Below are 56,614 nucleotides of genomic sequence, written 5' to 3'. Positions count from 1 at the left end.
AACAGCACCGCGGTGCGCTTGGCCAGCGAGGTGTCGCGCCAGGCCGGGAAGGCCGCCGACGCGGCGGCCACCGCGGCGTCGACCTCCCCCACCGAGGCCAGCGCGACCTCGCCGGTGACCTCGCCGGTCGCCGAGTCGGTGACGGGGGTGGTGCGGCCGCTGGTGCCCTCGCGGCGGGCACCGTCGATCCAGTGCGGGATGGACGTGGGCATGGGTGCCTCTCTCGGGGTCAGGGGGTGGGGGCGTTCGGGAAGTGCTTGGCGACCAGCGCCCGGATGGCCTCGAGCATCCGGACGCCGGACTCGCGGGCCTGGTCGTCCCAGCCGAAGACGCAGGTGGTGAGGACGCCGTCGAACCCGACGCCGGCCAGCGCCGCGAAGGCCTCGTCGAAGTCCACGTCGCCGCGGCCGATCTCCATGTGCTGGTGGACGCGGGCCGTGTTGCCCGGCGGGTTGGTGATGTAGCGCAGCCCGTCGGAGGCCCGGTGGTCCATCGAGTCGGCGACGTGCACGTGGGTCAGCAGCTCGCCGGCGCGGGCGATGATCCCCGGCGCGTCGTCGCCCTGGTGGAACGTGTGGGGCAGGCAGTAGAGGAAGGACACGCAGGGCGAGTCGATGCCGCGGACCACGTCCACCGCGGGCGCACCGAGCTCGATGAAGTCGTCCGGGTGCGGCTCGAGGGCCAGCCGGATGCCCTCGCGCTCGAACACCGGCAGCAGCTCCTCCATCGACCGCCAGAACATCGCCTCGGCGAGCTCGGGGGCCTCGGGCCGGCCGTTGAACTCGCTGTTCACCGTGTCCACGCCCAGCTCGGCGCAGATCTCGATGGCCCGCCGCCAGTAGCGGACGGCGGCCTGCCGCTCGACCTCGTCCGGCCCCGACCAGCGCATCACCGGCAGCAGCGAGGTGACGCCGACCCCGGCGTCGGCCAGCCGCGACCGGAACGCGCGCACCGTGGCCAGGTCGACCCGGGGGTGCTTGAAGAACGGGACGAAGTCCTCGCGCGGGGACAGCTCGATCCACTCGTAACCCATCGAGGCCACGACGTCGGGCAGCTCCAGCAGGGGGACGGTGCGCAGCATCTGCGGGTCCAGGGCGATCCTCACCGCTGCACCTCCGCCCGCTGCGCCAGCCGGACCTCGGTCCGCCGACCGGTGCGCAGGGCCTCGACCCCGGCCTCGCCGACGGCCGCGGCGGCGTAGCCGTCCCACACGCCGGGGCCGTCGATCCCGCCGCGGCGGGCGGCGTCGACCCAGCGCTGCAGCTGGACGTCGTAGGCGCGGCCGAACCGCTCCTTGAAGCTCGGCGAGATCGTGCTGCCGCGCACCGCCCCGGCCGCCCCGCCGGTCTGCCGGACCAGGCGGGTGTCGAGCCCGATGAGCGCGATCCCGTCCTCGGCCACGACCTCGGTGCGCACCTCGTAGGCGATCCCCGTGCTGACGGAGCACTCGACGTCCACCAGCCGCCCGCCGGTGGTCTCGAAGAGGACCACCAGGGGGTCGGACTCGCCGGCGACCGCGTGCCTGGTGGCCCGGGGGCGCAGCACGGTGACCGCGGTGATCTCCTCGTCCAGGAGGAACCGGGTGACGTCGACCTCGTGGACCACCGAGTCGGTGATCATCATCTCGCTGGTGAAGTGCGGCGGCACCGACGGGTTGCGGTGCGCGCAGTGCACGACCAGCGGCTCGCCGAGTTCACCGGAGGCGAGCAGCCGGCGCAGCTCGGCGTACTCCGGGTCGAACCGGCGCATGAAGCCCACCTGCACCAGGCGGCGGCCGGTGCGCGCGGCGTAGGCGTCCTCCGCCCGGACGACGGCCAGCGAGCTGCCGGCGTCCGTCGTCAGCGGCTTCTCGCAGAGCACCGGCTTGCCGTGCTCGATGCAGGCCAGCACCTGCTCGTGGTGGAACCGGCCGGGCGTGGCGATCACGACGGCGTCGACCCCGGGGTCGGCGATGGCGGCCAGCGGGTCGGGGGCCACCCGGCACCCCGGGACGGCCGCGGCGACCTCCTCGGCCTTCTCGGGGAAGGCGTCGCTGACCGCCACGACCGAGGCCCCGGAGATGCGGCCGTGCAGGCGCGCCACGTGGTCGGCCCCCATCAGGCCGACGCCGAGCACGGCCACGCGCAGCTCGGTGGAGGGGACCTCGGCCGCGTCGACCGGGAGGGCGACCGGCAGCGCGCCGGCGGCGGTGTGGGTGGTCGTCACGCCCGGGCCTCCTCGGCGGTGGTGGGGGCGGTGCGGGGCCGGCCGATCTGCAGGGACGGCAGCCCGCAGGAGCTGATGTGGCGGTGGGTGCGCTGGGCGATCCCGAACGGCAGGTCGGGGTCGCACGGGTAGAGGTCGTGCTCGACGATCGCGAACACGTCCAGGCCGAGCTCCTCCACCGCCTCCAGCAGCGGCGGCAGGTCGGGCACGCCGTTCGGCGGCTCGGTCATCGCGCCCAGCTGCACCGCCTGCGGGAACGGGATGTCCTCGGCGTGCACCCGCTCGATGACCGCGGGGTCGACCTGCTTGAGGTGCAGGTAACCGATCCGCTCGGGGAAGCGGCGGATCAGGTCGAGGTTGTCGCCGCCGTAGTAGCTGACGTGGCCGGTGTCCAGGCACAGCGGCACGTACGCCGGGTCGGTCTCGGCCAGGAAGCGCTCGATGTCGCGCTGGTGGCCGACGTGGCTGTCGGCGTGCGGGTGGAAGGCGATGGACAGGCCGTACTCCTCCTGCACCGCCCGGCCCAGCCGGTCCATCCCGGTGGCCAGGCGCGCCCAGCCCTCCTCCGGGAGGTCGCGCGGCTCGATGGCCTCGCCGGTCTTGTGGTCGCGCCAGACGTCGGGGATGACGACGACGTGGGTGCCGCCCACGGCCTCGGTGAGGGCCGCGACCTCGGTGACCTGGCTCCACACCGCGTCCCAGGAGTCGGGCCGGTGCAGGTGCTCGAACACCGTGCCGGCCGAGACCGAGAGCCCCCGCGCGCCGAGCTCGTCGGCCAGCCGCGCCGGGTCGGTGGGGAGGTAGCCGTGGGGGCCGAGCTCGATCCACTCGTACCCGCAGGCGCTCACCTCGTCGAGGAAGCGCTGCCACGGCACCTGCACCGGGTCGTCGGGGAACCACACCCCCCAGGAGTCGGGGGCCGACCCGACCCGGATCCGGGGCGCACCCGGCCTGGTCTGCGGGCTCGCCGCTGGGCTCTGCGCGGTCATCTCGTCTCTCCTCTGCGGGGGTCTGCGGGGTGGGCGCTCAGGACTCGGGGGTGGGCCGCTCGGACGGCGCCAGGGGGGTGCGCTGGACGGCCTTCCAGCGGTCGTAGACCGCCCGGGCCTCCTGGGTGCTCTGCAGGGTGGAGACCTCGCTGACCGGGACGTCCCACCACGACTCGCTGGACGGGGCGTCGACCAGCGGGTCGGTCTCGACGTGCACGACCGTGGCGCGGTCGCCGGCCTTGGCCTTGCGCAGGGCGGCCTCCAGGCTCGCGCCGTCCTGCGCCACCAGCACGTCGACGCCCAGGCTGGCGGCGTTCGCGGCCAGGTCGACCGGCAGCACGCCGCCCTCGAGCCGGCCGCGGGCGTCGCGGTAGCGGTACCGGGTGCCGAAGCGCTGGGACCCGAGCTGCTCGGACAGCGCGCCGATCGAGGCGAAGCCGTGGTTCTGCACCAGGACGACGACGACCTTCACGCCCTCCTGGACGGCGGTGACCAGCTCGGTGGCCATCATCAGGTAGGAGCCGTCGCCGACCATGACGAAGACGTCGCGGTCGGGGCTGGCCATGGCCACGCCGATGCCGCCGGCGACCTCGTAGCCCATGCAGGAGTAGCCGTACTCGACGTGGTATCCCTTGGGGTCGCGGGTGCGCCACATCTTGTGCAGGTCGCCGGGCATCGAGCCCGCCGCGCACACCACGACGTCCCGCGGCGCGGACACCTCGTTGACCAGGCCGATGACCTCGTTCTGGGTGAGCCGGCCGCCCTCCCCGGCGCCGGGGGTGGCCGGGTGGTAGGCGGCCTCGACGACGGCGTCCCACTCGGCGGCCAGCTCGGCGGTGCGGGCGCGGTGGCCCTCGTCGACCGACCAGCCGGCCAGCTCCGCGGTCAGCGCGGTCAGCGCCTCCCGCGCGTCGGCCTGCACGGTGACGCCGGCGTTCTTCACGGCGTCCAGCGAGGCGACGTTGACGTTGACGAACCGGACGCCGGGGTCGTTGAACGCCGTCCGCGAGGCGGTGGTGAAGTCCTGGTAGCGGGTTCCGATGCCGATCACGACGTCGGCGTCGCGGGCCAGGGCGTTGGCGGCGGTGGTGCCGGTCGAGCCGATGGCGCCCACCGACTGCGGGTGGTCGTAGGGGAGGGCGCCCTTGCCGGCCTGGGTCTGGCCGACCGGGATGCCGGTGGCGCGGGCGAAGGCGTCGAGGGCCTCGGTGGCGCCGGAGTAGATGACCCCGCCGCCGGCGACCACGAGCGGCCGGCGGGCCGAGCGGATCACCTCGACGGCGCGGGCCAGGGCGGCCGGCTCGGCCAGCGGGCGCCCGACGTGCCAGGTGCGCTCCGCGAAGAGCTCCACCGGCCAGTCGAAGGCCTCGGCCTGCACGTCCTGCGGGAAGCACAGGGTGACCGCGCCGGTCTCCGCCGGGTCGGTGAGCACCCGCATGGCCCCGAGCAGGGCGCCGGGCAGCTGCTCCGGCCGCCAGATCCGGTCGAAGTAGCGCGAGACCGGGCGGAAGGCGTCGTTGACCGTGACGTCGCCGCTGTCGGGCCGCTCGAGCTCCTGCAGCAGCGGGCTCGCCGACCGGGTGGCGAAGGTGTCGGCCGGCAGCAGCAGCACCGGCAGCCGGTTGATCGTCGCCAGCGCCGCGCCGGTGACCATGTTCGTGGCGCCGGGGCCGACGCTGGTCGAGACCGCCCAGGTCTGCAGCCGGTCCCGGGCCCGGGCGTAGGCGACGGCGGTGTGCACCACGGCCTGCTCGTTGCGGCCGAGCACGTACGGCAGCGCTCCGGGCTCGTCGATCTCGGCCTGCAGCAGGGCCTGGCCGAGGCCGGCGACGTTGCCGTGGCCGAAGATGCCGAAGCAGCCGGCGAACAGGCGCTGCCGCTGCCCGTCGCGCTCGGTGTGCTGCTGGGCGAGGAAGCGGACGACGGCCTGGGAGACGGTGAGCCGCACCGTCTCCTCGGTGGCCGGCGGCGGGAAGTGGTCGCTCACGATCGGGACGCTCCGTCCTGGTGTCTGCCGGCGGGGGGAGGAAGGGGCAGGCGCGGGTCGAGGTCCTCGCCGGCCCAGGTGTCGCGCACCCAGGCGTGCTGCGGGTCGTCGACGATCCGCCAGGCGCGCTCGGGGCCGGGGCCGGCCATGACGTTGAGGTAGTAGAGGTCGTGGCCGGGGGCGGCGATCGACGGTCCGTGCCAGCCGTGCGGGACGAGGACGACGTCGCGGTCGCGGACCTCGGCGAGGACGTCGATCGGCCGTTCGGGGGTGCCGTAGACGCGGTGGTAGGCGAGCCCGGCCTCCCCGTGCGGGCCGGGGGCCACCTCGAAGTAGTAGATCTCCTCGAGCTCGGTCTCGTCCGCCGACGTCTCGTCGTGCTTGTGCGGCGGGTAGGAGGACCAGTTGCCGCCGGGGGTGAGGACCTCGCAGGCGATGATCGAGTCGGCCTCGAAGACGCCCGCGGTGCCGAAGTTGTTCACCTGCCGGCTGCACCGCCCGGCACCGCGCAGCTCGACGGGGACCCCGGCCGCCGGGCCGTAGCGGACCGGCAGCCGCCGGGAGGCCCGGGCGCTGCAGAGGGCGAACCGGCCGCCGCGCTCGCTGGCGAGCTCGGCGGTGCTGCCCAGGGGCAGGTAGGCGAAGTCGGTGGGCCCGGCGAAGACCCCGGCCCGGCCGGCGAGGGCCAGCGTCTCGCCGTCGCAGCGGACGGTGAGCGAGCCGGCGAGCGGGACGACGAGCACCTCGTCGCCCCCGGTGTCGAGCGCGTGGGCGCCGTCGGCGGGCAGCTCCAGGACGCGCAGGCCGGAGTGGCCCCAGCCGGCGGACTCGGGGGTGACCTCGAGGGCGTACGGGCCGGAGGCGGCGCTGCCGGCCGGCAGGTGCAGGGTGCGGGTGGTGGCGGTCATCTGCGCGGCCTGCCTCAGTGCACCAGCGCGACGGCCGTGTCGACCGCGGCGGTGACGTCGTCGTCCGGGGGGTAGAGCAGCGTCCGACCGACGACGAGGCCGCGGACCGAGGGCAGGGCCAGGGCGTCCTGCCACTGCGCGTAGGTCTCCTCGGGCCGGCGGGAGGGGTCGCCGCCGAGCAGCAGGGTGGGCAGCGTGGTGGCGTCCATGACCCGCGCCATCTCGGCGACCACCGGGAGCTTGAGCCAGGTGAAGGCCGAGGTGGCGCCCAGGCCCTGGGCGATGTGCACCGACCTGATGACCGCGTCGGCGCTGAGGTCGTTGACGACCCGGCCGTCGACCCGCCGGGACAGGAACGGCTCGAGCATGGCGATCACGCCCGCGCGCGCCAGCTCGGTCACCGCCCGGCCGGCGCTCTCGAGCATGGCCACGGTCCCGGCGTCGTCGAGGTCGATGCGGTTGAGCATCTTGGCCGCGTCGAACCGGGCGTCGACGACCCCGGTCACGTCGTAGCCGGTCATGCGGTCGTCGAGCTCGAAGGTCGCACCGGCCAGCCCGCCGCGGTTCATCGAGGCGACGACGACCTTGTCCTCCAGGGCCCCGAGGAGGAGCAGGTCCTCGGCGATGTCCGCGGTGGCCAGCAGCCCGTCGACGCCGGGCCGGGCCAGGGCGGTCCGCAGCCGGTCGAGCATCTCGGTCCGGCTGTTCATCGCGGTGGGCCGGCCCTGCGCGGACAGCGCGCCGCGGGCGGGGTGGTCGGCGGCGACGAGCATCAGCCGGCCGTCCTCGGGGAGGAACGAGGCGCGGCGCCGCCGGTCGGCCAGCGCGCGGCCGACCGCCCACGGGTCGCGGCTGCGCAGCTCGGTGATCTCGGCGTAGGTGCGGCAGCGGGGCACGGGTGCCGCCACCTCGTCCAGGGTCAGGGCGGTGTCAGACACGGGTCTCCTCCAGGCGGGGCACGGGGTGGGCGGCGACGTGCGCGGCGACCTCGTCGGCGGTGGGCATGGCGGTCGAGCACTCCAGCCGCGAGGCGACGAGGGCGCCGGCGGCGTTGGCCGCGTGCAGCAGCTGCTCCAGCGGCCGGCCGGTGAGCAGGCCGTGGACCAGCGAGCCGCCGAACGCGTCGCCGGCACCGAGGCCGTTGACGATGTCCACCGGGGTCGGGGGCACGACGACCCGCTCGGTGCGGGTCTTCCCGAGGACGCCGCGCGGGCCCTGCTTGACCACGGCGAGCTCCACCCCGGCGTCGAGGAGGGCGTCGGCGGCGCGGTCGGGATCGGTCTCCCCGACGGCGACCTCGCACTCCTCGCGGTTGCCGACCGCGACCGTGACGTGGGGGAGGGCGGCGCGCACCTGGGCGCTCGCCTCCTCGCGGGAGGCCCAGAACACCGGCCGGTAGTCGAGGTCCAGCACGGTGTGCCGGCGCCGGTCGCGGGCGGCCCACGCGGCGTGGTGCGCCGACCGGCTGGGCTCCTCGGACAGCCCGGTCACCGTGGCCCAGAACAGCTCGGCGTCCCGGACCGCGTCGAGGTCGAGGTCCTCGGGGCGGACCTGGAGGTCCGGGGCCGTGGGGCGCCGGTAGAAGTAGAGCGGGAAGTCGTCGGGCGGGAAGACCTCGCAGAAGGTCACCGGGGTGGGGTTCGCCGGGTCGACGACGACGAACCGGTCGTCGACCCCGAGGTCGCGCAGCGCCCGGCGGACGAAGCGGCCGAAGGGGTCGTCGCCGACGCCGGTGACGAGGGCGGGGGAGTGGCCGAGGCGGGCGGCGGCGACGGCGACGTTGGCCGCGCTGCCGCCGAGGAACTTGCCGAAGGTCTCGACGTCCTCGAGGCCGACCCCGGTCTGCAGCGGGTAGACGTCGACGCCGCTGCGGCCCATCACCACCACGTCGTGGGCGTTCTCCACGGTGCGCTCCGTCCTGTCGGTGGTCTGTCGTCGATCGTCTGCGACTGTGCGCCACCGCACAGCGCCCCGTCAAGACTTTGTAAGGACATAAAGACGAACTTTCGTGACGACGACCGGTTGCCCCGATGAGGGGAGGGCGCTACCGGTGTCCGGTGCGATCATGCGGGTGGTGCCGTCGCCGCCCGGCCGCGCGCCCCGCCTGGAGGAGGAGGACGAGGTGGCCGACGTGCCGACCTTCGACATCGACCGCTCGAGCCCCACGCCGCTGTGGTTCCAGCTGGCGCAGGCCATCGAGGGCGCCATCTCCGAGGGACGGCTGCCGACCGGGTCCCGGCTGGAGAACGAGCTCTCGATCGCCGAGCGCTACGGGCTGTCCCGGCCCACCGTGCGGCGCGCGGTCCAGGAACTGGTCGACAAGGGCCTGCTGGTGCGCAAGCGCGGGGTCGGGACGCAGGTCATCCAGCCGCACGTGCGCCGTTCCGTGGAGCTGACCAGCCTCTACGACGACCTGGCCCGCGGGGGTGAGAAGCCCACCACCGAGGTGCTCTCGCTGCAGCGGGTCCCCGCGCCGGCCGACGTCGCCGAGGAGCTCGACCTGGCCCCGGGCGCGGAGGTGGTGGCGCTGCGCCGGCTGCGCCGCACCCGCGGGGAGCCGCTGGCGCTGCTCACCAACTACCTGCCCGGGCGCTTCGAGCCGACGCTCGAGGAGCTCGCCGAGCGCGGGCTCTACCAGTACCTGCGCGGTCAGGGGGTGCACCTGCGGGTGGCCCACCAGCGCATCGGTGCCCGGCTGGCCCGCGCGGACGAGGCGCGGCTGCTCGAGGAGCCGCCGCGGTCGGCCCTCCTGACCATGCAGCGGACCGCCTTCGACGACAAGGGCGCCGCCGTCGAGCACGGCCGGCACGTCTACCGCGCCTCCCGCTACGACTTCGAGACGACGCTCGTCGGGCGCTGAGGAACTTCGGACCCCTCTTCACAAAGACCTAATGTCCTGACATAGTCCTCGACGTGTGGTTGGCATCACGCCGGCCGGACCCGCCGTCGAGGGAGTTCCCGTGCCCCTGGTCCGCATCGACGTCGTCGAGGGACGACGCACCCCCGAGCAGCTGCGCCTCCTGGCCGACACCGTCCAGGAGGTCATGCTCGACGTCTTCGCCGCACCGCCCCGCGACCGCTACCAGGTCGTCACCGAGCACCGCCCGGGTCAGCTGATCTGCGAGGACACGGGGCTCGGCATCGAGCGCACCGACGACCTCGTGGTGCTCCAGGTCGTCCAGCAGGGGCGGTCCGACGAGCAGAAGCGGGCCCTCTACGCCCGGCTCTGCGAGCGCCTGGGCGAGGCGACCGGGCTGGCGCCCGGCGACCTCGTCGTCTCCGTCACCGCCAACACCCGGGCCGACTGGTCCTTCGGGCTGGGCCGGGCCCAGTTCCTCGACGGCGACCTCTGACCCCGGGCCCTGCCCCTGCCCGGCTCCATCCCCCGCGCGTCTGGAGACCAGCCATGCCCGCACCGCGATCAGAGCGGACGGTGACCGACCCGCAGCTGCAGGGCGGCGCGCCGTGTCGTGACCGCACCGGTGCCGTGGACGGGACCCAGCTCGTCGAGCACGCGGTCCACCGTGGTGAGCAGCGCGGAGTTCAGCTCCCACAGCCCCGCCCGGCTCCGGGGGTCCGCGAGCAGGAGGTCCTGCACCAGCGCACGTCCCTCGCCCAGCGCGGCCAGCGACCCGGTGAGCAGCCCGGCCCGGTCGTCCTCCGGGCCCCGCGCCGGGTCGGTGAGCAGCCGGCCGAAGGCGCCCACCACGTCCCCCGTGCGCTCGAGCAGGGCCGCCGTGCTCGCGCGGACCGTGTCGGCGTAGGCGGCGTCGTCGGCGACGCCGGTCCGCTCCCGCGTGGCGTCGTCGATGGCGCGGAACAGCGTCCGCAGCGAGACCGAGGTGTGCTCCAGCGCGTCGAGCCCGGCCCGCATCCCGTCGGGCACCCACGGCGCGCGCAGCGCCCGCAGGTTGAGCCGGCGGCTCTCCTCGGCGTCGGCGAGCGCGCGGTCCAGCCGGGGGACGTGCCGGTTGAGCCGGCGGGCCTCCTGCAGCCAGCGACTCGACTGCTCGGCGTCCACCGGGCCCTCGAGCAGCTCGGCCGCCGCCCGGTGCAGCAGCCCCGCGATCTCCCCGGCGAAGCGGCCGACCGAGCGGCTCGCGTAGCGGGTCTGCACCGCGGGCGGGACGGCGACGTTGACCGCGATGCCGACCGCGGCACCGACGAGCGTCTCGAGGACGCGGTCGGCGCCGACGGTGCCCGCTGTCGAGGCGCCGACGCCCAGCACGAGCATGGCGCTGATCGGCACCTCCACCAGGTGCGGCCCCAGGCGCAGCAGCTGGCCCACGAGGATCGAGGCCGCGACGAGCGCCGCGAGGCTCCACCAGGTCAGGCCCACGACCGCGACGAACAGGACGGCCAGGGCCACGCCGGAGACGACGCTCAGCACTCGCTGGACGCCGTTGACCAGGGTGCCGGTGAGGGTGGCCTGGACGACGAGCAGCGCGGTGAGCGCCGCGATCAGCGGCGGCGGGTCCGCCAGCCCCAGCGCCCGGGCGACGAGGTAGGCCGCGACCGTCGCACCCGTCAGCCGCAGCGCCCGGGAGGCCGCCGAGCGGCCGCGGCGGCGGAGCAGCGCGACGACCCCGGCGGGACGGGGGCCCCCGGGTGCCGGCCGGCTCGGGGGTACCGCGGTCACGCAGCCATGATCCCCGACCTCCGGCGCCGGTGGGGCCCGAACCGCCGACGGCTCCCCCCGGCGGGGGTGTGTTCGCCCACAGGGGCCGCGGTGCGGCGGGTGCCGATCCGCCGGCGGGCGCCCTGACCCGGGCGTGCACCCGCTCCCGCCCCCTCCAGTCCCTCCCTTCCCCCCACCCGGGGCCGCACCGGCCTCCCTCCCGAGAAAGAGACGCCAATGTCGGCGATCCCCCATCCCACCGGCGGAGCCCCCGTCGGGACCGGACGCCCCGCGGGGCACAACCGGTTCCTCGTCAAGCTCACCGTCATCTCCACGCTCGGTGGCCTGCTGTTCGGCTACGACACCGGGGTCATCTCCGGTGCCCTCCTCTACATGGGCGAGGACCTGGACCTCACGCCGCTGAGCGAGGCGGTCGTGGTCAGCTCGCTGCTCTTCCCCGGTGCCGCCTTCGGCGCACTGCTCGGCGGCCGGCTGGCCGACGCGCTGGGCCGGCGCGGTGCCCTGTTCGTCTGCGCCGTCCTCTTCCTCTTCGGGGCCCTGATCACGGCGGTCGCCCCGAACGTCCCGATCATGGTGGCCGGCCGGGTCCTGCTCGGCTTCGGCGTCGGCGCCGCGGCGGCGGTCGTCCCGCTCTACCTCGCCGAGATGGCGCCGGTGTCCAAGCGCGGCCGCATGGTGACGATCAACGAGCTGATGATCGTGACCGGGCAGTTCCTCGCCTTCACGACCAACGCCGTCCTCGACGCGGTCATCGACGACCCGAACGTCTGGCGCTGGATGCTCGGCGTCGCCACCATCCCGGCGGTCGCCCTCTTCGTCGGCCTGTTCGTCCTGCCGGACTCGCCGCGCTGGTACGCGGTGCGCAACCGGCTCGACGACACCCGGCGGGTCCTGGAGCTCAGCCGGCCGGCGGCCGAGGCCGCCGAGGAGTACAACGTCGTCGCCGAGCACGCCCGGCGCGACGTCGCCGAGGACAAGGGCCGGGCGCTGCAGGACCTGCGGGCCTACCCGTGGATGCGCCGGGTGCTCTGGATCGGCTGCGGGCTGGCCACGGTCCAGCAGGCCACCGGCATCAACACCGTCAACTACTACGCGCCGACGATCCTGGAGGACACCGGCCTCGGCGCGAGCGCCAGCCTGGTCCTCACCATCACGGTCGGGGTCATCGCCATCATCGGCACGGTCATCGGGATCATCCTGCTCGGCTTCGTCAACCGCCGGCCCCTCATCATCACCGGCTTCATCGGGGTGGCGGCCGGGCACGCGATCCTCGCGCTGTGCTTCCTGCTGGGCGAGTCGGACTTCCGCAGCTACCTGATCCTGGCCGCGATGCTGCTCGTCGTCTTCTTCGTGCAGACGTTCATCGGGACGCTGGTGTGGCTGCTGCTGTCGGAGATCTTCCCCATGACCATCCGCGGGTTCGCCATGGGGATCGCGGTCTTCGTCCTCTGGACGGTCAACGCCGCCATCTCCTTCGCCTTCCCGCCGCTGGTGGCCGCGCTCGGCGCGAGCCTGACCTTCGGGCTCTTCGCGCTGATCAACACCGGGTCGATCGCCTTCGTCACCAGGTTCGCACCGGAGACCCGCGGGCGGACCCTCGAGGAGCTCGAGGACAACTTCCGGACGCACGACGCCGGGCACTTCGTCCACGAGGCCCCGGCCGGGGTCCGCGGGGGCTGATCCCCGCCGCTCCGCCGGCGCCCGCCGACCCGGGACCCCCCCCGGGCCGGCGGGCGCAGCGGTGCGCGGCGCTCACACCACCCGGGGCAGGGGCCGGACGACGTAGCGCTCCTCGACCGGCCGGCCGTCCAGGACCAGCCGGACCCGCCAGACCCCGGAGGCGCGCAGCGGCGTGACCGGGTCACCGGCCACGAACCGGCGGAAGACCTCGCGCGCCTCCTCCGGGGTCGGGTGCGCCTCCCACCGCGGCACCCGCTGCAGCGGGCGCAGGGACTCGACGCGGTGGCGGGCCACGGCGTCGTCCGGCGGAGGCCCGGCGTCCTCCGGGACGATCGTGGACAGCCGTGGCCGGCCCAGGACGTACTTCCCGTTCCGCCGGACGCCGAGCCAGTCGTAGTGGCCGGTTGCGAGCTCGGCCCACAGCACCTCCGGCTTCCGGCACTGCTCGAGGAGGGCGTAGACCTGCTGGCCCAGTTCGACGTTCGCGTGCGATCGCTGCGGCATACCGGATGGTAGGGACGCGCGGGGCCCCGCTCCGTGCTCAGGCGGGCAGCAGGGGCCGGCCGCAGCCGGGGCACCGGGTGGGGGGGCCCGGTCCGCGACCCGGCCGCACCCCGGGCAGACCCGCGCCAGCCAGCAGGCCGGGTCGCCGCCCGCCTCGTCCCGGGCGTCGCCCTGCGGATCGCCGGAGGTCCGGTCCTCGCCCGTCATCCCCCGAGTGTGCGGCCCCGCCCGTCCGGTGGTCCTCCTTCGCGCCCGACTGTGTTGTCTCTGTCTGCGTTGATGTGGGTTCTGTTGGGAAGGTGTTGACACGCCGGTCATCGTGCGTGACCCTGGTCACCGCCAACCGAGCTGGGAACGCCGCCCGCCTCCGCAGGGGACGGCCGTCACGGGGTGGTACCCGTCTGCCATCGAGAGGGAAGCCAGTGAGCACGTCGACAGCAGCGCCCGAGGGGGCCTCCGGCGCCCGGGTCGCAGTCCAGAAGTTCGGCACGTTCCTGTCCGGGATGATCATGCCGAACATCGCCGCCTTCATCGCCTGGGGCTTCATCACGGCCTTCTTCATCGAGACCGGGTGGACCCCCGTCGGCGGGCTCGGCGGCTTCGGGACCAACGACGCCGGGGAGCCGAACACCGGCCTGGTCGGCCCGATGATCCGCTACATGCTGCCGCTGCTGATCGCGGCGCAGGGCGGCCGGATGGTCTACGGCGTCCGCGGCGCCGTCGTCGCGGTCGTCGCCACGATGGGCGTCATCGTCAGCACCGAGCAGCCGATGTTCCTCGGCGCGCTGATCATGGCCCCGCTGGCGGCCTGGGTCATGAAGCAGATCGACCGGCTCTGGGACGGCAAGATCAAGCCGGGCTTCGAGATGCTGGTCAACAACTTCTCGGCCGGCATCGTCTCCGCCGCGCTCGCCGTGGCCGGGTTCTTCACCTTCGGCCCGGTCGTCGAGGCGATCTCCACCGCGCTGGGCAACGGCGTCGACTGGCTGGTCGACAACGGCGTGCTGCCGCTGGCCAGCGTCATCATCGAGCCGGCCAAGGTGCTCTTCCTCAACAACGCCATCAACCACGGCGTGCTGACCCCGCTCGGCGTCCAGCAGGCCGCCGAGACCGGCCAGTCGATCCTCTTCCTGCTCGAGGCCAACCCCGGCCCCGGCCTCGGCGTGCTGCTGGCCTACATGTTCTTCGGCACCGGCATGGCCCGCAGCACCGCCCCGGCCGCCGCGATCATCCACTTCTTCGGCGGCATCCACGAGATCTACTTCCCGTACGTGCTGATGAAGCCGATCCTGCTGCTGGGCACCATCGCCGGTGGCATGGTGGGCATCGGCACCCTGGTGGTCTTCGACGCCGGCCTGCGCGCCCCGGCCGCCCCCGGCTCGATCATCGCCGTGCTCGCCCAGACCCCGGGCAGCAGCTTCGTGGGCGTCATCCTCTCGGTCGTCCTCGCCGCCGCCACCTCCTTCGTCATCTGCTCGCTGCTCCTGCGCTTCACCCGCAAGGACGACGGCGGGGACCTCGCCGAGGCGACCGCCTCGATGGAGGCCATGAAGGGCAAGAAGAGCTCGGTCGCCGGCGTGCTCACCAGCACCGAGGAGGGTGTCGAGGACCAGTACGAGGCGGCCGGCCTCGCGCACCCCGACGCGGCCGCGGCCGGCGCCGGTGCCGCCCAGGCCCGGCCGGTGCACCGCATCGTGTTCGCCTGCGACGCGGGCATGGGGTCCAGCGCGATGGGCGCCTCGGTCCTGCGCAACAAGATCAAGAAGGCCGGGTTCACCGACGTCGAGGTCACCAACGTCGCCATCGCCAACCTGCAGGACGACGTCGACCTCATCGTCACGCACAAGGACCTCACGGCCCGCGCGCGGGGCATGTCGCCCTCGGCCCAGCACGTCCCGGTCGACAACTTCATGAACAGCCCGCAGTACGACGCGATCGTGGACCAGCTGCGCACCACGAACACGCAGGGCGCCTCGTCGTCCAGCTGAGGGCCGCCGTCGGCTGGTCCGGCTTGACCCGGGAACGGCCGGCCGGGAGCGTCGAGCTCACCGGCCGGCCGTTCCCCCGAGCAGCGAGGTGCACGAGACGATGAGCGAGATCCTGACGCCGTCCCAGGTCAAGGTCCCCGGCAGCGCCCGGACCAAGGACGACGCGATCCGGGAGGCCGGCCAGATCCTGGTCGACGCCGGCGCGGTGGACCCCGCCTACGTGGACGCCATGTTCGAGCGGGAGCGGTCGGTGTCGACCTACATGGGCAACTACCTGGCCATCCCGCACGGCACCAACGAGGCCAAGGGGTCCATCCACCGCTCGGCCCTGTCGGTGGTCCGCTACGACCAGCCCATCGACTGGGACGGCAACGAGGTCCGCTTCGCCGTCGGGGTCGCCGGCGTCGAGGGCGGCCACCTGGAGATCCTCGGGAAGATGGCGGTCGTCTTCTCCGACACCGACGAGGTCGACCGGCTCCTGGCCGCGGGCTCGGCCGAGGAGGTCCACCAGCTGCTCCACTCGGTCAACGAGGACTGACCCACCCACGACGTCCCGGGCGCGTGCCGCACGGCGAGCGCGCGACCCGGCGGAGGAGGAACACCACAGATGAAGGCCGTGCGCTTCTACGCACCGGGGGACGTCCGGATCGAGGACGTCGCCGAGCCCGTCTGCGGGCCGGACGAGGTCAAGCTGCGGGTCCGCAACTGCTCGACCTGCGGCACCGACGTCAAGATCCGCAACAACGGGCACCAGAACATCGACCCGCCGCGGACCATGGGCCACGAGATCGCCGGCGAGGTCGTGCAGGTCGGCGAGAACGTGTCCGGCTGGGCGGTCGGCGACCGCGCGCAGGTGATCGCCGCCGTGCCCTGCGGCGAGTGCTACGAGTGCCGCCGCGGCTGGATGGCGGTGTGCGAGAACCAGACCTCCGTCGGCTACCAGTACGAGGGCGGCTTCGCCGAGTACCTGGTCGTGCCCCGCGAGGTGCTCAAGGTCGACGGCCTCAACCGGATCCCCGACGACATCGGCTACGACGAGGCCTCGGTCGCCGAGCCGTTCGCCTGCGCGATCAACGCCCAGGAGCTGGTGCACGTGGGGCAGGGCGACACGGTCGTCGTCTTCGGGGCCGGGCCGATCGGCTGCATCCACATCCGGCTGGCGCGGGCCAACGGGGCCGAGCGGGTCTTCCTCATCGACGTCAACGCCGAGCGGCTGGCGATGTCGGCCAAGGCGGTGGAGCCCGACGAGGTCATCAACGGCAGCGAGGTCGACGTCGTCGAGCGGGTCAAGGAGCTCACCGGCGGCCGCGGCGCCGACGTCGTCATCACCGCGACGGCGGCGAACGTGGCGCAGGAGCAGGCGATCCGGATGGCGGCGCGCCGCGGGCGGATCTCCTTCTTCGGCGGCCTGCCCAAGACCAACCCGTTCATCCGGTGCGACTCCAACCTGGTGCACTACCGGGAGCTGATGATCATGGGCGCCAACGGGTCGGCGCCGTCGCACAACAAGCGCGCGCTGGAGTACATCGCCAGCGGCCAGGTGCCGGTGAAGGACCTCATCACCGCCCGGCTGCCCCTGGACCGTGCCCTGGAGGCCTTCGACATCGTCGCCAAGGGCGAGGCCATCAAGGTCACCGTCGAGCCCTGAGGCGAGGCCCCTGCCGCGGGCCGGGACCGTGCGGACCCGGCCCGCGCCATGGGCTGCGCCCCGTGCCACCGCCCCCTAATGTGACGGGAGCACACCCGGCCACGGCCCCGCCGGACGCGTCGACGTCCGCACGGCGCCGCCCGCCGGGGGCGCTGCCGACCCGCCGGGGGCTGCACCGACCCGCCGGAGGCGATGCCGAGAGGAGGCACGGCGGTGACGACGTACGCCGGCGAGTACCTGGACCTCCTCCCGGAACCGCCGGCCGGCCGCGTCACAGCGGCCTTCCGCGCCGACGTCGCCCGGGCCGTGGGCCCGGGGGGCCTGATCTCCGAGCCCGCCCAGCTGCGCACCTACGAGTGCGACGGGCTGACCGGGTACCGCGTCACCCCGGCGCTGGTCGTCCTGCCCGCGACGACCGAGGAGGTCGCCGCCGTCGTCCGGCTGTGCGCCCGCGACGGCGTCCCCTTCGTCGCCCGCGGCGCCGGCACCGGGCTCTCCGGCGGCGCCCTGCCGGTCGCCGACGGCATCGTGATCGGCCTGGCCCGGATGCGGGCGGTCCTGTCCGTGGACGTCGCCGACCAGCGCGCGGTCGTGCAGCCGGGCGTCACGAACGCCGGCATCTCCGCCGCCGTCGCGCCGCACGACCTCTACTTCGCGCCCGACCCCTCCAGCCAGGTCGTCTGCACCATCGGCGGCAACGTGGCCGAGAACTCCGGTGGCGCGCACTGCCTGAAGTACGGGTTCACCACCAACCACGTGCTCGCCCTCACCTTCGTCACCGCCGACGGCGACGTCGTGCAGCTCGGCGGGGACGCGCCCGACCCGGTCGGCCCCGACCTGCGGGCGCTGGTGCTGGGCTCGGAGGGCACGCTCGGCGTCGTCACCGAGATCACCGTCCGGCTGCTGCGCCGCCCGGAGGCGGTGCGCACCCTCGTCGCCGACTTCCCCGACGCGGAGGACGCCGGGAACGCGGTCAGCGACATCGTCGCCGCCGGGATCGTCCCGGCGGCCGTGGAGATGCTCGACGAGCTCGCGATCGCCGCCTGCGAGCGGGCGGTGCAGGCCGGCTACACCCTGGGCTGCCCGGCCGCCCTGGTCGTCGAGCTCGACGGGGTGGCCGCCGAGGTCGAGGACGAGTTCGAGCGGGTGCAGGAGATCTGCCGGCGCAACGGGACGACGCACGTCCGGATCGCCTCCGACCCCGACGAGCGCGCCCGGGTCTGGAAGGGGCGCAAGGCCGCCTTCGCCGCCATGGGCCGGATCAGCCCCGACTACTTCGTCCAGGACGGTGTCATCCCGCGGACCCGGCTGGGCAGCACGCTGACCCGCATCCGGCAGATGTCGGAGGAGGCCGGCCTGCGGGTGGCCAACGTCTTCCACGCCGGGGACGGCAACCTGCACCCCCTGGTGCTCTACGACGCCGCCGTGCCGGGGGAGGCCGAGCGCGCCGAGCACCTGGCGACGGCGATCGTCGAGCTGTGCGTCGAGCAGGGTGGGTCGATCACCGGCGAGCACGGGGTCGGCAGCGACAAGGCCTGCTCCATGCCGAAGATGTTCGGCCCCGAGGACCTCACCGTCATGGCCCGGATCCGCGCCGCCTTCGACCCGCAGGGCATCTGCAACCCCGGCAAGGTGCTGCCCACGCCGCGGCTGTGCGGCGAGCGCCCCGGCCCGTACCGCCCGCACCCGCTGGAGGCGGCGGGCGTCATCGAGCGGCTGTGAGGCCGGCATGACGGTCGCCGACGGCACCCGGACCCGCGTCGAGCAGCCCGGCACGGTCGCCGAGGCCGCCGACCTGCTGCGCGGCTCCGGGGGTCCGCTGCTGTTCCGCGGCGCCGGCACCAAGCAGGCCTGGGCCGGCCGCCCCGTCGAGCCCGCGCTGGTCGTCGGCACCGGGCGGCTGGCGGGCGTGCTCGCCCACAACCCGGCCGACATGACCGTCTCCGTCGGCGCCGGGATGCCGCTGCGCGACCTGCAGGCGCTGCTGGGGGAGCAGGGGCAGTGGCTGGCCCTCGACCCCGGCACCGAGGAGGCGGGCGCCACCGTCGGCGGCCTGCTGGCCACCGGGGACTCCGGGCCGCGCCGGCTGCGCTACGGCGCTCTGCGGGACCTCGTCATCGGCGTCACCCTCGTGCTCTCCGACGGCACCGTGGCGCGCGGCGGCGGCACGGTCATCAAGAACGTCGCCGGCTACGACCTGCCCAAGCTCCTCTCCGGCTCGCTGGGCACCCTCGGCCTGGTCGCCGAGGTCGTGCTGCGCCTGCACCCCCGCCCGGGGGCGAGCGCGACAGCCACGGTGCCCGTCCCGGTCGACCGGGCCGCGGACCTGGCCCGGCGGCTGCGCGCCTCCCCGCTCGAGCCGGCCGCGATCGACTGGGCCGACGTCGACGGGGGGCTGTTCGCCGTCCGCTTCGAGGGCACCGCCGCGGGCGTCGAGGGCCGGCGGGAGGCCGCGCTCGCGCTGCTCGCCGACGGCGCGCCCGCCGAGTGGCGCACGGGGGACGGCGAGGAGGCCGTGTGGCGGCGGCTGGCCGAGCCGCACCGGCCCGACGGGGAGGCCACGCTGGCCGCGGCCGGTACCCGGCCCGGCCGTACCGCCGAGGTCGCCCGGGCCCTCGCGCAGGCCGGGGACGACGCCGGCGTCCGCACCGGGCTGGCCACCCGCCCCGCGATCGGCCTGCACACCGCGCGGTTCACCGGCCCACCCGCCGCCGTGGCCGCGGCCGTCACCGCGTGGCGGGCGCGCGTGCTCGAGCTCGGCGGCACCGTCCTGCTCCGGGACCGGCCGCCCGCGGTGGACGCCGAGCTGGACCCGCTGGGCCCGCCCCCGTCGTCGGTCGGGCTGCTGCGGGCCCTGCGCCGGCGCCTGGACCCGCAGGCCCGCTGCGCCCCGGGCCGGCTGGGCTCCTGGCTCGACCCCGCACCACGAGAGGACGGCCCCCGGTCATGACCGCAGGCGAGACCAGCCGCGAGACCAGCCGCGACGAGGACCTGCGCCTGACCGTCGCCCCGCCACCGGTCACCGGCGACGGGGCCGGGCTGTTCGACCTGCACCACCCGCCGTCCGCCGAGCTCATCTCCGACTGCGTGCACTGCGGGTTCTGCCTGCCCACCTGCCCGACCTACGCCCTGTGGGGCGAGGAGATGGACTCCCCGCGCGGCCGCATCTACCTGATGAAGCTGGGCCGGGAGGGCGCCGTCGCGCTCGACGACACCTACGTGCAGCACTTCGACGCCTGCCTCGGGTGCATGGCCTGCGTGACCGCCTGCCCGTCCGGGGTGCAGTACGACAGGCTCATCGAGGCCGTCCGCCCCCAGCTGGAACGCCACCACCGCCGCGACTGGCACGACCGGCTGTTCCGGGCCGCCGTCTTCGCGCTGTTCCCGCACCCGGGCCGGCTGCGGGTCGCGGCCGTCCTCGGCGCGGCCTACCAGCGTTCCGGTGCCCGCCGGCTGCTGCACCGCGAGCGGGTCTGGTCGCTGCTGCCCGACCGGCTGCAGGCTGTCGAGGAGCTGATACCCCCGGCCCGGCTGCGCCGGCTGGCCGCCCGCACCCCGGAGGTCACCCCGGCCGTCGGCACCCGCCGGCGGCGGGTCGGCTTCCTCACCGGCTGCGTGCAGCGGGTCTTCTTCGCCGACGTCAACGCCGCCACCGTCCGCGTCCTCGCCGCCGAGGGCTGCGAGGTGGTCGCGCCGCGGGCGCAGCGCTGCTGCGGGGCGCTCAGCGAGCACGCCGGGCGGGAGCCGGAGGCGCTGGCGCGGGCCCGGCGGCTGATCGACGTCTTCGCCGCCACCGACGTCGACGTGATCGTCGCCAACGTCGCCGGCTGCGGCTCGACGCTCAAGGAGTACGGCCGGCTGCTGCGCGACGACCCGGCGTACGCCGAGCGGGCCGCCGCCTTCTCGGCCAAGGTGCGCGACGTCTCCGAGCTGCTCGCCGAGCTCGGACCCGTCGCGCCCCGGCACCCGATCGAGGGCCGGCTCGCCTACCACGACGCCTGCCACCTCGGGCACGCGCAGGGGGTCCGCGCCCAGCCGCGCGCGGTCCTGGGCACCATCCCCGGCCTGCAGGTCACCGACATCCCGGAGGCGGAGATCTGCTGCGGCTCCGCGGGGATCTACAACCTCGTCCAGCCCGGGCCCGCCGCGGAGCTGGGCCGGCGGAAGGTGGAGAAGGTGCTGTCGGTCGCCCCCGACGCGCTGGCCACCGCCAACCCCGGCTGCCTGCTGCAGATCCGCCGGTACTGGCCCGGGGACCTGCCGATGTTCCACCCCGTCGAGCTGCTCGACGCCTCGATCCGCGGCGTGGACCCGATCGCGGCGGCCACCGGGCCCGGCGGCCGGCGGCACCCCCGGCGCCGTGGCCTGCGCCGACGGCGGCACGAGGCCCGGACCACCGAGCCCGGGCGCTTCTGACCACCGCCGGCGGCGGGCCGTCCTGCGGGGCACGAGGAGAGGGGCCAGGGTGGGCACCATGACCGACACGACCGGGACGGGCGGGCTGCAGGTCGACCCCGCACTGCGCGACTTCGTGGCCGACGAGCTGCTCGCCGGCCTCGACCTGGAGCCGGCGGCGTTCTGGTCGACGGTCGCGACGCTGCACGAGCGCTTCGCCGGGCGGGTCGAGGGCCTGCTGCGCCACCGCGACGACCTGCAGGGGCGGATCGACGCCTGGCACCGCGAGCACGGGGCCGGGGACGTCGCGGAGCTCGAGGCCTTCCTCACCGACATCGGCTACCTGCTGCCGCCCGAGGAGCCGCGGGTGCACGTCACCGGCGTCGACCGGGAGATCGCCGAGGTGCCCGGCCCGCAGCTGGTCGTGCCGGCCACCGTGCCCCGCTACGCGCTGAACGCCGCCAACGCCCGGTGGGGGTCGCTGTACGACGCCCTCTACGGCACCGACGCGCTGCCGCTGGAGCACGAGCTCGCCCGCGGTTACGACGAGCGCCGCGGCGCGCAGGTCATCGCCGAGGCCGACCGCCTGCTGGACCGCTTCTTCCCGCTGGCCGAGGGCAGCCACGCCGACGTCACGGCCTACCGGGTGCCCTCGCCCGGCGAGCTCGCCGCGGACACGCCGGCGGGGACGGCCGGCCTGGCCGACCCGGCGCAGCTCGCCGGGCACCGGCCGGCCGACGACGGCGGCGCGGACCGGCCCGCCGCCGTCCTGCTGCGCCGCAACGGCCTGCACCTGGAGCTGACCGTCGACCCCTCGACGCGGGTCGGCGAGCAGCACCACGCCGGGGTGTCCGACGTGCTGCTGGAGTCCGCGGTCACCACGATCGTCGACCTCGAGGACTCCGTCGCCACGGTCGACGGGCCGGACAAGGTCGGTGCCTACCGGACCTGGCTCGGGCTGCGCACCGGCGAGCTGACGGCGACCTTCGGCAAGGAGGGACGCACCGTGACGCGCGCCGTCCACGGCGACCGCCGCTACGTCGGCGCCGACGGCGGCGAGCTGACCCTGCCCGGGCGGTCGCTGCTGCTGGTGCGCAACGTCGGCCACCACATGCGGCTGGACGCCGTCCGCACCGCCGGCGGCGAGCCGGTCCTCGAGGAGGTCCTCGACGCGCTGGTCTCCGCGGTCGCCGCCCTGCAGGAGCTGCGCGGCAACGGCCGGTACTCCAACACCCGGACCGGCAGCGTGTACATCGTCAAGCCGAAGATGCACGGGCCCGACGAGGTCGCGCTGTCGGTCGAGCTGCTCGCCGCCGTCGAGGAGGCGCTCGGCATGGCGCCCACCACCCTCAAGATCGGCATCATGGACGAGGAGAAGCGCACCTCGGTGAACCTCGAGGCCTGCATCGCCCGCGCCGCCGACCGCGTCATCTTCGTCAACACCGGCTTCCTCGACCGCACCGGCGACGAGATCCACACCGACTTCGAGGCCGGCCCGGTCGTCCGCAAGGACGACCAGAAGACGCAGACCTGGCTGACCACGTACGAGACCCGCAACGTCGACGTGGCCCTGCGGGCCGGCTTCGCCGGGCAGGCGCAGATCGGCAAGGGCATGTGGGCCAAGCCCGCCGCGATGCGCGAGATGCTCGACACCAAGGGCGCCCACCCCCGGGCCGGGGCGAACACCGCCTGGGTGCCCTCGCCGACCGCGGCGACGCTGCACGCGCTGCACTACCTGGAGACCGACGTCCTCGCGGTGCAGCGGGAGCTGGCGCAGCGGCCGCCGGCCGACCGGCGCGGCCTGCTCGTGCCCCCGGTGCTGCCCGACGGCGGCGCCGGGCTGTCCGCGGAGGAGAAGCGGCACGAGCTGGAGACCAACGCCCAGTCGATCCTCGGCTACGTCGTCCGCTGGGTCGGGCTGGGGATCGGCTGCTCGACCGTGCCCGACCTCGCCGGGGTGGGGCTGATGGAGGACCGCGCGACCCTGCGCATCTCCAGCCAGCAGATCGCCAACTGGCTGCACCACGGGCTGGTCGACGAGGCCCAGGTGCGCGACACCTTCGCCCGGATGGCGGCCCTGGTCGACGAGCAGAACTCCGGGGAGCCCGGCTACCAGCCGATGAGCGCCGACCTCGACGGCAGCCCGTCCTTCCAGGCCGCGCTGGACCTGGTGTTCTCCGGCCGGCGCGAGCCGAACGGCTACACCGAGCGGGCGCTCACCCAGTGGCGGAAGGAGGCCAAGGCCGGGCCCCGGCCCGCAGGCGGCGGGGAACCGCGGACCCGCGAGGCCGTCCTCACCGACCAGGCACCCAGCCCGGCCTCCTGAGCCGGCACCGAGGAGGACCCGTGGCCATCGACCTGGACACCGCCCGCACCGTCATCGCGGCGGCGCGGGCCGCCGGCCGCGAGCGCGGCCTCAAGCCCCTCACCGTCGTCGTCCTCGACGCCGGGGGGCACGTGGTGGCCGCCGAACGCGAGGACGGCTCGTCGAACGGGCGCTTCGCGATCGCGTCGGGCAAGGCCTCCGGAGCCCTGGCGCTGGGCATGGGGTCGCGGGCCCTCATGGCCCGGGCGGAGCAGCAGGCCTACTTCGTCGCCGCCGCCGGCGCGGCGCTCGGCGGCTCCCTGGTGCCGGTCCCCGGCGGCGTCCTCGTCCGGGACGCCGACGGAGCCCTGCTCGGTGCCGTCGGCGTCTCCGGGGACACCTCGGACCACGACGAGACCGCCGCCGTCGCCGGCATCGAGGCGGCCGGCCTGGTCGCCCAGCCGGACTGACGGGGGCGGCGGGTGGGCGCGCCGTCGCGCATCGGGGTCGTCGGCGCCGGCATCGTCGGGCTCGCGGTCGCCCGCCGGCTGGCCCGGCTGCGGCCGGACGCGCGGATCACGGTGGTGGACAAGGAACAGGACGTGGCGGTCCACCAGACCGGGCACAACAGCGGTGTGGTGCACGCCGGGCTGTACTACGCCCCCGGGTCGCTGAAGGCTGAGCTCTGCACCCGCGGTCGGGGGCTCCTCCGGGAGTTCTGCGCCGAGCACGGGCTGGCCTACGACGAGTGCGGCAAGCTCGTCGTCGCCCGGGACGACGGCGAGGTGCCCGCCCTCCGCGAGATCGAGCGCCGCGCCACCGCCAACGGGGTCCCCGGCCTGCGCTGGCTGTCCGGCGTGGAGCTGCGCGAGGTCGAACCCGAGGCCGTCGGGGCGGCCGCGCTGCACTCGCCGCGCACGGCGATCGTCGACTTCGTCGCGATCGCCCGGGGGATGGCGGACGAGCTGCGCGACGGGGGGCACGAGGTACGGCTGGGCTTCGAGGTCACCGGCGTGCGCCGCAACCTCGACGGCGGGGTCGTGGTCTGCTCGGCCGACGAGGCGTTCGCGGTCGACCGGCTGGTGGTGTGCGCCGGGCTGCAGACCGACCGGGTCTCCCGGCTGGCCGGCGACGGGCCGGAGCCGGCGATCGTCCCCTTCCGGGGCGAGTACTACCGGCTGGTCCCCGGGCGCAGCGGCCTGGTCCGCGGGATGATCTACCCGGTGCCCGACCCCCGCTTCCCGTTCCTCGGGGTGCACTTCACCCGCCGGGTGAGCGGCAGCGTCGACATCGGGCCGAACGCCGTGCCCGCCGCGGCCCGGGAGGGCTACACCTGGGGGAGGGTGGACCTGCGCGACGTCTGGGCCACCGCCTCCTGGCCGGGCGTGCGCCCGCTGGCCCGGAAGTACTGGCGGACCGAGCTCGCGGAGATCCGCGCCTCCCTGTCGAAGCGGCGCTACCTCGCCTCCGCGCGGGAGTTCGTCCCGGCGCTGCGGGACGACGACGTCGTCCGGGCCCCCGCCGGGGTCCGGGCCCAGGCCGTCGACCGGGACGGCGCGCTGGTCGACGACTTCCGCATCCACCGGGTCGGGCCGGTCGTCACCGTGCGCAACGCGCCGTCCCCGGCGGCCACGTCGGCGCTGGCCATCGGCGAGCACGTGGCCGACCGCGTCCTGGCCGACCGGGACTGACCGCCCGACCCGGTCACCCGTCCGGCTGCCCGGCCGCTGGCTCCGGCCCGTCGGCCAGCAGAAGGTACAGGGACCGCCGGGCCTCGGCCAGCACGCGGGCGGCCTCGGCCACCTGCGCCTCCGAGCCGGTGCGGGCGACCTGGCGGACGGCGCCGTGCAGCTGGTGGAGCAGCGCGGGCAGCTCCGCACCGGGACCCGCCGCGCCCCGGCCGACGAAGGGGTCGGCCCCGGAGCCCTGCCGCTCCTCGACGTGCGCCCGGCCGGCCTCGGTCAGCGTGACCAGCTTGCGGCCGGCGTCGGCGGTGACGGTCACCAGCCCCTCGTCCTCGAGCTGGCTGATGGTCGGGTAGATCGCGCCGGGGCTGGGCGTCCAGCGGCCCCCGCTCCGCTCGGCGATCGCCTGCATGAGCTGGTAGCCGTGCATCGGCTGCTCGGCGAGCAGCAGCAGGACGGCGGAGCGGACGTCGCCGCGCGGTGCCCGCCCGCGGCCGCCGCGCCGGTGGTGCGGCCCCGGCGGCGCGTCGCCGGGCGTCCCGAACGGGCCGCGGCGGGGGTGGTGGTGGCGCAGGCCGGCGTGCCGGCCGCCGCGCCCGGGCAGGTCGCGCCCGGGGAGGTGGTGCCTCATCGTGATCCTCCGGTGTCGTATCGGATGACAGTAACGATACATCGTTACTGTCATCCGTCAACGGCTGCCAGGGAGGTCGTGGACGGCTCCCAGTGGCGGGACAGCCGGCGCGCCGAGCCTCGTCACCGAGGGCCGGAGGTCCCGGCCCGAGGAGGGGAGACCGTGCCGAAGAAGATCGTCATCGCCGCCGCCGCGGGGGCCCTGGCCCTGACCGGCCTGGCCGTCGCGGCGCCGGCCCTCGCCGAGGAGGGCGCCGAGGGGACCGCGGCGCCGTCCGTGGTGGACCGGATCCGCGACGCCCTGTCCGGCCTGGTGCCCGACGGCTCCCTGACCGCGGAGCAGGCCGACGAGGTGGCCGGCACGCTGGCGGAGTCCGGGTCCGGCCAGGGTGGGCGCGGGGGGCACGGCGGTCCCGGGCTCGCCGCGGCCGCGGAGGCCCTCGGCATGGACGCCGACGAGCTGCACAGCGCCCTCGCCGAGGACGGCGCGACCCTGGGCTCGGTCGCCGTGGCCCGGGGCGTCGACGTCGGCGACCTCGTCGCCGCCCTGGTCGACGACGTGCACGAGCGGCTCGCCGGAGCCGTCGAGGAGGGCCGGCTGACCCAGGAGCAGGCCGACGAGCGGCTCGCCGACCTCGGGGAGCGCGTCCGGGACCGCGTCGCGGCCACGCTGCCCGACCGCGACGGCGACCGGGCCGCCGGGGCGGAGGTGACGGGGGACTGAGCCGGGCGGCTCAGCCGGGGCCGGGACCCCAGCGCCCCGGCCCCTCCCCGCCGACCGGCCGGCCCTCGTCGAACGGCCCGCCCTCGTCGAACGGCCCGCCCCCGTCGACGAGGACCTCCGCGGCCAGGGATCCGACCACGGCGAGCAGCAGCACCGCGACCACCGCGAGCAGCACGACGGCCGTGACCCGGGCCCCGGACAGCCGCCACCCGGCGCCGCCCAGGGAGGCCCGCAGCTGCTCGGCGGCGAGTGCCGCCACCGCCGGCCAGCCGGGCGGGGCCGGCGGCTGCGGGGCCGGCGGCAGGTCGGCGGTGAGCGGGGCGAGGTCGGCCAGGTGGACGGCGGCGAAGGCCGCCGCCATCCGCTCGCTGCCCTCGTCGGCGGTGAGCAGGCCCCGGGCGACGGCGTCCTGGAGCACCTGCACCGTGGCGGTGCGGTCGGCGTCGGAGGCCCGGAGGGCGGGCCGCGCGAGCCCGTCCCCGTCGGTCGGCGGTGGCATGGCGGAGTCCTCCCGGCGGTGCGGAGATCAGGCCGGCAGTGTGCTCCGCCTCCCTGTGCGCGAGCTGTGGGACGCAGTCAGGCGGCGGTGGCGGTCAGGCGGCGGTGGCGGTGACGAAGGTGCACACGCCCTCGCCGCTGTCGGCCCGGTGCCGGAGCCCGATGAGCGCGAGCGCGGCGATCTCGACCCGGTGGGCGACCTGGCGCAGGCCGCTGTAGTCGGTGCTGCCGCCGCTGCGCACCTCGATGTCGGTGAACCCGGCCAGCCGGACGTGCTCGGTCAGCATCCAGTCGGGGAGGATCGAGATGTGCCCGGGCTGGTAGTAGTGCTTGGGCCCGAAGATGTAGGGGGCGCCCCGCAGGAACATCTTCAGCCGTGAGTGCGGGTGGGTGATGTTCGGCGTGCTGACCAGCAGCCGGTCCCCGGGGCGCAGCAGCGACCGGATCGAGCGCAGCACCCCGCGGGGGTTCTCGACGTGCTCGAGGGTCTCCACGCAGACCACCATGTCGAACGGCCCCCGGGTGTCCCCCGTCCACTCGGGGGCGTCGAGGTCCAGCCGGTGGATCCAGTCGTGCGGCGGCTCGAGGTCGGTGGGGACGACGTCGAACCCGGCCTCCTGCAGCCGCAGGGCGAGCGCGCCGCAGCCGGCCCCGACCTCCAGCACCCGGCCGCCCCGGGGGAGCGCGGCCCGTACCAGCTCGACGGTGTACTCGTGCACCCCGGGGGCGGCGTGCACGGAGTGCCCCTTGTAGGTGTCGACGGGCTCGGTCCGCTGGACGGTGGTGCGCTCGGGGGCGGTCACCGCACCAGCCTGGCACGGTCGGGCGCGCCGCGCGGCCCGGGGCGCAGCTCAGCAGACCGCGAGGTCGTCCGCGCCGTGCTCGGGGACCCCGCCCACCACCGTGGCGACGACCGGCACCCGGTCGATCGTGGTGGGGTCGACGGCCAGCAGGTCCTCGCCCAGCACCACCAGGTCGGCGAGCAGCCCGCGGGCGAGGCGGCCCTTCTCGTGCTCGGCGTGGTCGGCGTACGCCGAGCCGTACGTGTAGGCCCGCAGCGCCTGCTCGACGGTCAGCGACTCCTCCGGGGTGAACGGGACCCCGGCGGCGGTGCGGCGGTTGACCAGGTCGTGGATGCCCAGCAGCGGCGCGCCCTCGACGACCGGGCAGTCGGAGCTGCCGGGCAGCTCGATGCCGGCGTCGAGGAAGCTCCTCTGCCGGTAGCACAGCCGGGCGCGCTCCGGCCCGAGGGCGGCGAGCATCCCGTCGCCGATCTCGCTGAGGAAGCGGCCCTGCGGCACCGGGACCACGCCGAGCGCGGCCAGCCGGGCGACCTGGGCGTCGGCGGCCACGCCGGCGTGCTCCACCCGGTGCCGGGGGTCGGGCCGGGGGAAGCGGCGCTGCGCGTCCTCGTAGGCGTCGAGCACCACGTCGAGCGCGGCGTCGCCGATGGCGTGGGTGGCCACCTGCCAGCCGTGGGCGTGCGCGGCCACGATCCGCCGGTGCAGCTCCCCGGCGTCCTCGAGCAGGAAGCCGGTGCTGTCGGGCCGGTCGGCGTAGGGGCAGCACATGGCCGCCGTCCGCCCGATCAGCGAGCCGTCGGAGAAGACCTTCGTCGCCCCGATGCGGACCCACTCGTCGCCCAGCCCGGTGCGCACCCCCAGGTCCAGGCCGAACCAGGGCCGGCCCGGCTCCACCTCCCCGGCCTCGTGCAGTGCGTCGGACCCCGGCATGAGGGTCGCCCGCACCCGCAGGAGCCCGCGCTCGCGGGCGGTCAGGAAGGCGGCCAGGTCCGCGGTGCTGTTGGCGACCAGCCCGGCCGCGATGCCCGGCTCGGTGATGCTCGTGATGCCCTCGGAGAGCGCGACGTCGACGGCCAGGCCGATCCCGCGCACCCAGTCCTCGAACGGCTCGGGGCGCAGCACGGCGAAGGCCAGCTGCTGGGCCTGCTCGGCCAGCAGCCCCTCGGGGCGGCCGTCGGCGTCGCGCGCGACGTGCCCGCCCGGCAGGTCCGGCACCGCGTCCAGGTCGGCGAACCCGGCGCGGCGGAAGCCCTCCGTGCTGAGCACCCCCATGTGCCCGGAGCTGTGCTGCAGCCACACCGGCCGGCCGCCGGCCGCCCGGTCCAGCGCCGCCCGGGTGGGGTGCCCGCCCAGCCGGTTCTGGTCGTAGCCGTGCCCCAGCACCCAGGCGTCCCCGGCGAGCCCACCGGCCCGCTCGGCCACCCGCCGGTACAGCTCGTCGAGGTCGCCGACGCGCAGGTCGACCTGGCGCAGCCGCTGACCGCGCATGCTCAGGTGGTGGTGCGCGTCGTGGAAGCCCGGCACCACCGGGGCACCGCGCAGGTCCACCACCGTCGTGGCCGTGCAGCCGTCGAGGTCGTCGTCGAGCCCGGCCACCCGGCCCCCGAGCACCCCGAGCCGCCGGGCCCGGGGCCGGGCGGGGTCGCCGGTGGTGATGTCGCCGTCGACGTAAAGCACGTCCAGCCGCACGGTCGTCCCTCCTCGCGTCGGCCGGGCGCTCAGCGCAGCCCGGCGGTGACCCGGGCGGCGGCCTCGGCCACCGCCCGGCCGGTGCGGCCGGTGTCCACCGTCGCATCGACGTAGACCACGGCGAGGGCACCGCGGGCGCCGCCGTCCGGGCCGAGCACGGGGGCGGCCACCGACCGCATGCCGGGGATGACCTCGCCGTGCGAGGTCGCCCACCCGGTGCGCCGGGCCTCGACGAGCTCCGGCCGGTCGCCGGGATCGGGGGGCTCGGGCATGAGCAGGGCCAGGCCGGGGGCGCCGCGGCCCACCGGGTGGCGGGTGCCGGGCCGGTACACCACGTGGGCGGTGGTGTCCTGCGGCTCCACGGTGGTCACGGTGACGGCGTCCCCGCCCGCGCGGACCACGAGGAACGCGGTCATGCCCAGCTCGGCGACCAGCGCGTGCAGCCGGGGCAGGGCTGCGGCCTGCAGCCCCGAGCGCACCCCGCGGGCCAGGACGGCGACGCCCAGGCCGAGCCAGTAGTGCCCGGCGTCGTCGCGCTCCACCAGGTCGTGGTCCTCCAGCGTCCGCAGCAGCCGGTAGGCGATCGAGCGGTGCAGCGACAGCGCCGCGGCGATCTCGGCGACCGGCTGCGGGCGGCCGACGGCGGCCAGGTGCTCGAGCACCCGGATGCCGCGGTCGAGCGTCTGCGACTGCGGGGCGCCCGCCGCCCCCGCGTCTGCCGCCATCCCGCCGTCCCTCCCCGAGACCCGCTGCCCGCCGCGAGCCTACGAGAACCCGTGGCGCGGACCGGGAGCGCGTCACCGAGGCGGGTGGCACCACCCAGTACCGGAACAGCCCGGTCACGAACGTCGTGGGCAATCGTGTTGAGCGCCGCTCCGGAGGCGCGCGAGGATGCCGCATGGCCGTGGGGGAAGCACGTCCAGCGTCGGTGCCGTTGCCCAAGATCCAGGTGCCGAGGATCGCCACGACGGTGCTCGACCGGCCGAGGCTGATGGCGGCGCTCGGCTGGTCCGCCGACGACCCGGATGGTCCCCCGGGGGAGCCCGGCGAGGTCGTCGCGGTCTCCGCACCGGCGGGGTACGGCAAGACCACGCTGCTGGCCGCGCGCGCCCAGGCCCTGCGCGCCCGGCGGCGGCCGGTCGGCTGGGTGACGTGCGACCGGTTCGACGCCGACCCGGTGCAGCTGTGGGCAGCGGTCCTCGCGACGCTCGCGGTGGGTCTCGAGCGGTCCACGGCGGACCCGGCCGCGGCCCGGGCGCTCGGCGGCCTCAGCCCGCCCCCGGCGCTGGACCCGCCGTTCCTGGCCGAGTTCGCCGAGGCCGTGGACGCGGTGGGGGAGCCGGTCACCCTGGTCCTCGACGACGTCCACGTGCTCACCGGGGAGACGATCCGCGGCGACCTCGCCGAGCTGGTGCGCAACCTGCCCGAGCAGCTGCGCCTGGTCCTCGGCAGCCGGCGTCGCCCCGGACCCCTGCTGCAGCGCGTCCGCCTCGCCGGGCGGCTGCGGGAGGTCGGCGCCGGGGACCTCGCCTTCACCCGCGAGGAGATCGGCCGGCTGCTCCGGGACCAGCGGGCCGAGCTGGGCGAGGCGGACCTGGACACGCTGTGGCACCGCACGGAGGGCTGGCCGGCCGCGGTGCGCCTCGCCGGGCTGGCCCTGGCCGGCGAGCCGGACCCGTCCGGCTTCGTGGCGCGCTTCGCCGGGGACGACACCGCGATCGCCGACTACCTCGTGTCGGAGATCCTCTCCCGCCAGCCCGAGCACGTGCACCGGTTCCTGCTCGACACGTCCGTGGCCGAGGAGCTGACCGTCGAGCTGGCCGCGGCGCTGTCGGGGCGGGCCGACGCCGGCGCCCTGCTCGACGGCCTCGAGCGTGCGAACGCGCTGGTGAACCGGCTGGGCCGGCTCGGGACGTGGTACCGGTACCACGCCCTGCTGCGCACCTTCCTGGTCGGCGAGCTGCACCGGCGGGACCTCGTGGCGGCCCGGGAACGGCACGCCCGGGCCGCGCGGTGGTTCGCCGACGCCGGGCAGCCCGGTCCGGCGCTGGAGCACGCGGTGGCCGCCCACGACGACGCGGCGGTGCGCGACCTGCTCGCCGGCCACGGCCTCACCCTGCTGCTGTCGGGGCAGGCCCAGCTCATCGCACGCGTGCTGGCCACGGCACCGCCTGCCGTGCTGGGCGACCCCGACGTGGCCCTGCTGGGTGCGATCACCGCGCTGCAGGCGGGCGACCTGGAGGGAGCCGACCGGACGCTGGCCCGGTTCCGGACGCTGCCCGAGGGGGCGGGGGACCGGACCCGCCGGCTGCGCAGCAGCGCGCTGCTCTACCGCGCGCGGCTGCGCGCCGACCTCGACGTCCTGCGCGACGGGCGCGTGGTGGCCGGCCCGTCGGCCGCCGACGGCGGCGACATCGACGCGGACCTGCTGTTCCTGCTCAACCGCGCCACCCTGCGGGTGCCGGCCGGTGACGAGCCGGGCGCGATGGCCGATGCCCTGGCGGCGCTCGATCTGGGCCGGCGGTACGGCCGGGACCACGTCGTCCTGGACTGCCTGAACCTGCTCTCCGGGGTGTGCACCGGCACGGGGGACCTGCCGGCCGCACGCCGGTGGGCGCAGGAGGCGATCGAGTTCGCCGGCGAGCGCGGGTGGGGGTCCTCCCCGCGGCTGGCCTACTCGCACGTCATCCTGGCCTGGGCGGCCTACCAGGCGCTGGACCTGGAGACGGCGTCCCGCGAGGCACCGGCGGCCGTGGCCCTGCTCCAGCAGGCGGTCGAGCCGGAGATCGACGGGGCGGCCCGGTCCGGGGAGGCGATCATCGCCTTCGACCGCCCGCACGAGCGGCGCGCGGCGCTGCGGCGGCTCGAACGGCTCTGGGAGCGCCTGCCCGAGTCGCACCCGTCCCCGCACCTGACCGCCTTCGCCGGGCTGGCCGAGGTGCACATGAGCCTGGCCCTCGGTGAGCGGGGCCGGGCCGCCGAGGTCGTCACCCGGGTGGCGCGCGTGCTGGGCGGCACCGGCGACGCCGACGTGCTCCGGGCGCTGACGCTGCTGGACCGCGGCCGGCACGACCAGGCGCGGGCGGCGGTGGCGCCGGTGCTCTCGGGGGCCCGGGCGACGACCGTGGTCCCCGTCGAGGTGACCGCCTGGTTGGTCGAGGCGGTGGCAGCCGGGCACGCGGGGATGTCGGAGACGGCGCACCGGGCGGTGCTGCGCGCGCTCGTGATCGGCGGCTCGCGCCGGGTTCTGCGGCCGTTCTACGACCTCGGCCCTCCGCTGCGGGAGCTGCTGCTGGCCGCTATCGGGCGAGCGGGCCCCGCCGAGCCGTTCCTGGCCGAGCTGCTGGGGGCGTGGGCGGCCGCCCGGCGGTGGCAGGACCGGGCGGAGGGCGCGACCGCGCCGGCGGGGGAGGGGATCCGCGGCGGCCCGGTGCTGCTCAGCCCGCTGACCGCCCGGGAGGTCGAGCTGCTGCACGACCTCCCCTCGATGTTGACCGTGGAGGAGATCGCCGCCCAGCACGTGGTGAGCGTGAACACGGTGAAGACCCACCTGCGCTCGCTCTACCGCAAGCTCGGTGTGGCCACCCGGCGCGACGCCGTCGCCGCGGCGAGGCGGATGTACCTGGCGTGACCGGCCCGGTCCCGCGCCGGCCGGCGGGTCCCGGCTCACCCCGCGCGGATGAGGCCCGCCCGCGTGGTGGGGGGTGACGCTGGCACGGTCCCGCGGCGAGGGCAGGGAGCGCGCATGGGGTGGCACGGGCTCCGGAGGCCGAGGTGCTGACCACCCCGCGGGTCCGCGGCCCGGCCCGACGGCTGGAGGCGACCTTCCCCGGTCGCTGCCTGGCCTCCTCCATGGCCGTCCAGGGGGCCGACCGGGCGATGGCCATCGCCGCGCAGGCGCTGACGGCGCTCGTCCCGCTGCTGCTGCTGATCGGCGTGCTGGCACCGGCCGACGACCGTGCGGCGTTCTCCACCTTCCTGGTCGACCGCTTCCGGCTGACGGGGACGACCGCGCAGGTGGTCACCCATCTCTTCGCCCGCCCTCCCGGCGGCTCCATCGGCGTGCTGAGCGCCCTCCTGCTGGTCCTCTCGGGTGTCTCGCTCAGCCGCCGGCTGCAGCGGATGTACCAGCAGGCGTGGCGCCTGGACCGGGTCCGCGGGATCGGGGCCTCCCGGGACGCCGCGCTGGGGCTGGCCGTGCTCCTGGCCGCGGTCAGCCTGCTCGCCCTGGCCCGGTCCCTGGTCGACGAGCTGCCGCTGCACGAGGTGCTGGGCTGGGGGCTCTCCATGGCCACCGGCCTCGCGCTGTGGACGACGGTCCCCTGGCTCCTGCTGGGCCGGCGGCTCGCCTGGCGCCGTCTGCTGCCCGCCGGTGCGCTCGCCGCGGCCTGCTGCGGCGGGTACGCGATCGCCTCGGCGGTCTGCATGCCCCGGCTGATCGAGAGCTACAGCCGCAGGTACGGCATGTTCGGGGTGACCCTGGCCCTCGTCGGGTGGCTGCTGTGCATCGCGGTCATCGCCGTCGCCACCACCGTGATCGCCGCCGAGTGGGACCGGTCACCGCCGCCGTGGGCGCGACGGCCACCGACGACGTCGGACCCGGACGCCGGGGCCGGGAACGGGTGACGGGCGGCCGGAGGGCACGGGAGGCCGGTGCCCGCCGGAGGCACCCGGGGAGGGGGTGGACGTGGACGACGCGGCGGTGGTCGTCGTCGCGGCGGCGGTCTTCGCGTGGGGGGTGCTCTCGGCGCGGCTGGAACGGGCCGACCTGACGGCGCCGATCGTCTTCCTGGGCCTCGGGGGGCTGCTGGCCGCCGCGGGGGTGGTCGACGGCGCCGCCGATCCCGGCGTCCTGCGGTCGCTGGCCGAGGTCACCCTGGTGTGGGTGCTGTTCTCCGACGCGGCCCGGGTCCGGCCGCAGGACCTGCGCGAGGACTCCGGCCGGTACCTGCGGTTGCTCCTGGTCGGGCTGCCGCTGACCGTCGGCGCCGGTTGGGCCGTGGCCGTCTGGCTGCTGCCCGGGGTCGACGTGTGGCTGGCGTTGCTGGTCGCCGCGGCGCTCGCGCCGACGGACGCCGCGCTGGGCCTGCCGGTGGTCTCCGACCCGGCCGTCCCCTCCCGGGTCCGCCGCATGATCACCGTGGAGAGCGGGCTCAACGACGGCATCGTGACCCCGGTCGTCATGTTCGCCCTCGCCGGGGCCGCGTCGGCGGAGGGGCTGGCGGGGGCGCCGGGGCTGCCCGAGGCGCTCGTGGAGCTCGCGGTCGGCGCGGCCACCGGTGCCGGGCTGGGCGCCGGGGGCGGTGCCCTCCTGCGGCAGGCCAGGCGCCACGGCTGGGCCGAGGAGGGCTTCGCGGGCATCGCCGTCCTCGCCCTGGCCCTCGCCGCGTACGCCGGGGCGCTGGTGGTGGACGGCAACGGGTTCGTCGCGGCCTTCTGCGGCGGGCTGGCCTTCGGCGCGACCGCCGGCCGGCGTGGGCCCGCCGAGCTGGTGTTCACCGAGCAGGCCTCGGGGCTGGTGTCGCTGCTCGTCTGGCTGGTCTTCGGGGCGATCGCCGTCCCGGTCGTGCTGGACGTCCCGTCGTGTGCCGCGGTGGTGTACGCGCTGGCCAGCCTGACGCTCCTCCGGATGGTCCCGGTGGCGCTGGCGCTGCTCGGGTCGGGCCTCGACCGCGCGACGGTGCTCTTCGTCGGCTGGTTCGGCCCGCGCGGCCTGGCCTCCGTGGTGTTCGCGCTCATCGCCCTCGAGGAGCTCGGGACCGGCGCGGAGGCCGCGACGGCGGTCATCGCCCTGACCGTGGTGCTCAGCGTGCTGGTCCACGGGGCCACGGCCGGGCCGCTGGCCGCCCGGTACGGCGCCTGGCCGCGCCCCGGCCCGGCCGGGGGGCGGCCCGACCGGTGCGGCCGACCTGCCCCTGCGCGGGCTCCTGCCGCGCTCCGCCCCGCGCCCGGTCACCCGCTCCGAGGGAGGGCGGGGTCCCGGGTCGCCGCCATCCTGAGGGGCGGCGAGCGCCGCGGTGGAGGTGGGCGATGACGCGGGCGACGGACGACGGCGGCCCCGGGCCGGTCCCCGGCGGTGCCACCGGCCCGGTGACCCCGGCCCCCCGGCCGGACGCCGACCGCGGGACGGGGCGCGCTCCTGCCGGAGCGGCGTCGGCCGCGGACCGCGACAGCGCCCGCCGGTCGGTGCTGGAGCTGATCGCGGTCGTCGTCCTGGCGACCACCACCATCCTCACCGCCTGGTCGGCCTTCCAGGCCAGCAAGTGGGGCGGGGCGATGTCGATCGCCTTCAGCGAGGCGTCCTCGTCCCGGATCGAGGCCGCCCGGCTCGACGGAGCCGGCAACGTGCGGATCTCCAACCACATCGGCCTGTTCACCCAGTGGGCCGCCGCGGTGGGGGCCCAGGACCAGCAGCTCGCCGACTTCCTCGCCACCCGGTTCCCCGAGCCGCTGGCGACCGCGCACACCGACTGGCTGGCCACCACCGCGCCCGGCACGGTCCCCGCGGGATCGCCCTTCGAGATGCCCTCCTACGTCCTGCCCGAGAAGGTCGAGGCCGAGGCCGCACAGGCACGGGCCGGCGACCGTTTTGAGGCCGCCCTGGCCAACAACCAGCGCAGCGACAACTACACGATCCTGACCGTGCTGTTCGCCACCGTGCTGTTCTTCACGGCGATGGCCACCAAGGTGCGCGCGCTGCGGTACCAGCAGACGCTCCTGACCACCGCCGTCGTGCTCGGCGTGATCGGCGTCGCGCTCCTCATCGCCTTCCCCAAGCTGGTCTGACCGCCGGACCTGCCACCCCCGGAGCGCTCTGCCGGGGGTGCGTTTCGCCGCCGTGCCGCGGGGAAGACGACGGGTGGGCCCCGAGCCGTGGCGGCCGCCGACGCGCCCGGTCGGGGGTGCACCCGTGGCGGAGCCACCGCGTACCGCGCCCGGTCGGGGGCACCGGCCGGGCGCCCTGCCGCCGCGGCCGGCCGTCGTCGCGGCCGTGCAGGGTGCGCTCGCGCCCCACCCCTGGCGGGGGCTCACGGACCGGGCCGTGGCGGCCCTGGCCGTCGCCGCGGCCGACGCCGCCCGGGGTGCGCGGGCGGGGCCGGCCCCTGGCCACCCCGGGTGGCGCCACGATCCCCGCGTCCCCGCGGTGGCCCGCGCGCTCGCCGCCGGCCCGGGCTGGCGCCGGTGCACCCTCGAGGAGGTGGCCCGACGGCTCGCCGGTGCACTCGGCGCGGAGGAGGAGCGCGCGCTGTGGTCGGACCTGGAGCGGGGCCGGGCGCCGGACCCGCCCCGCTGACGCGCGCAGGTGTGACCCGGGCTCCGGGGCGCTACTGCCGCGCCATGGCCAGCCGCAGCTCGATCTCACCGTCGGTGATCAGGTCGCCGGAGAGGTCGACGGTCACGGTGTGCAGCGTGCCGGTGAAGCGGAAGGGGGCCCGGTAGTCCGGGCAGACCGGGGAGCCGGGGTCCGCCCCGCAGGTGAGGTTGCCCGGGTTGATGACGATGGGCACGGTGACGGGCAGCTCCTCGTCGGCCACCAGCCTGCCGTCGACGTAGAGCTGGCCCCGTCCCGGCGCGCCCCGCCCCTGGGCCAGGTCCGGAGCGCCCGTCGGCTCGAACTCGAAGCGCAGCAGGTGCCGGCCGGCGGGCACCGGCTCGGGTGCCGCCACCCGGAACAGGGCCCGGGACACGTAGTTGTGCGCGTAGTGCAACCGTCCGTCCAGGACGTAGAAGGTCCAGCCGCCGACGGCGGTGCCCTGGGCGAGGAGCACGCCTTCGTCCCCCTCGGCCGTCTCGACGTCGGCGGTGATGCTGTGCGGCCGGTTGAGCACGCGCGGGCCGGCGAAGAAGGGCACGGAGGACGTGCCGGGGCGCAGGACGTAGGCGTCCCGCGGCTCGGCGACCTGCGGGCGCTCGACCATGAGCCGCTGGGCGCCGCTGCCGTCAATGGGGAGGACGCCGTACCTGCCGGCCTCGACGTACCACTGGGCGATCAGCTCGATGAGCTTGTCGCGGTGCCGATCGGCCAGGTCGTGGTTCTCGGTGGGGTCCTCGGCGACGTGGTAGAGCTCCCAGTGGTGGGCGTCCAGGTCCGCCAGGTCCGCCGCCGACACCGGGACGCCGAACGGCTTGCCGGCCTCGCTGAACGAGGGGCCCGGCCAGGGGCAGACCGCCCGCCAGCCGTCGGAGTCGATGGCCCGGTGGCCGAGCATCTCGTAGTACTGGGTGCGGTGCCGGGTCGGGGCGTCCGGGGCCTCGAACGTGTAGGCGAGGCTGGTGCCGTGGAGGGGTGACTGGGTCACCCCCCGGATGGCCCGCGGCGGCTCGATGCCGAGCACCTCCAGGACGGTGGGGACGAGGTCGATGATGTGCGCGAACTGGTGGCGCACCTCGCCCCGGGCCTCGATGCCGCGGGGCCAGTGGACCAGGAACGGGTCGCTGGCGCCGCCGCGGTAGGTCTCCCGCTTCCAGCGCCGGAACGGGGTGTTCCCGGCCCACGTCCAGCCCCAGGCGTAGTGGTTGAAGGTGGTCGGGCCGCCGAGCTCGTCGAGGTGGGTGAGGACGTCGGCGAGCGGCTCGGGGGCGTTGTTGAAGAACTGCATCTCGTTGGGCGTGCCGGTCGGCCCGCCCTCGGCGCTGGCCCCGTTGTCCGAGACGACCACGACGAGGGTGTTGTCGAGCTCGTCGATCTCCCGGAGGAAGTCCAGCAGCCGGCCGATGTGGTGGTCGGTGTGCGTGAGGAACCCCGCGAAGACCTCCATCATGCGGGCGTACAGCCGCCGGGCCTCGGGGGGGAGGGCGTCCCAGTCCGGCACGTCCGGGTCCCGCCGGGAGAGCTCGGCGCCCGGCGGCACGATGCCCAGTTTCTTCTGCCGGGCGAAGGTCCGCTCGCGGTAGGCGTCCCAGCCGTCGTCGAACGCGCCGGCGTAGCGGTCGGCCCACTCCTCCGGCACGTGGTGCGGCGCGTGCGTGGCCCCCGGGCAGAAGTGCAGGTAGAAGGGCTTATACGGCGCCACCTGCTTGGCGTCGCTGACGAAGCGGATCGCCATGTCGGCCAGGTCCTCGGTGAGGTGGTACCCCTCCTCCGGGCTCCGGGGCGGCTCGACCTGGTGGTTGTCGTACACCAGGTCGGGGTGCCACTGGCTGGTGTCGCCACCGAGGAACCCGTAGAAGCGCTCGAAGCCGCGCCCCAGCGGCCAGCGGTCGAACGGCCCGGCCGCCGACTCCTGCTCCGACGGCATCAGGTGGTACTTGCCGACCAGGTAGGTGCTGTAGCCGTGCTGCAGCAGCATCTCCGAGAGGAAGCCGTTCTCGAACGGGATGTTGCCGTTGTAGCCGGGGTAGCCGGTGGCCAGCTCGTTGATCGCCGCCATCGCGTTCGCGTGGTGGTTGCGGCCGGTGACGATGCACGAGCGCGACGGGGAGCACAGCGCCGTCGTGTGCATGTTGCTGTACAGGAGGCCGCCGGCGGCCAGGGCGTCGAGGTTCGGCGTCGCGATCGGGCTGCCGTAGCAGCCCAGCTGCCCGTAGCCGGTGTCGTCCAGCACGACGACCAGCACGTTGGGGGCGCCCGGGACAGCGCGGACCGGCCGTGGCCAGGCGGGCTCCGACACGTCGGTCGTGCGGCCGATCGTGCCGGGGAAGGCCGTCCCCGGTTCGTACTCCTGCACCGCCATGGCAAGCCTCCTGGGGGTCGGACCCCCAGGACAGCGGCGCCGGCGGGTCGCCGCCATCCCCCGCCGCGGGTGATCCCGGTGCCCGCGTGCCGCTCCGCCCCGCTCCGCGGGCGGGAGCCACCTCATCCGGTGCGGACGAGGCCGGCCCGCGGTTCCCGGTGGAGGCTCGGTGGCGAACGCCCGTCCGGGGACCGCCGGCACCCGCGAGGGCGGCATGGCCGGACCCGACCCGGTCCGGCCGCTCCACCTTCCGCACCAGAGGAGCCGCGGCCATGGGCCCTTCCGTCTACGAGTTGCGCGTCCGCGGACCGGTCCCGCCCGCCGTGCTCGTCGAGATCGGCGCCGCCGGGGTCTCCGAGGAGCCACCGGTCACCGTCCTGCGCACCGACCCGACGGACCAGTCCGGGCTGCACGGTCTCCTGCAGCGGTTGCAGTCCCTGGGGCTGGACCTGATCGAGGTGCGCAGCGGCCCCGTGGAGGTCGCCGACGAGCAGCCGGCGGACGGGACGTGAGCGGCACCGGGTGGCCGGGAGGACGGGGCGGGGGGCTGCGCGGTGCCCTGGGCGGTTGAGCTCCTCGCGGGCGCCGCCGTGGTGGTCACCGTGCTCGGGACGGTCGTCCTGCGGGTCCGGCTCGGCACGGTCCGGGACCCGCGGTGGTTCCGCTGCCGCCTGGCCGCGGCGCCGCGGCGGGGGCGGCGGGCGCGGGGCAGGCGGGCCTGGGGACGCACCACGCGGGCCACCTGGCGGCGCGACGTGCTCCTGGTGCGCTCCGGACCCCTGCGCCTCGGGACCGCGTCGTACCGGGTCCGCACCCCGGAGGCGGGTCCCCGTCCGGTGCCGGCCTGCGACGTCCGCCGGCTCGGCGACCGGCCGCTGGTCCTGCCCCTGGTCCTGACCACCGGGAGACGGCTGGAGCTGGCCGCGCCGGCGGAGTGCCGCGACCTCCTCGTCGGACCGTTCCTCGTGCTCGCGGTGGCTGACCTGCCGCCGGCACCCCGGGGAGGGCTGCCGTCGCCGGGGGGCGCGGCGGACGCGCCGCCCCGGGAGGAGCCCCCGGCCGGAGGTCAGCGCGGGCCCGGCGGCGACCAGTCGTAGACCACCGCCGTGCCCAGCACGGCGTCCTGCGCGGACCGGCGGGACCGGCCGGCCGCGACCCACAGCAGGCCGATGGGGAACGCCACGCACAGCGCCGCACGCAGCGCGGCCAGGGCCCAGCCCAGGGGCCTGCCGGAGGGGGAGACCGGGCGCACCCCCAGGACGCGGGCGCCCCAGGTGCGGCTCCCGGCCCAGGTAACGGTGGAGTAGGCGGCCGTGACGACGGCCCCGCACGTCAGGAGCAGGCCCGGCGACGGGGCGGGGAAGCGGAACCCGCGCGGGTCCAGCAGGAACGTCGTCACGGTGACCGCGGCGTACCCGGCGGCCAGCACGGCGAGCACCACCTCGACGTCCAGCACGTTCGCCAGGGCGGGGGCCGGCCGTCCGCGCGGGTCACCGCGGGCTCCCCGTGCCGTCGCCACGAGCGCGCCGCCCGGAGCGGCGCAGCCGGCGGTCGACCACCGGGTCGACCGCCTGGTCGGCCTCGGCGCCCCGGCTGCGGACGCCCGAGACGACCTCGGTCGTGAGCGTCCCGGTCGAGCTGCGGATGAGGTCGGGCAGGTCGATCGCATCGACCACGTACCGGGCCAGCGCCACCACGTCGAGCCGGTCGGCGATGCGGTCCGGGTCGACCCGGTCGATGACCGCGTCCAGGTCCAGGCGGGCGGCGACGCGGTCCACGTCGAGGCGGTCGGCCACGCGGTCGAGGTCGAGGCGGTCGATGACGGCGTCGAGGTCGAGGCGGGCGGCGACGCGGTCCACGTCGAGGCGGGCGGCGATGCGGTCCACGTCGACCCTGTCGACGGCGCGCTGCAGGTCGACGAGGGCGACCACGCGGTCGAGGTCGACGAAGCGGGCGAGCAGGTCCGGGACGTCCACGCGGGCCAGCGCCGCCCGGGCGAACGCCGGGACGGCCGCGTCGGTGACCGCGCCCAGCCGCCCGGTGAGCAGGTGCCGCTCGGTCAGCCCCCGTGCCCGGAGCGCCGCCCGTGCCCGCCGCAGGGCCCGCCGGCCCGGGGCGGGGAGTCGGTGCACGGCGGCGCGGGGCACCCGGGCGGGCGTCCGCGCCGCGGCGACGCCGAGCACCGCCGCGCCGAGCAGGACGTCGAGGACGCCGAGGACGTCGGAGACCGTCGGTGGCGGCCGCCTCCCGCCGGTTCCCGGCACGGTGCGGACCGGTCCGAGGTGTTGGGCACCGGGACGGAGGCGGGCCGCGGCACCGGGAGGGCGGCGGCGACCGGGGTACCTGGGGTACCGGTGTCCGAGGTCATGGGACCGGGCGGGTCAGGCCGGGAGGCGCCGCGGTCCGGGCCCGCGAGCCCGGCCGGCGACCGCGGGCCGTTCCCGGGGGAGGCCGGCCACCCCCGGTGGGTCCCGGTGCGGCTGGTCGGCCCCAGCGACCAGCGTCATGGCGGTCCTCCGGTCCAGGACAGGGGTCGCCCGAGCATGGGCGCTGCCGGGGCGCCGGCCCTCATCCCGCGGGGTGAGCGGGTCCCGCCGGGCGGCCCGGGCCCCGCCTCCGGCGGCGGATTCACCCCTGCGGGACGAGGAGGGGACCAGCGGTCCGGCGGCACCCTCGGTGCCGACACCGCCCGAGGAGGCCCGCGATGGACTACCCGCTCCTGGAAGTCATCTGGTCGATGATCGTGTTCTTCGCCTGGATCCTGTGGATCTGGCTGCTGATCGTCGTCTACACGGACATGTTCCGCCGCCGGGACATCGGCGCCTGGGGCAAGACCGGCTGGGTCCTGCTGACCCTGTTCCTCCCGTTCGTCGGCGTCTTCGCCTACCTGGTGACGCAGGGCCGCGGGATGGGCGAGCGCGCCGAGGAGCAGGCCCGCCGGCACCAGGCGGCCGTGGACGACCACATCCGGTCGGTCGCCGCCGGCTCGGCAGGGAGCACGGCGGGGGGCCCGGCAGGCGGCTCCAACGGCGTGGACGAGCTGACCCGGGCCAAGCAGCTGCTGGACAGCGGGGCCCTCACGCAGAGCGAGTTCGAGCAGATGAAGCGCAAGGTGCTCGTCTGACCGCCGGTGCGGGCCAGGACGCGGAGGAGGTCGGGCATGTCCGACGTCAAGGTGGAGCGCGAGGTCACGCTGTCCCGCCAGGAGGCCGCCCGGTGGTTCGCCGAGCTCGCCCGGGCCCTCGAGGGGACGGGGAAGGTGACGCTGCCGCACGGCCCGGGGGACGGCGGCGGGACGACCGTGGAACTCCGGGTCCCCGACGAGGTGCGCGCCGAGGCGGAGATCGAGGTCGACGGCGACGAGGTCGAGATCGAGATCGAGCTCAGCTGGTCGACCGGGCACGCCCGCCGCCCCGCAGCCGGATCACGGTCCGGGGACGGCGGCTGACGGGGTGGGGCCCCGGGACGGCCGCACCCGTCGAGGGCAGAGGACGAGGGACCGAGACCAGCGCGCGAAGCGCGGAGGAGGATCGACATGACCGACACGTCGCAGCGCCGGGAGCCGCAGCCCTACGACGAGCCCCCCACCAGCGCCTGGACCGGCTGGGTGGTGTTCGCCGGCGTGGTGCTCGTCGTGATGGGGCTCATCCACGTCGTCCAGGGGCTCGTCGCCCTGCTGGACGACGGCTACTACCTGGTCACCAGCAGCGGCCTGGTGGTCGACGTCGACTACACGACCTGGGGCTGGGTCCACCTCGGGTTCGGCATCGTCGGGGGGCTGGTGGGTCTGGGCCTGCTGGCCGGCAACCTCGCCGCGCGGATCGCCGGCGTGGTCATCGCCGGGCTCAGCATCCTGGCGAGCATCGCCTTCTCCCCGGCCTACCCGATCTGGGCGCTGGTCGTCATCACGCTCGACGTGCTGATCATCTACGCGATCGTCGTGCACGGCCGCGAGCTGAAGTCGACCTACTGAGCACGTCGCACACCCGGGGGGGGGGGGGGGGGGGGGGGGGGGGGGGGGGGGGGGCGGGGGGGGGGGGGGGGCGGGCGGCGCGCGGGGGGGGAGGGGCGGGGGGCGGGGGGGGGGGGGGGGGGGGGGGGGGGGGGGGGGGGCTCGCGCCCGGGGGGGGGGGGGGGGGGGGGGGCCCCCCGCCCCCACCCACCGGTCGGCGGGTGCGGCGCACGCGACGAGGACCCCGGAGGTCACCGACCTCCGGGGTCCTCGTCGCGCACCGCGGGTGCCCCAGCCGGGCCCGGCCGCCGGGCGGAGCGGGCGCGGGTCCACGGCTGCTGCCGGAGCGGCAGCCTCCGGCGGGGCCGCCGCCCTCGGTCAGGCGCGGGTCACCTTGCCGGCGCGGATGCACGAGGTGCACGCCTTGATCCGGCGACGGTTGCCGGGGGCGACCAGGGCCCGCACGGACTGGATGTTCGGGTTCCACCGGCGCGGCGTGCGGCGGTGCGAGTGCGACACCGACATACCGAAACCGGGCCCCTTGCCACAGACATCGCACACGGCAGCCACGGCGGATCACTCCCAGATGAATCGTTCACAGACGGCGGCGCACCGACGGCAGCCGCACACAGACCGTTGCTCAGTCTAGCCGTTCCCGGCAGCCGCTGCCGGGGGCGGCCCCGGCACCGCCCCCGCGGCCGGGCCGGGGCGGCCGTCCCCGTCGGGGACCGTGGGTACCCTCCGCCCGTGCTGGAGGCGCTGGACGACGCCGCGGTCGGCCGCTGGTGCCGGGCCGCGCACGCCGCGCTGGCCGGGGCGCGCGGGGAGCTCGACGACCTCAACGTCTTCCCGGTCCCCGACGGGGACACCGGCACCAACCTGCTGCTCACCGCCGAGGCCGTGCTCGCCGCACTGGACGGCGGGGTCGACGGCGAGCCGGCCTGGGCGGTCGTGGCCCGCGGCGCGGTGCTGGGGGCCCGGGGCAACTCCGGGACGATCCTCGCCCAGCTGCTGACCGGCCTGTCCGAGCGGCTCGCCGGGGCGGGTCCGGCCGACGGGCCGGCCTTCGCCGAGGCGCTGCACCGGGCCGGCCGGACGGCCTACACCGCGGTCGCCGACCCGGAGGAGGGCACCTTCCTCACCGTCGCCCGGGCCGCCGGGGAGGCGGCCACCGCGGCCGTCGCGGGCGGGTGCACCGCCCTGCCCGAGGTGGTGCGGGCCGCCGCCGACGGGGCGCGGGCCGCGCTCGAGGCCACCCCCGGCCAGCTCGCCGCGCTCCGCGACGCCGGTGTCGTGGACGCGGGCGGAGCCGGGCTGTGCCTGGTCCTGGACGCGCTGGTGACGACGGTGACCGGCGTCGAGCCGGCCCGCCCGCCGCTGGTCCGCCGGCCGGCCCGCCCCCACGCGCACGGCGGGGACCGGCCGCACCAGCCGCCCCCGGGGCCCGGCAGCGAGGTGCAGTACCTGCTCGCCGACAGCGACGAGCCGGCCGTGGCCCGGCTGCAGGAACGGCTCGCGGCCCTCGGCGACAGCCTCGTGGTCGTCGGGGTCGACACCGCCGAGGGCCGGGAGTGGAACGTGCACGTGCACGTCTCCGACGTCGGCGCGGCCATCGAGGCCGGCATCGAGGCGGGGCGGCCCTACCGCATCGCGGTCACCCCGCTGGCGCCGCAGCCCCCGCCGGCCCCGGACCCCGCGGCGCGGGCGGTGGTGGCGATCGTGCCCAGCGAGGGGATGGCCCGGCTCTTCGAGGCCGAGGGCGTCCGTGCGGTGACCTGCGGGCCCGACGGCCTCACCGAGGACGAGCTGGTGGCCGCCGTCGTCGACTCGGGGGCGGCGACCGTCGTCCTGCTGCCCAACGACGCGGCCCTGACCGCGGCCGCCTCGCACGCCGCGGAGCACGCCCGGGGGATGGGCCGCGACGTCGCCGTCGTCCCCACCCGTTCCCCGGTGCAGGCGCTGGCGGCCGTGGCCGTCGCCGACCCGGCGCGCCGCTTCGGCGACGACGTCATCACGATGGCAGAGGCGGCGGCCGCCACCCGCTGGGCCGAGGTGACGGTGGCCGACCAGGAGGCGCTGACCAGCGCGGGGCGCTGCCACCCCGGTGACGTGCTCGGCTCGGCCGAGGGCGACGTGGTGGTCATCGGGCGCGACCCCGCCGAGGTCGCCTGCGACCTGATCGACCGGCTGCTGTCGGCCGGCGGGGAGCTGGCCACGGTCGTCGTCGGCGCCGAGGCCGGGCTGGGCGACGCGGTCTGCGCCCACCTCGCCGGCCGGCACCCGACCGTCGAGGTGGCCCGCTACGACTGCGGTGCCGGGGGTGTCCCGCTGCTCGTGGGGGTGGAGTGATGGCCGTCGACATGTCGACCCGGCTGGACCGGGTCCTCGGCGCGAAGACGGCCCGGGCGATGGCCGAGCAGCTGGGCCTGCACACCGTGCGGGACCTGCTGCGCCACTACCCGCGCCGCTACGCCCGCCGCGGCGAGATGACCCGGCTGGAGGACCTCCAGGTGGGGGACCGGGTGACCGTGCTCGCCCAGGTGCGCAAGGTCACCACCCGCAAGATGCGCAACCGGCCCGGCACGCTCACCGAGGTGACCGTCGGCGACGGCGCGGGGTCCATGCAGCTGGTGTTCTTCAACCGCAAGCACGCCGACCTGCGCGAGGGGGCCTGGGGCCTGTTCGCCGGCACGGTCGGCGAGTACCGCCGCGCCAAGCAGTTCGCCCACCCCGACTGCCACCTCATGACCGGGGACGACGACGAGGACTGGGCCCGTGCGCTGATCCCCATCTACCCGGCCACCAAGGACGTCTCCAGCTGGGTCATCCAGCGCTCGGTCAAGCTGCTGGTCGACGCGACGGGCGGGTTCGGCTTCGTCGAGGACCCGCTGCCCGAGGAGGTCCGCGCGCGGCACGGCCTGCCCGGTCTGGCCGCCGCGCTGCTCGACATCCACCGGCCGACCGGCGAGGAGGACGTCGAGCGCGCCGAGCAGCGGCTCAAGTGGGACGAGGCGCTGACCCTGCAGCTGGTCCTCGCCGGCCGGCGGCGCGCGGCGGCCCTGGAACCCGGCATCGCCCGGCCGCGGCGGCCCGGGGGGCTGCTCGACGCGGTCGACGCCGGCCTGCCGTTCGCCCTCACCGAGGGCCAGCGCGCGGTGGGTGAGGAGCTGGCCGCGGAGCTGGCCCGGGAGCAGCCGATGCACCGGCTGCTGCAGGGCGAGGTCGGCTCCGGCAAGACCGTGGTGGCGCTGCGGGCGATGGCCCAGGTCGTCGACGCCGGCGGTCAGGCGGCGCTGCTGGCGCCCACCGAGGTGCTCGCCGCGCAGCACGCCCGCGGCATCCGCGCGCTGCTGGGCCCGCTCGGCCGGGCCGGTGAGCTCGACGGCGACCCCGCCGGCACCCGGGTCGCGCTGCTCACCGGGTCGCTGAAGGCCGCCGCCCGGCGCGAGACGCTGGCCGAGGTCGCCGAGGGGCGGGCCGGCATCGTCGTCGGCACCCACGCCCTGCTGCAGGAGACCGTGGAGTTCGCCGACCTGGGGCTGGTCGTCGTCGACGAGCAGCACCGCTTCGGCGTGGAGCAGCGCGACGCGCTGCGCGCCAAGGGCAACCGGCCCCCGCACGTCCTCGTCATGACGGCGACGCCGATCCCGCGGACGGTGGCGATGACCGTCTACGGCGACCTGGAGACCTCCACCCTGCGCCAGCTCCCGAGCGGGCGGGGCGGCGTGCGCAGCTCCGTCGTGCCGGTCCGCGACAAGCCGGCCTGGCTGGACCGGGCCTGGGAGCGGCTGCGCGAGGAGGTGGCCGCCGGCCGGCAGGCCTACGTCGTCTGCCCCCGCATCGGGGAGGAGGCCGGCGCCGAGGAGGAGCCGGAGGACGCCGACGGCGCACCGGCCGAGGAGGGCGGTGACGAGCGCCGCCCGCCGCTGGCCGTGCTCGACGTCGCCGAGGCCCTGCGCCAGGGCGCGTTGGCCGGCCTGCGCCTGGAGGTCCTGCACGGCCGGCTCGCACCCGAGGAGAAGGAGGCCCGGATGCGGGCCTTCGCCGCCGGGGACGTCGACGTCCTGGTCGCCACCACCGTCGTCGAGGTCGGGGTGGACGTGCCCAACGCCACCGTGATGGTCGTCATGGACGCCGACCGGTTCGGGGTCAGCCAGCTGCACCAGCTGCGCGGCCGGGTCGCCCGCGGCGAGCACGAGGGCCTGTGCCTGCTCGTCAGCGAGGCCTCCGCCGGCTCGGCGACCGGGCAGCGGCTGGCGGCCGTCGCGGCCACCTCCGACGGCTTCGAGCTGGCCCGCCTCGACCTCGAGACCCGCCGCGAGGGCGACGTCCTCGGGGCGGCGCAGTCCGGCCGCCGGTCGGGCATCAAGCTGCTCTCGCTGCTCGAGGACGAGCAGCTCATCGCCGAGGCCCGCGCCGAGGCCACCGCGCTGCTGGCCACCGAGCGCGGCCTGGCCGACCACCCCGACCTCGCCGCGGAGGTCGCCGCCCTCGCCACCGACGAGCGCGCGACCTACCTGGAGAAGGCGTGAGCCGCGGGTGACCCGGATCGTCGCCGGCGCCGCGCGCGGACGACGGCTGAGGGTCCCGCCGTCGGGCGTGCGGCCGACCGGCGAGCGGGCCCGCGAGGCGCTGTTCAACAGCCTGGGCAGCCTGCTGGACCTCCAGGGCGCCACCGTCCTCGACCTCTACGCCGGCTCGGGGGCGCTCGGCCTGGAGGCCCTGTCCCGCGGCGCGGACGACGTCGTCCTCGTCGAGAACGCGCCGCGGGTGCTGCCGGTGCTGCGGGCCAACGTGGCCGCCGTCGGGCTGCCCGGCGCGCGCGTGGTGGTCGGCTCGGTGCCGGCGGTCGTGGCCGGCCCGGCGCCCGTGCGCTTCGACCTCGTGCTCGCCGACCCGCCCTACGCCACGCCCCCCGCCGAGGTCGTCGGTGTGCTGGAGTCGCTGGTCACGGGCGGGTGGCTGGCCGAGGCCGCCGTCGTCGTCGTCGAGCGGCCGGCGCGCGAGGACCCGTGGCCATGGCCGACACCCCTGCGCGGACTGCGCGATCGCCGTTACGGCGAGGCCGTGCTCCGGTACGGTCGCTGTCCGTGAGACGTGCGGTCTGTCCCGGGTCGTTCGACCCCGTCACCAACGGGCACGTCGACGTCATCACCCGGGCGGCGGCGCTCTACGACGAGCTCGTCGTGGCCGTCCTGGTGAACCCCGGCAAGGCCGGGCTGTTCACGGTCGAGGAGCGGATGGACCTGCTGCGCGACGCCGTCGCCGGCCTGCCCAACGTCACCGTCGACAGCTTCTCGGGCCTGCTGGTCGACTACTGCCGCGCCCACGACGTCCCGGTGATCGTCAAGGGGCTGCGCGCCGTCTCGGACTTCGAGTACGAGCTGCAGATGGCGCAGATGAACCGCGAGCTGGCGGGGATCGAGACGCTGTTCGTGCCGACCGCCCCGCAGGTCGGCCACCTCTCCTCCAGCCTGGTGAAGCAGATCGCCACCTTCGGCGGGGACGTCTCCAGCCTGGTGCCCAAGGCCGTGTTCGACCGGCTCGTCGCCGCCCGGGGGGAGCGGTCGTGACGGAGGTCGTCTACCGCCTCTACGAGACCGTCGACGAGCTCAGCAGCGTCATCGAGAACGCCCGCAGCGTGCCGATGTCGGGCTCCTGCATGGTCCCCCGCGACCACCTGCTCGACCTGCTCGACGACCTCCGGGAGAACCTGCCCGACGAGGTGCACAAGGCCGGGGCGATCGTCGAGCAGCGCACCGAGATCCTCCAGCAGGCCCAGGCCGAGGCCGAGCGGCTGACCGGCCGCACCCGCAGCGAGAGCGAGCAGGTGGTGGTGGCCGCCCGGCGCCAGCGCGAGGAGATCCTCGGCACCGCCCGGCGCCAGCGCGACGACCTGCTCGCCCGCGCGCAGGCCGAGGTCGAGGACCTGCTGGCCCGGGCCGAGGAGGAGGCCGAGCGGATCGTCGAGGAGGCCCGCCGCCACCACGAGGCGGTCCTGGCCGACGCGCAGGTGCAGCAGGCCGAGCTGCTCGCCGCCGCGCAGGCCGAGCACGACCGGCTGGTCACCGAGACCGAGTTGTACCGCAGCGCCGTCGAGCGCGCCGACGAGATCGGCGCGCAGAGCCAGGCCGACGCCGCCCGCGTGCGCGGCGAGGTCGACGAGTACGTCGACACCCGCCTGGCCGACTTCGGCACCACGCTCGAACGCATGCTGCGCTCGGTGGAGAAGGCCCGCGGCGCGCTGCGCGAGTAAGAGGACCTCGCTGCCCTCCACCGCTCGCACGCTCGCGGCGGGCCCCTGCAGCGAGGCCGGACCGTGGGCCTCTGGACGGGGCCGGCTGCCCCCCACCGCTCGCACGCTCGCGGCGGGCCCCTGCAGCGAGGCCGGGCGGGCCGGAGCCCGGTCCCCGGCGATCGGGTAGTCTCGACGTCCGGTCCGGCTGCCGGCCCCGCACCCGGCGGGTCCGCCCGGTCACCTCCCCGCTGCCTACCGCGAGTACCGACATGCCTGCCGCACCGCCGCCCCGTCCTCGCGCCGCGTCCCCGGACGCCCGGCGTCCCTCAGCCGACCCGTGGCGCGTGGACCTGCGCGAGCTCGGCCGGCGGGCCGGGTCCCTGCACGAGCTCGAGCGGAGCATCCCGGCCCCGGCGGACTGGCGGGTCGAGCTCATCGGGGTCCCCGAGGGGGCGCCGATCGACCTGCGGCTGCGGCTGGAGTCGGTCATGGAGGGCGTGCTCGTCTCGGGCGAGGTCGACGCCCCCGTGGCCGGGTCCTGCGCGCGGTGCCTGGAGCCCATCGAGGACACCCTCGAGCTCGACGTCCAGGAGCTGTTCGCCTACGAGGGCAGCACCACCGAGGCGACCAGCGAGGAGGACGAGGTCCGGCGCGTCGAGGGCGACCACCTCGACCTCGAGCCCATGGTCCGCGACCTCGTCGTCCTCAGCCTGCCGCTGGCACCCACCTGCACCGAGGACTGCTCCGGGCTGTGCGCCGACTGCGGCCGGCGGCTCGACGAGCTGCCGGCCGACCACGGGCACGAGGTGACCGACCCCCGCTGGGCCGCGCTGGCCCAGCGCTTCGGCGCCGACCCCGACGCCTCGCAGGCCGACCGTCCCACTCCCGCACCGGGCACCCCCGGTCCGGACAACACAGAGGAGAACTGACCGTGGCCGTCCCGAAGCGGAAGATGTCCCGCGCCAACACCCGTGCCCGCCGGTCGCAGTGGAAGGCCACCGCCCCCACGCTGACCCCGTGCCCCAACCGGGCCTGCGGCGCGCTCAAGCCCCCGCACCAGGCCTGCCCCACCTGCGGGCAGCACCAGGGCCGCCAGGTCCTGTCCGTCTGAGCCGGCGCGCCGGCCGTGGGGACGCCGCCGACGCCGGGTGGGCCTCCGGGCTCCCCGGCCGGTGCGGTGCACGCCGAACGGGCGGCCGCCTGGCTGCGCGACGCCCTGGACGTCGAGCTGCCCGGCGGCCTGCTCGCGTTGGCGCTCACGCACCGCTCCTACGCCTACGAGAACGGCGGACTGCCGACCAACGAGCGCCTGGAGTTCCTCGGCGACTCGGTGCTCGGGCTCGTCGTCACCGACGAGCTCTACCGCCGCTACCCCGACCTGCCCGAGGGGCGGCTGGCCAAGCTGCGCGCCTCGGTGGTCAACATGAACTCCCTCGCCGGGGTCGCCCGGCAGCTCGGGGACGGCGGCCTGGGCCCGCACCTGCTGCTGGGCCGCGGTGAGGAGACCACCGGCGGTCGCGACAAGGACTCGATCCTGGCCGACGCCGTCGAGGCCCTGATCGGCGCGGTCCACCTCGGCCTCGGGCTGGAGGCCGCCGCGGTCATCGTGCACCGGCTGTTCGACCCGCTGCTGGACCACGCGGCCACCCGCGGGGCGGGCCTGGACTGGAAGACCAGCCTGCAGGAGCTCGGCGCCGCGCTCGGCCTCGGCGCGCCCACCTACCAGGTGGCCGACACCGGCCCCGACCACGCCAAGACCTTCACGGCCGCGGTGCTCCTCGCCGACACCGTCCGCGGTCGCGGCAGCGGGCGGACCAAGAAGGCCGCCGAGCAGGAGGCGGCGGAGGCCGCCTGGCGCGCGCTGACGCCCGGCGCCGCCGGCACCGCGTCCCCGGCGGAGCATGCGTCCCCGGCGGAGCATGCCTCCCCGACGGCGGAGACCGCGTCCCCGGCGGCGGACACCCCGCCCCCGGCGGAGCCCGCACCCCGGGCCGCGGACCCCGCGCCGGTGGGGGACTGACCGTGCCGGAGCTGCCCGAGGTCGAGGTCGTCCGGCGGGGCCTGGAGCGCTGGGTCGCCGGCCGCACCGTCGCCTCCGTCCAGGTCCGCCACCCGCGGGCGGTGCGCCGGCACCTCGAGGGCGCCGACCACTTCGTCGCCGCGCTGACCGGCCGCACCCTCACCGCGGCCCGGCGACGCGGCAAGTACCTGTGGCTGCCCCTCGCCGAACCCGACGGCACGCCCGTCGGGCAGGCCCTGGTGGCGCACCTGGGCATGAGCGGCCAGCTGCTGGTGGAGAAGCCCTCCCAGCCCGACGAGACCCACCTGCGCGCGCGGTTCGCCTTCACCGACGGCGGCCGGGAGCTGCGCTTCGTCGACCAGCGCACCTTCGGCGGGCTGGCGGTGGAGGACACCGCGGACGACGGGGGAGCGGACCCGGACGCGCTCCCGCCCCGGCTGCGGCACATCGCCATCGACCCGCTGGACCCCTCCTTCGACGAGGCCGGGTTCAGCGCGGCCCTGCGCCGCCGGCGCACCGAGGTGAAGCGGGCCCTGCTCGACCAGACGCTGATCGGCGGCGTCGGCAACATCTACGCCGACGAGGCGCTCTGGCGCGCCCGGCTGCACGGCAACCGGCCCACCGACCGGCTGACCCGCGCGCAGGTGCACGACCTGCTCGAGGGGGTGCGGGACGTGCTGGGGGAGGCGCTGGCGCAGGGCGGCACCTCGTTCGACTCCCTCTACGTCGACGTCAACGGGCAGAGCGGGTACTTCTCCCGCTTCCTCGCCGTCTACGGTCAGGGCGACCGGCCCTGCCCCCGCTGCGGGACACCGATCGTCCGGGAGTCGTTCATGAACCGCTCCAGCTACAGCTGCCCGGTGTGCCAGCCCCGGCCGCGCGGTTCCGCGGCCCGGTCCCGCCGGTCGTGACCCGCCGCGCCGTCGCCCTCGTCTCGGGCTCCGTGCAGGGCGTGGGCTACCGGTGGTTCGCGCGGAGCCGCGCGGAGGCGGCCGGGCTGGCCGGCTCGGCGACCAACCTGCCCGACGGGCGGGTCGAGGTCGTCCTCGAGGGGGACGACGCCGTGGTCGCCGCCGTCCTGGCCGACCTGGACGGCCCGTCGGCCCCCGGGAGCGTGACCGGCGTGCAGGTGCGGGACGAGCCGCCACGCCGGGGGACGGGCTTCACCACGGCGTGACCAACGCGACATCCCCCCGACACGGGGGGTCTGCAGGGTGGCCGTTGACCTGCGTGCTTGGTCCTGTCACCCTGGGAACACCACGACCGCGCCGACCGTCGTACGGGGCGCAGGTCCAACCCTCACGCAGTCGAAAGGCCGTTGTTGCCATGGCCAAGGCCCTGTTCGGTCACGTCGTCGCCCCCGCGGAGCTCCGAGTAGCCGAGGAGAACGCCGTCCTGCGGGCCAAGGTGCGCCGACTGGAGCAGGAAGTCGCGCAGCTGCGCGCCGAGCGCGACGCCCGCATCGCCCACGAGCTGCTCACGATGGCCGGCGAGAACGCCGAGCCCGCGCTCGCCTGAGAGAGGACCCCGCTGCCCCCACCGTGGCAGGACCCCGTCCTCCCCACCCCTCGCGCGCTCGGGGTGAGCCCCCGGACGGGGCCGGCGGCGGGACCCTGCAGCGGGACCACACGCGTCCCGCCCCCCCTGAGCTGCCGGGTCGGGCGCACCGGGCGGGATAGGCTCCCGTACTCGTGCACCTCTCGAGCCTGACGCTCAAGGGCTTCAAGTCCTTCGCGTCCCCGACGACGCTGCGGCTCGAGCCCGGCATCACCGCCGTCGTCGGCCCCAACGGCTCCGGGAAGTCCAACGTCGTCGACGCCATCGCCTGGGTCCTGGGCGAGCAGGGCGCCAAGAGCCTCCGCGGCGGCAAGATGGAGGACGTGATCTTCGCCGGCACCGCCGGCCGCCCCGCCCTCGGCCGGGCCGAGGTGACGCTCACCATCGACAACACCGACGGCGCCCTGCCGATCGACTACACCGAGGTGTCGATCACCCGCCGCATGTACCGCTCCGGCGAGAGCGAGTACGAGATCAACGGCGACAAGGTCCGCCTGCTCGACGTCCAGGAGCTGCTCAGCGACTCGGGCATCGGGCGGGAGCAGCACGTCATCGTCGGGCAGGGCCAGCTCGACGCCGTCCTCTCCGGCCGCCCGGAGGACCGTCGCGCCTTCGTCGAGGAGGCCGCCGGCGTCCTCAAGCACCGCAGGCGCAAGGAGAAGGCGCTCCGCAAGCTCGACGCGATGCAGGCCAACCTCGACCGGCTGGCCGACCTGACCGCCGAGCTGCGCCGCCAGCTCAAGCCCCTGGGCAGGCAGGCCGAGGTGGCCCGCCGCGCCGCCGGTGTCCAGGCCGACCTCCGCGACGCCCGGCTCCGGCTGCTCGCCGAGGACCTGGTGCAGCTGCGGGAGGCGCTGGAGCGCGACGTCGCCGACGAGGCCGCCGCGCGCGCCCGTCGCGCGGTCGTCGAGGCGCAGCTGGCCGGGGCCGCGCGCCGGGAGTCGGCGCTGGAGTCCGCCCTGGCCGCCGACGCCCCGCGGCTCGGGGCCGCCCAGGACACCTGGTACCGGCTGTCGGCGCTGGGCGAGCGGTTCCGCTCCACCGCCCAGCTGGCCGCCGAGCGGCACCGGCACCTCTCGGCCGCCCCCGCGGCACCGGCCCCCGGCCGCGACCCCGACCAGCTCGAGGCCGAGGCCGAGCGGGTGGCCGCCACCGAGGCCGAGCTGGCCGCGGGGCTGGCCACCGAGCGGGACCGGCTGGCGGCCGCCGTCACCGAGCGGACCGCGGTCGAGGCGTCGCTGGCCGACGCCGAGCGGGCCTGGGTGGCCGCCGCGCGGGCGCTGGCCGACCGCCGGGAGGGGCTGGCCCGGCTCTCCGGCCAGGTCGCCGCCGCCCGCTCCCGGGTCACGGCCGGCGAGGCCGAGATCCAGCGGCTCACCGCCGCCGCCGCCGAGGCCACCGAGCGCGCCGAGACGGCCGCGGACCGGCTCGCCGCGCGGCGCGCCGAGGTGGGTGACCCCGAGGACGCCGACGTCGCGCTCGTCGCCGCGCACACCGACGCGGTCACCGCGCACGCCGAGGCCGCCCGCCAGGTCACCGAGCTCGCCGCCGCCGAGCGGGCCGCCGAGCGGGACCGCGCCTCCTGGCAGGCCCGCCGCGACGCCCTGGCCCTCGGGCTCGCGCCGGCCGACGGCGCGGCCGCGGTGCTGGCCGCCGCGCTGCCCGGCGTGCACGGACCGGTCACCGGGCAGCTCACCGTGGCCCCCGGCGCGGAGGTGCCGGTCGCGGCGGCGCTGGCCGGCCTGGCCGACGCGCTGGTCGTGGGCTCGGTGGCCGACGCCGCCGCCGCGCTGGCGCACCTCAAGGACACCGGTGCCGGCCGGGCCGGGATGCTGGTCACCGCCGGGCTGCCGGCCCTGCCCCGGGACGGCTGGCCCGAGCTCCCCGAGCCGGCGCGCTGGGCGCTGGACCTGGTGCAGTCCCCCGCCGAGCTCGCGCCCGCGCTGGAGCGGGCGCTGGACCGGGTGGCCGTCGTGGCCGACCTCCCCGCCGCGGTCCGGCTGGTGACCACGCACCCCCGCGTCCGGGCGGTGACCGCCGACGGGGACCTCCTCGGCGCCGACTGGGCGGTGGGCGGCCAGGTCGACGCGCCGTCCGGTCTGGAGGTGCGGGCCCGGGTCGACGAGGCCGAGCGCGAGCTGGCCACCGCCGCCGCCCGCGCCGCCGACCTCGCCGACCGGCTGGCCGCGGCCCGGGAGACCGCCCGGCAGCGCTCGGCCGACGTCGACGCCGCCCTCGCCGCCCGCCAGGCCGCCGACCGCACCCGCTCGGCGGCCGCCGCCCAGCTGGCCGAGCTCGGCGCCGCCGCCCGCTCGGCGACCGCGGAGGCCGAGCGCTCGACCGCGGCGCGCGTGCGCGCCGAGCAGGCGCTCGAGCAGGCCCAGGTCGCGCTCGCCGGGCTGGCCGAGCGGCTGGCCGAGGCCGAGGCGGCACCGGTCGAGGACGAGCCGGACCCCGCCGAGCGCGACCGGCTGCGGCTGGAGGCCGCCGCCGCCCGCCAGGCCGAGACCGAGGCCCGGCTGGCGGTGCGCACCGCCGAGGAGCGCGCCCGCTCGCTGGCCGGCCGGGCCGAGTCGCTGCGCCGCCAGGCCCGCCAGGAGCGGGCGGCCCGGGAGCGGGCTGCGCTGGCCCGGGCCGCCCGGGAGCGGGGCGCGGCGGTCGCCGCCCGGGTGCGCGCCGGCGCGGAGGCGGCGCTGACCGCGCTCGGCGACTCCCTCACCCGTGCCGCCGCCGAGCGCGACGAGCTGGCCCGGGTCCGCAGCACGCGGGAGGCCGAGCTGCTGGAGGTGCGCACCGCGGTCCGCGCGGCGACCGCCGAGCTCGAGCGGCTCACCGACGAGGTGCACCGCGACGAGGTCGCCCGCACCGAGCAGCGCTACCGGATCGAGTCCCTCGAGGCCCGGGCCGCCGAGGAGTACGGGGTCGACCTGCCCACCCTGGTCGCCGAGTACGGGCCGGCCGCCCCCGTGCCGCCGTCCCCCGCCGACGTGGCCGCGGCCGAGGCGGCCGGGCAGGACCCGCCGGCCCCGACCCGGTACGACCGGGCCGCCCAGGAACGGCGCGCGGCGCGGGCCGAGCGGGACCTCGCCACGCTCGGCAAGGTCAACCCGCTGGCCCTGGAGGAGTTCGCGGCGCTGGAGGAGCGGCACTCCTTCCTCGCCACCCAACTCGAGGACCTCAAGGCCACCCGGCGGGACCTGCTCACCGTCGTCCGCGAGGTCGACGAGCGGATCCACGACGTGTTCGCCGCGGCCTTCGCCGACGTGGCCCGCGAGTTCGAGCAGGTGTTCGCCACCCTCTTCCCGGGCGGGCAGGGGAGGCTGGTGCTCACCGACCCCGAGGACATGCTCACCACCGGGGTGGAGGTCGAGGCCCGTCCGCCGGGCAAGCGGGTCAAGCGGCTGTCGCTGCTGTCCGGCGGGGAGCGGTCGCTGACCGCGGTGGCGCTGCTGGTCGCGATCTTCCGCGCCCGCCCGTCGCCGTTCTACGTGCTCGACGAGGTCGAGGCCGCACTGGACGACGTCAACCTCGGCCGGCTGCTCACGCTCGTCGAGCAGCTCCGGGCGACGTCGCAGCTGATCGTCATCACCCACCAGAAGCGCACGATGGAGATCGCCGACGCCCTCTACGGGGTGAGCATGCGCGGCGACGGCATCACCGGCGTCATCAGCCAGCGCCTGCGCGAGGCCGAACCCGCCTGAGGCGAGGCGCCTCCGGAGGCGTGCGGCGAGCTGGATGGCCCCCTGCAGGGGCCCGCCGCGAGCGTGCGAGCGGTGGGGGGCAGGGGGTCCTCTTTCAGACGCCGCTCGGGACCTCCAGGTCCACCACGAGCGGTCGGTGGTCGGACGCGCCGTCCCCCTCCAGCACGCGGGCGGCGGCGACGGTGACCCCCGGGG

General features: G+C 76.3%; 55 protein-coding genes (2 of these 55 only partly in view). 35 read left to right on the top strand and 20 right to left on the bottom strand.

Annotation, left to right across the window (positions count from 1 at the left end; all coding sequences use genetic code 11):
• The 8 genes in view from ACI8AC_RS13190 to iolC are tightly spaced (at most 37 nt apart) and all read right to left on the bottom strand, a layout consistent with a single transcriptional unit that may run on beyond the window.
• Positions 1-212 carry the 5' end (the start) of a CoA-acylating methylmalonate-semialdehyde dehydrogenase gene (locus ACI8AC_RS13190; protein ID WP_456898233.1) on the bottom strand. It extends 1,282 nt beyond the left edge of the window, so only the first 212 of its 1,494 coding nucleotides appear in the window; it begins with the start codon at positions 210-212; its stop codon lies off the left edge, out of view.
• Between the two features lie 17 nt (positions 213-229).
• Entirely contained in the window at positions 230-1,105 is an 876-nt protein-coding gene (locus ACI8AC_RS13185; RefSeq protein ID WP_456898232.1) for a sugar phosphate isomerase/epimerase family protein, read from the bottom strand.
• A complete protein-coding gene (locus ACI8AC_RS13180) occupies positions 1,102-2,205 on the bottom strand; it encodes a Gfo/Idh/MocA family protein (protein WP_456898231.1) in 1,104 nt (367 codons plus the stop codon). Before ACI8AC_RS13180 ends, ACI8AC_RS13185 begins: the two co-directional genes overlap by 4 nt.
• Positions 2,202-3,194 (bottom strand): sugar phosphate isomerase/epimerase family protein, encoded by a 993-nt coding sequence (locus tag ACI8AC_RS13175; protein ID WP_456898230.1) that lies wholly within the window; start codon positions 3,192-3,194, stop codon positions 2,202-2,204. Before ACI8AC_RS13175 ends, ACI8AC_RS13180 begins: the two co-directional genes overlap by 4 nt.
• A 37-nt stretch (positions 3,195-3,231) precedes the next feature.
• Positions 3,232-5,181: a 3D-(3,5/4)-trihydroxycyclohexane-1,2-dione acylhydrolase (decyclizing) gene (iolD, locus tag ACI8AC_RS13170; RefSeq protein ID WP_456898229.1), complete on the bottom strand. Its 1,950-nt coding sequence runs from the start codon at positions 5,179-5,181 to the stop codon at positions 3,232-3,234.
• The gene (iolB, locus tag ACI8AC_RS13165) at positions 5,178-6,089 is read right to left on the bottom strand and encodes a 5-deoxy-glucuronate isomerase (protein WP_456898228.1); all 912 of its coding nucleotides are present in this window, start codon (positions 6,087-6,089) and stop codon (positions 5,178-5,180) included. Before iolB ends, iolD begins: the two co-directional genes overlap by 4 nt.
• A gap of 14 nt (positions 6,090-6,103) precedes the next feature.
• Complete coding sequence (locus ACI8AC_RS13160; RefSeq protein WP_456898227.1) at positions 6,104-7,027, bottom strand: class I fructose-bisphosphate aldolase; 924 nt, start codon at positions 7,025-7,027, stop codon at positions 6,104-6,106.
• Entirely contained in the window at positions 7,020-7,994 is a 975-nt protein-coding gene (gene iolC / locus ACI8AC_RS13155) for a 5-dehydro-2-deoxygluconokinase (RefSeq protein WP_456898226.1), read from the bottom strand. Before iolC ends, ACI8AC_RS13160 begins: the two co-directional genes overlap by 8 nt.
• 145 nt (positions 7,995-8,139) lie before the next feature.
• On the opposite strand from iolC, the gene ACI8AC_RS13150 reads away from it, so the two are divergent.
• Positions 8,140-8,949: a GntR family transcriptional regulator gene (locus ACI8AC_RS13150; protein ID WP_456898225.1), complete on the top strand. Its 810-nt coding sequence runs from the start codon at positions 8,140-8,142 to the stop codon at positions 8,947-8,949.
• A gap of 100 nt (positions 8,950-9,049) precedes the next feature.
• The gene (locus ACI8AC_RS13145; protein WP_456898224.1) at positions 9,050-9,442 is read left to right on the top strand and encodes a tautomerase family protein; all 393 of its coding nucleotides are present in this window, start codon (positions 9,050-9,052) and stop codon (positions 9,440-9,442) included.
• A 68-nt stretch (positions 9,443-9,510) separates the two neighbouring features.
• Here the strand turns inward: ACI8AC_RS13145 and ACI8AC_RS13140 are convergent, their stop codons facing one another.
• Positions 9,511-10,728 carry an FUSC family protein gene (locus tag ACI8AC_RS13140; protein WP_456898223.1) on the bottom strand — a complete coding sequence of 406 codons (1,218 nt, stop codon included), beginning with the start codon at positions 10,726-10,728 and terminating at the stop codon, positions 9,511-9,513.
• A gap of 216 nt (positions 10,729-10,944) precedes the next feature.
• On the opposite strand from ACI8AC_RS13140, the gene ACI8AC_RS13135 reads away from it, so the two are divergent.
• A complete protein-coding gene (locus ACI8AC_RS13135) occupies positions 10,945-12,408 on the top strand; it encodes a sugar porter family MFS transporter (protein ID WP_456898222.1) in 1,464 nt (487 codons plus the stop codon).
• A gap of 72 nt (positions 12,409-12,480) precedes the next feature.
• Here ACI8AC_RS13135 and ACI8AC_RS13130 read toward each other — a convergent pair whose 3' ends face one another.
• Entirely contained in the window at positions 12,481-12,912 is a 432-nt protein-coding gene (locus ACI8AC_RS13130) for a hypothetical protein (protein WP_456898221.1), read from the bottom strand.
• A 422-nt stretch (positions 12,913-13,334) separates the two neighbouring features.
• Here ACI8AC_RS13130 and ACI8AC_RS13125 point away from each other — a divergent pair, with 422 nt between their 5' ends.
• From ACI8AC_RS13125 to lhgO, 9 genes are all read left to right on the top strand, one after another.
• A complete protein-coding gene (locus tag ACI8AC_RS13125) occupies positions 13,335-14,900 on the top strand; it encodes a PTS mannitol transporter subunit IICB (protein ID WP_456898220.1) in 1,566 nt (521 codons plus the stop codon).
• Between the two features lie 100 nt (positions 14,901-15,000).
• Positions 15,001-15,438, top strand: a complete 438-nt coding sequence (locus ACI8AC_RS13120; RefSeq protein ID WP_456898219.1) for a PTS sugar transporter subunit IIA — start codon at positions 15,001-15,003, stop codon at positions 15,436-15,438.
• 69 nt (positions 15,439-15,507) lie between these two features.
• Entirely contained in the window at positions 15,508-16,548 is a 1,041-nt protein-coding gene (locus ACI8AC_RS13115) for a zinc-dependent dehydrogenase (RefSeq protein WP_456898218.1), read from the top strand.
• Positions 16,549-16,761: 213 nt separating this feature from the next.
• Positions 16,762-18,270 (top strand): FAD-linked oxidase C-terminal domain-containing protein, encoded by a 1,509-nt coding sequence (locus ACI8AC_RS13110; protein WP_456898217.1) that lies wholly within the window; start codon positions 16,762-16,764, stop codon positions 18,268-18,270.
• Positions 18,271-18,277: 7 nt separating this feature from the next.
• On the top strand, positions 18,278-19,498 hold the full coding sequence (locus ACI8AC_RS13105) for an FAD-binding oxidoreductase (protein WP_456898216.1): 1,221 nt from the start codon (positions 18,278-18,280) through the stop codon (positions 19,496-19,498).
• Positions 19,495-20,964, top strand: a complete 1,470-nt coding sequence (locus ACI8AC_RS13100; RefSeq protein ID WP_456898215.1) for a (Fe-S)-binding protein — start codon at positions 19,495-19,497, stop codon at positions 20,962-20,964. The genes ACI8AC_RS13105 and ACI8AC_RS13100 overlap by 4 nt, the downstream gene beginning before the upstream one ends.
• A gap of 58 nt (positions 20,965-21,022) precedes the next feature.
• Positions 21,023-23,269, top strand: coding sequence for a malate synthase G (locus ACI8AC_RS13095; RefSeq protein WP_456898214.1), 2,247 nt, complete (start codon positions 21,023-21,025; stop codon positions 23,267-23,269).
• Positions 23,270-23,289: 20 nt separating this feature from the next.
• Positions 23,290-23,718 (top strand): GlcG/HbpS family heme-binding protein, encoded by a 429-nt coding sequence (locus ACI8AC_RS13090; protein WP_456898213.1) that lies wholly within the window; start codon positions 23,290-23,292, stop codon positions 23,716-23,718.
• A gap of 12 nt (positions 23,719-23,730) precedes the next feature.
• Positions 23,731-24,939, top strand: a complete 1,209-nt coding sequence (gene lhgO, locus ACI8AC_RS13085) for an L-2-hydroxyglutarate oxidase (protein ID WP_456898212.1) — start codon at positions 23,731-23,733, stop codon at positions 24,937-24,939.
• Positions 24,940-24,952: 13 nt separating this feature from the next.
• Here lhgO and ACI8AC_RS13080 read toward each other — a convergent pair whose 3' ends face one another.
• Entirely contained in the window at positions 24,953-25,564 is a 612-nt protein-coding gene (locus ACI8AC_RS13080; RefSeq protein WP_456898211.1) for a PadR family transcriptional regulator, read from the bottom strand.
• Positions 25,565-25,726: 162 nt separating this feature from the next.
• On the opposite strand from ACI8AC_RS13080, the gene ACI8AC_RS13075 reads away from it, so the two are divergent.
• A complete protein-coding gene (locus ACI8AC_RS13075; RefSeq protein WP_456898210.1) occupies positions 25,727-26,287 on the top strand; it encodes a hypothetical protein in 561 nt (186 codons plus the stop codon).
• Positions 26,288-26,297: 10 nt separating this feature from the next.
• Here ACI8AC_RS13075 and ACI8AC_RS13070 read toward each other — a convergent pair whose 3' ends face one another.
• From ACI8AC_RS13070 to ACI8AC_RS13055, 4 genes are all read right to left on the bottom strand, one after another.
• Positions 26,298-26,786, bottom strand: coding sequence for a DUF1707 SHOCT-like domain-containing protein (locus ACI8AC_RS13070; protein WP_456898209.1), 489 nt, complete (start codon positions 26,784-26,786; stop codon positions 26,298-26,300).
• 94 nt (positions 26,787-26,880) lie between these two features.
• Positions 26,881-27,588, bottom strand: a complete 708-nt coding sequence (locus ACI8AC_RS13065) for a class I SAM-dependent methyltransferase (RefSeq protein ID WP_456898208.1) — start codon at positions 27,586-27,588, stop codon at positions 26,881-26,883.
• A 48-nt stretch (positions 27,589-27,636) separates the two neighbouring features.
• Positions 27,637-29,277 carry an amidohydrolase gene (locus ACI8AC_RS13060; RefSeq protein WP_456898207.1) on the bottom strand — a complete coding sequence of 547 codons (1,641 nt, stop codon included), beginning with the start codon at positions 29,275-29,277 and terminating at the stop codon, positions 27,637-27,639.
• Positions 29,278-29,306: 29 nt separating this feature from the next.
• Positions 29,307-30,002 (bottom strand): IclR family transcriptional regulator, encoded by a 696-nt coding sequence (locus ACI8AC_RS13055; RefSeq protein WP_456898206.1) that lies wholly within the window; start codon positions 30,000-30,002, stop codon positions 29,307-29,309.
• Between the two features lie 209 nt (positions 30,003-30,211).
• On the opposite strand from ACI8AC_RS13055, the gene ACI8AC_RS13050 reads away from it, so the two are divergent.
• The 5 genes from ACI8AC_RS13050 (at position 30,212) to ACI8AC_RS13030 (ending at position 36,571) form a co-directional block, all read left to right on the top strand.
• Positions 30,212-32,908 (top strand): LuxR C-terminal-related transcriptional regulator, encoded by a 2,697-nt coding sequence (locus ACI8AC_RS13050; protein ID WP_456898205.1) that lies wholly within the window; start codon positions 30,212-30,214, stop codon positions 32,906-32,908.
• Positions 32,909-33,027: 119 nt separating this feature from the next.
• Positions 33,028-33,903: a YhjD/YihY/BrkB family envelope integrity protein gene (locus tag ACI8AC_RS13045; RefSeq protein ID WP_456898204.1), complete on the top strand. Its 876-nt coding sequence runs from the start codon at positions 33,028-33,030 to the stop codon at positions 33,901-33,903.
• 61 nt (positions 33,904-33,964) lie between these two features.
• Positions 33,965-35,311 (top strand): cation:proton antiporter domain-containing protein, encoded by a 1,347-nt coding sequence (locus ACI8AC_RS13040; RefSeq protein WP_456898203.1) that lies wholly within the window; start codon positions 33,965-33,967, stop codon positions 35,309-35,311.
• On the top strand, positions 35,308-36,063 hold the full coding sequence (locus tag ACI8AC_RS13035) for a hypothetical protein (protein WP_456898202.1): 756 nt from the start codon (positions 35,308-35,310) through the stop codon (positions 36,061-36,063). The genes ACI8AC_RS13040 and ACI8AC_RS13035 overlap by 4 nt, the downstream gene beginning before the upstream one ends.
• Positions 36,064-36,319: 256 nt before the next feature.
• Entirely contained in the window at positions 36,320-36,571 is a 252-nt protein-coding gene (locus tag ACI8AC_RS13030; RefSeq protein ID WP_456898201.1) for a hypothetical protein, read from the top strand.
• A 31-nt stretch (positions 36,572-36,602) separates the two neighbouring features.
• Here ACI8AC_RS13030 and ACI8AC_RS13025 read toward each other — a convergent pair whose 3' ends face one another.
• Positions 36,603-38,951 (bottom strand): arylsulfatase, encoded by a 2,349-nt coding sequence (locus tag ACI8AC_RS13025; protein ID WP_456898200.1) that lies wholly within the window; start codon positions 38,949-38,951, stop codon positions 36,603-36,605.
• Positions 38,952-39,223: 272 nt separating this feature from the next.
• On the opposite strand from ACI8AC_RS13025, the gene ACI8AC_RS13020 reads away from it, so the two are divergent.
• Both ACI8AC_RS13020 and ACI8AC_RS13015 read left to right on the top strand, forming a co-directional pair.
• Positions 39,224-39,463: a hypothetical protein gene (locus tag ACI8AC_RS13020; protein WP_456898199.1), complete on the top strand. Its 240-nt coding sequence runs from the start codon at positions 39,224-39,226 to the stop codon at positions 39,461-39,463.
• 42 nt (positions 39,464-39,505) lie between these two features.
• The gene (locus ACI8AC_RS13015; protein WP_456898198.1) at positions 39,506-40,048 is read left to right on the top strand and encodes a hypothetical protein; all 543 of its coding nucleotides are present in this window, start codon (positions 39,506-39,508) and stop codon (positions 40,046-40,048) included.
• Here ACI8AC_RS13015 and ACI8AC_RS13010 read toward each other — a convergent pair.
• Both ACI8AC_RS13010 and ACI8AC_RS13005 read right to left on the bottom strand, forming a co-directional pair.
• On the bottom strand, positions 40,018-40,407 hold the full coding sequence (locus ACI8AC_RS13010) for an RDD family protein (protein WP_456898197.1): 390 nt from the start codon (positions 40,405-40,407) through the stop codon (positions 40,018-40,020). The genes ACI8AC_RS13015 and ACI8AC_RS13010 overlap by 31 nt on opposite strands.
• 34 nt (positions 40,408-40,441) lie before the next feature.
• Positions 40,442-41,215, bottom strand: coding sequence for a hypothetical protein (locus ACI8AC_RS13005; RefSeq protein ID WP_456898196.1), 774 nt, complete (start codon positions 41,213-41,215; stop codon positions 40,442-40,444).
• A 440-nt stretch (positions 41,216-41,655) separates the two neighbouring features.
• On the opposite strand from ACI8AC_RS13005, the gene ACI8AC_RS13000 reads away from it, so the two are divergent.
• From ACI8AC_RS13000 to ACI8AC_RS12990, 3 genes are all read left to right on the top strand, one after another.
• Positions 41,656-42,075, top strand: coding sequence for an SHOCT domain-containing protein (locus ACI8AC_RS13000; RefSeq protein WP_456898195.1), 420 nt, complete (start codon positions 41,656-41,658; stop codon positions 42,073-42,075).
• Between the two features lie 36 nt (positions 42,076-42,111).
• Positions 42,112-42,399, top strand: coding sequence for an amphi-Trp domain-containing protein (locus tag ACI8AC_RS12995; protein ID WP_456898194.1), 288 nt, complete (start codon positions 42,112-42,114; stop codon positions 42,397-42,399).
• A gap of 87 nt (positions 42,400-42,486) precedes the next feature.
• Positions 42,487-42,924, top strand: a complete 438-nt coding sequence (locus ACI8AC_RS12990; RefSeq protein WP_456898193.1) for a DUF7144 family membrane protein — start codon at positions 42,487-42,489, stop codon at positions 42,922-42,924.
• A gap of 357 nt (positions 42,925-43,281) precedes the next feature.
• On the opposite strand, the gene rpmB is transcribed toward ACI8AC_RS12990, so the two are convergent.
• Entirely contained in the window at positions 43,282-43,464 is a 183-nt protein-coding gene (gene rpmB, locus ACI8AC_RS12985; RefSeq protein ID WP_456898192.1) for a 50S ribosomal protein L28, read from the bottom strand.
• A gap of 186 nt (positions 43,465-43,650) precedes the next feature.
• On the opposite strand from rpmB, the gene ACI8AC_RS12980 reads away from it, so the two are divergent.
• From ACI8AC_RS12980 to smc, 12 genes are all read left to right on the top strand, one after another.
• Positions 43,651-45,252, top strand: a complete 1,602-nt coding sequence (locus ACI8AC_RS12980; RefSeq protein WP_456898191.1) for a DAK2 domain-containing protein — start codon at positions 43,651-43,653, stop codon at positions 45,250-45,252.
• Entirely contained in the window at positions 45,252-47,435 is a 2,184-nt protein-coding gene (gene recG / locus ACI8AC_RS12975; protein WP_456898190.1) for an ATP-dependent DNA helicase RecG, read from the top strand. The genes ACI8AC_RS12980 and recG overlap by 1 nt, the downstream gene beginning before the upstream one ends.
• Positions 47,436-47,442: 7 nt before the next feature.
• Positions 47,443-47,997, top strand: a complete 555-nt coding sequence (rsmD, locus tag ACI8AC_RS12970) for a 16S rRNA (guanine(966)-N(2))-methyltransferase RsmD (protein ID WP_456898189.1) — start codon at positions 47,443-47,445, stop codon at positions 47,995-47,997.
• Entirely contained in the window at positions 47,994-48,476 is a 483-nt protein-coding gene (gene coaD / locus ACI8AC_RS12965) for a pantetheine-phosphate adenylyltransferase (protein ID WP_456898188.1), read from the top strand. The genes rsmD and coaD overlap by 4 nt, the downstream gene beginning before the upstream one ends.
• A complete protein-coding gene (locus ACI8AC_RS12960) occupies positions 48,473-49,159 on the top strand; it encodes a hypothetical protein (protein ID WP_456898187.1) in 687 nt (228 codons plus the stop codon). The genes coaD and ACI8AC_RS12960 overlap by 4 nt, the downstream gene beginning before the upstream one ends.
• A 326-nt stretch (positions 49,160-49,485) precedes the next feature.
• A complete protein-coding gene (locus ACI8AC_RS12955; protein WP_456898186.1) occupies positions 49,486-50,070 on the top strand; it encodes a YceD family protein in 585 nt (194 codons plus the stop codon).
• Between the two features lie 2 nt (positions 50,071-50,072).
• Positions 50,073-50,252 carry a 50S ribosomal protein L32 gene (gene rpmF, locus ACI8AC_RS12950; protein WP_117379017.1) on the top strand — a complete coding sequence of 60 codons (180 nt, stop codon included), beginning with the start codon at positions 50,073-50,075 and terminating at the stop codon, positions 50,250-50,252.
• 66 nt (positions 50,253-50,318) lie between these two features.
• Positions 50,319-51,161 (top strand): ribonuclease III, encoded by an 843-nt coding sequence (gene rnc, locus ACI8AC_RS12945; protein ID WP_456898185.1) that lies wholly within the window; start codon positions 50,319-50,321, stop codon positions 51,159-51,161.
• Positions 51,162-51,163: 2 nt separating this feature from the next.
• Complete coding sequence (mutM, locus tag ACI8AC_RS12940; RefSeq protein ID WP_456898184.1) at positions 51,164-52,072, top strand: bifunctional DNA-formamidopyrimidine glycosylase/DNA-(apurinic or apyrimidinic site) lyase; 909 nt, start codon at positions 51,164-51,166, stop codon at positions 52,070-52,072.
• Positions 52,069-52,338 carry an acylphosphatase gene (locus ACI8AC_RS12935; protein ID WP_456898183.1) on the top strand — a complete coding sequence of 90 codons (270 nt, stop codon included), beginning with the start codon at positions 52,069-52,071 and terminating at the stop codon, positions 52,336-52,338. Before mutM ends, ACI8AC_RS12935 begins: the two co-directional genes overlap by 4 nt.
• A 149-nt stretch (positions 52,339-52,487) precedes the next feature.
• Complete coding sequence (locus ACI8AC_RS12930) at positions 52,488-52,679, top strand: hypothetical protein (protein ID WP_117379019.1); 192 nt, start codon at positions 52,488-52,490, stop codon at positions 52,677-52,679.
• Between the two features lie 173 nt (positions 52,680-52,852).
• On the top strand, positions 52,853-56,419 hold the full coding sequence (smc, locus tag ACI8AC_RS12925) for a chromosome segregation protein SMC (protein ID WP_456898182.1): 3,567 nt from the start codon (positions 52,853-52,855) through the stop codon (positions 56,417-56,419).
• Positions 56,420-56,513: 94 nt separating this feature from the next.
• Here smc and ACI8AC_RS12920 read toward each other — a convergent pair whose 3' ends face one another.
• Positions 56,514-56,614, bottom strand: the end of a protein-coding gene (locus ACI8AC_RS12920) for an endonuclease/exonuclease/phosphatase family protein (RefSeq protein ID WP_456898181.1). Its footprint extends 694 nt past the window's final position; the window shows 101 of its 795 coding nt (coding positions 695-795); its start codon lies beyond the right edge, outside the window; its stop codon occupies positions 56,514-56,516.

Source organism: Geodermatophilus sp. SYSU D00758 (genome assembly GCF_054049955.1).
Note: the sequence above shows the minus strand (reverse complement) of the source record. Positions and strands in the feature narration are given on the sequence as shown.

Bases quoted from the DNA above. Each gene is read 5' to 3' on its own strand.
- recG (WP_456898190.1), top strand. From the start codon at position 45,252: ATGGCCGTCGACATGTCGACCCGGCTGGACCGGGTCCTCGGCGCGAAG.
- ACI8AC_RS13115 (WP_456898218.1), top strand. From the start codon at position 15,508: ATGAAGGCCGTGCGCTTCTACGCACCGGGGGACGTCCGGATCGAGGAC.
- ACI8AC_RS13100 (WP_456898215.1), top strand. From the start codon at position 19,495: ATGACCGCAGGCGAGACCAGCCGCGAGACCAGCCGCGACGAGGACCTG.
- ACI8AC_RS13000 (WP_456898195.1), top strand. From the start codon at position 41,656: ATGGACTACCCGCTCCTGGAAGTCATCTGGTCGATGATCGTGTTCTTC.
- ACI8AC_RS13105 (WP_456898216.1), top strand. From the start codon at position 18,278: ATGACGGTCGCCGACGGCACCCGGACCCGCGTCGAGCAGCCCGGCACG.
- ACI8AC_RS13070 (WP_456898209.1), bottom strand. From the start codon at position 26,786: ATGCCACCGCCGACCGACGGGGACGGGCTCGCGCGGCCCGCCCTCCGG.
- ACI8AC_RS13035 (WP_456898202.1), top strand. From the start codon at position 35,308: ATGACGCGGGCGACGGACGACGGCGGCCCCGGGCCGGTCCCCGGCGGT.
- ACI8AC_RS12990 (WP_456898193.1), top strand. From the start codon at position 42,487: ATGACCGACACGTCGCAGCGCCGGGAGCCGCAGCCCTACGACGAGCCC.
- ACI8AC_RS12930 (WP_117379019.1), top strand. From the start codon at position 52,488: ATGGCCAAGGCCCTGTTCGGTCACGTCGTCGCCCCCGCGGAGCTCCGA.
- ACI8AC_RS13080 (WP_456898211.1), bottom strand. From the start codon at position 25,564: ATGAGGCACCACCTCCCCGGGCGCGACCTGCCCGGGCGCGGCGGCCGG.
- ACI8AC_RS13120 (WP_456898219.1), top strand. From the start codon at position 15,001: ATGAGCGAGATCCTGACGCCGTCCCAGGTCAAGGTCCCCGGCAGCGCC.
- iolB (WP_456898228.1), bottom strand. From the start codon at position 6,089: ATGACCGCCACCACCCGCACCCTGCACCTGCCGGCCGGCAGCGCCGCC.
- ACI8AC_RS13020 (WP_456898199.1), top strand. From the start codon at position 39,224: ATGGGCCCTTCCGTCTACGAGTTGCGCGTCCGCGGACCGGTCCCGCCC.
- ACI8AC_RS13175 (WP_456898230.1), bottom strand. From the start codon at position 3,194: ATGACCGCGCAGAGCCCAGCGGCGAGCCCGCAGACCAGGCCGGGTGCG.
- ACI8AC_RS13055 (WP_456898206.1), bottom strand. From the start codon at position 30,002: ATGGCGGCAGACGCGGGGGCGGCGGGCGCCCCGCAGTCGCAGACGCTC.
- ACI8AC_RS13130 (WP_456898221.1), bottom strand. From the start codon at position 12,912: ATGCCGCAGCGATCGCACGCGAACGTCGAACTGGGCCAGCAGGTCTAC.
- ACI8AC_RS13095 (WP_456898214.1), top strand. From the start codon at position 21,023: ATGACCGACACGACCGGGACGGGCGGGCTGCAGGTCGACCCCGCACTG.
- ACI8AC_RS13135 (WP_456898222.1), top strand. From the start codon at position 10,945: ATGTCGGCGATCCCCCATCCCACCGGCGGAGCCCCCGTCGGGACCGGA.
- ACI8AC_RS12995 (WP_456898194.1), top strand. From the start codon at position 42,112: ATGTCCGACGTCAAGGTGGAGCGCGAGGTCACGCTGTCCCGCCAGGAG.
- ACI8AC_RS13025 (WP_456898200.1), bottom strand. From the start codon at position 38,951: ATGGCGGTGCAGGAGTACGAACCGGGGACGGCCTTCCCCGGCACGATC.